Origin of the sequence: Streptodolium elevatio (genome assembly GCF_040649515.1) — a bacterium.
GTDB classification, from domain to species: Bacteria; Actinomycetota; Actinomycetes; order Streptomycetales; family Streptomycetaceae; genus Yinghuangia; species Yinghuangia elevatio.
Genome location: NZ_JBEZFP010000021.1, coordinates 1 through 55,665, shown reverse-complemented (window position 1 = coordinate 55,665; position 55,665 = coordinate 1). Strand labels below are relative to the sequence as shown.

Annotated in this window: 56 protein-coding genes (1 of these 56 only partly in view); 28 read left to right on the top strand and 28 right to left on the bottom strand. The window is 71.5% G+C overall.

Annotated elements, in window-relative coordinates:
* Positions 1–385, top strand: the 3' end of a protein-coding gene (locus AB0C36_RS11135; protein ID WP_358352398.1) for an AI-2E family transporter. Its footprint begins 686 nt before the window's first position; the window shows 385 of its 1,071 coding nt (coding positions 687–1,071); its start codon lies off the left edge, out of view; it ends in the stop codon at positions 383–385.
* Between the two features lie 21 nt (positions 386–406).
* Here AB0C36_RS11135 and AB0C36_RS11130 read toward each other — a convergent pair whose 3' ends face one another.
* Both AB0C36_RS11130 and AB0C36_RS11125 read right to left on the bottom strand, forming a co-directional pair.
* Positions 407–1,249, bottom strand: a complete 843-nt coding sequence (locus AB0C36_RS11130; protein ID WP_358352396.1) for a hypothetical protein — start codon at positions 1,247–1,249, stop codon at positions 407–409.
* Between the two features lie 242 nt (positions 1,250–1,491).
* Entirely contained in the window at positions 1,492–2,736 is a 1,245-nt protein-coding gene (locus tag AB0C36_RS11125; protein ID WP_358352394.1) for a M20 metallopeptidase family protein, read from the bottom strand.
* Between the two features lie 160 nt (positions 2,737–2,896).
* Here AB0C36_RS11125 and AB0C36_RS11120 point away from each other — a divergent pair, with 160 nt between their 5' ends.
* Positions 2,897–4,009 (top strand): Lrp/AsnC family transcriptional regulator, encoded by a 1,113-nt coding sequence (locus tag AB0C36_RS11120; protein WP_358352392.1) that lies wholly within the window; start codon positions 2,897–2,899, stop codon positions 4,007–4,009.
* Here AB0C36_RS11120 and AB0C36_RS11115 read toward each other — a convergent pair.
* Positions 3,953–5,362, bottom strand: coding sequence for a sugar porter family MFS transporter (locus tag AB0C36_RS11115; RefSeq protein ID WP_358352390.1), 1,410 nt, complete (start codon positions 5,360–5,362; stop codon positions 3,953–3,955). The two genes, AB0C36_RS11120 and AB0C36_RS11115, sit on opposite strands and share 57 nt — an antisense overlap.
* A 111-nt stretch (positions 5,363–5,473) precedes the next feature.
* Here AB0C36_RS11115 and pgi point away from each other — a divergent pair, with 111 nt between their 5' ends.
* Positions 5,474–7,129 (top strand): glucose-6-phosphate isomerase, encoded by a 1,656-nt coding sequence (pgi, locus tag AB0C36_RS11110; RefSeq protein WP_358352389.1) that lies wholly within the window; start codon positions 5,474–5,476, stop codon positions 7,127–7,129.
* Between the two features lie 132 nt (positions 7,130–7,261).
* Positions 7,262–8,191, top strand: coding sequence for a tellurite resistance/C4-dicarboxylate transporter family protein (locus AB0C36_RS11105; protein WP_358352387.1), 930 nt, complete (start codon positions 7,262–7,264; stop codon positions 8,189–8,191).
* On the opposite strand, the gene AB0C36_RS11100 is transcribed toward AB0C36_RS11105, so the two are convergent.
* The 5 genes from AB0C36_RS11100 to AB0C36_RS11080 form a co-directional block, all read right to left on the bottom strand.
* Complete coding sequence (locus AB0C36_RS11100; protein ID WP_358352385.1) at positions 8,090–8,758, bottom strand: DUF1275 family protein; 669 nt, start codon at positions 8,756–8,758, stop codon at positions 8,090–8,092. The two genes, AB0C36_RS11105 and AB0C36_RS11100, sit on opposite strands and share 102 nt — an antisense overlap.
* 240 nt (positions 8,759–8,998) lie before the next feature.
* Positions 8,999–10,372 (bottom strand): dipeptidase, encoded by a 1,374-nt coding sequence (locus AB0C36_RS11095; protein WP_358352383.1) that lies wholly within the window; start codon positions 10,370–10,372, stop codon positions 8,999–9,001.
* Between the two features lie 30 nt (positions 10,373–10,402).
* Positions 10,403–10,888 (bottom strand): hypothetical protein, encoded by a 486-nt coding sequence (locus AB0C36_RS11090; protein WP_358352381.1) that lies wholly within the window; start codon positions 10,886–10,888, stop codon positions 10,403–10,405.
* Positions 10,885–12,384, bottom strand: a complete 1,500-nt coding sequence (gadC, locus tag AB0C36_RS11085; RefSeq protein WP_358352380.1) for a glutamate/gamma-aminobutyrate antiporter GadC — start codon at positions 12,382–12,384, stop codon at positions 10,885–10,887. Before gadC ends, AB0C36_RS11090 begins: the two co-directional genes overlap by 4 nt.
* 183 nt (positions 12,385–12,567) lie before the next feature.
* On the bottom strand, positions 12,568–13,617 hold the full coding sequence (locus AB0C36_RS11080) for a hypothetical protein (RefSeq protein ID WP_358352378.1): 1,050 nt from the start codon (positions 13,615–13,617) through the stop codon (positions 12,568–12,570).
* 112 nt (positions 13,618–13,729) lie between these two features.
* Here AB0C36_RS11080 and AB0C36_RS11075 point away from each other — a divergent pair, with 112 nt between their 5' ends.
* Entirely contained in the window at positions 13,730–14,584 is an 855-nt protein-coding gene (locus tag AB0C36_RS11075; RefSeq protein ID WP_358352376.1) for a spermidine synthase, read from the top strand.
* Positions 14,585–14,718: 134 nt separating this feature from the next.
* Complete coding sequence (locus tag AB0C36_RS11070) at positions 14,719–16,107, top strand: L,D-transpeptidase (protein ID WP_358352374.1); 1,389 nt, start codon at positions 14,719–14,721, stop codon at positions 16,105–16,107.
* 34 nt (positions 16,108–16,141) lie between these two features.
* Here AB0C36_RS11070 and AB0C36_RS11065 read toward each other — a convergent pair whose 3' ends face one another.
* On the bottom strand, positions 16,142–16,975 hold the full coding sequence (locus tag AB0C36_RS11065) for a GNAT family N-acetyltransferase (RefSeq protein WP_358352372.1): 834 nt from the start codon (positions 16,973–16,975) through the stop codon (positions 16,142–16,144).
* Positions 16,976–17,070: 95 nt separating this feature from the next.
* Entirely contained in the window at positions 17,071–17,826 is a 756-nt protein-coding gene (locus AB0C36_RS11060) for an SDR family oxidoreductase (protein WP_358352370.1), read from the bottom strand.
* A gap of 302 nt (positions 17,827–18,128) precedes the next feature.
* Here AB0C36_RS11060 and AB0C36_RS11055 point away from each other — a divergent pair, with 302 nt between their 5' ends.
* Positions 18,129–18,497 carry a hypothetical protein gene (locus AB0C36_RS11055; RefSeq protein ID WP_358352368.1) on the top strand — a complete coding sequence of 123 codons (369 nt, stop codon included), beginning with the start codon at positions 18,129–18,131 and terminating at the stop codon, positions 18,495–18,497.
* 193 nt (positions 18,498–18,690) lie between these two features.
* A complete protein-coding gene (locus AB0C36_RS11050; RefSeq protein WP_358352366.1) occupies positions 18,691–19,914 on the top strand; it encodes a glutathionylspermidine synthase family protein in 1,224 nt (407 codons plus the stop codon).
* Between the two features lie 102 nt (positions 19,915–20,016).
* Here AB0C36_RS11050 and AB0C36_RS11045 read toward each other — a convergent pair whose 3' ends face one another.
* Positions 20,017–20,520, bottom strand: coding sequence for an SRPBCC family protein (locus AB0C36_RS11045; protein ID WP_358352364.1), 504 nt, complete (start codon positions 20,518–20,520; stop codon positions 20,017–20,019).
* Positions 20,521–20,580: 60 nt separating this feature from the next.
* Between AB0C36_RS11045 and AB0C36_RS11040 the strand changes: the two genes are divergently transcribed.
* Both AB0C36_RS11040 and AB0C36_RS11035 read left to right on the top strand, forming a co-directional pair.
* Positions 20,581–21,210: a TetR/AcrR family transcriptional regulator gene (locus tag AB0C36_RS11040; protein ID WP_358352362.1), complete on the top strand. Its 630-nt coding sequence runs from the start codon at positions 20,581–20,583 to the stop codon at positions 21,208–21,210.
* Positions 21,211–21,348: 138 nt separating this feature from the next.
* Positions 21,349–21,978 (top strand): hypothetical protein, encoded by a 630-nt coding sequence (locus AB0C36_RS11035; RefSeq protein ID WP_358352360.1) that lies wholly within the window; start codon positions 21,349–21,351, stop codon positions 21,976–21,978.
* 140 nt (positions 21,979–22,118) lie between these two features.
* Here AB0C36_RS11035 and AB0C36_RS11030 read toward each other — a convergent pair whose 3' ends face one another.
* From AB0C36_RS11030 to AB0C36_RS11020, 3 genes are all read right to left on the bottom strand, one after another.
* Positions 22,119–22,628 carry a hypothetical protein gene (locus AB0C36_RS11030; RefSeq protein WP_358352358.1) on the bottom strand — a complete coding sequence of 170 codons (510 nt, stop codon included), beginning with the start codon at positions 22,626–22,628 and terminating at the stop codon, positions 22,119–22,121.
* Positions 22,629–22,651: 23 nt separating this feature from the next.
* Positions 22,652–23,722, bottom strand: a complete 1,071-nt coding sequence (locus AB0C36_RS11025; RefSeq protein ID WP_358352460.1) for a DNA polymerase III subunit beta family protein — start codon at positions 23,720–23,722, stop codon at positions 22,652–22,654.
* A 75-nt stretch (positions 23,723–23,797) separates the two neighbouring features.
* The gene (locus tag AB0C36_RS11020) at positions 23,798–24,343 is read right to left on the bottom strand and encodes an EF-hand domain-containing protein (RefSeq protein WP_358352356.1); all 546 of its coding nucleotides are present in this window, start codon (positions 24,341–24,343) and stop codon (positions 23,798–23,800) included.
* A 397-nt stretch (positions 24,344–24,740) separates the two neighbouring features.
* Between AB0C36_RS11020 and AB0C36_RS11015 the strand changes: the two genes are divergently transcribed.
* A complete protein-coding gene (locus AB0C36_RS11015) occupies positions 24,741–25,598 on the top strand; it encodes an AraC family transcriptional regulator (protein WP_358352355.1) in 858 nt (285 codons plus the stop codon).
* A gap of 83 nt (positions 25,599–25,681) precedes the next feature.
* Complete coding sequence (locus AB0C36_RS11010) at positions 25,682–26,128, top strand: cupin domain-containing protein (protein WP_358352353.1); 447 nt, start codon at positions 25,682–25,684, stop codon at positions 26,126–26,128.
* A 133-nt stretch (positions 26,129–26,261) separates the two neighbouring features.
* Here AB0C36_RS11010 and AB0C36_RS11005 read toward each other — a convergent pair whose 3' ends face one another.
* Positions 26,262–26,561: a putative quinol monooxygenase gene (locus AB0C36_RS11005; protein WP_358352352.1), complete on the bottom strand. Its 300-nt coding sequence runs from the start codon at positions 26,559–26,561 to the stop codon at positions 26,262–26,264.
* A gap of 448 nt (positions 26,562–27,009) precedes the next feature.
* On the opposite strand from AB0C36_RS11005, the gene AB0C36_RS11000 reads away from it, so the two are divergent.
* Positions 27,010–27,522 (top strand): DUF2231 domain-containing protein, encoded by a 513-nt coding sequence (locus tag AB0C36_RS11000; protein WP_358352350.1) that lies wholly within the window; start codon positions 27,010–27,012, stop codon positions 27,520–27,522.
* A gap of 69 nt (positions 27,523–27,591) precedes the next feature.
* Complete coding sequence (locus AB0C36_RS10995; protein WP_358352348.1) at positions 27,592–27,813, top strand: CsbD family protein; 222 nt, start codon at positions 27,592–27,594, stop codon at positions 27,811–27,813.
* A gap of 205 nt (positions 27,814–28,018) precedes the next feature.
* Here AB0C36_RS10995 and AB0C36_RS10990 read toward each other — a convergent pair whose 3' ends face one another.
* The 3 genes from AB0C36_RS10990 to cas3g all read right to left on the bottom strand — a co-directional run bounded on the left by AB0C36_RS10990 (position 28,019) and on the right by cas3g (position 31,887).
* Positions 28,019–28,795, bottom strand: a complete 777-nt coding sequence (locus AB0C36_RS10990; protein ID WP_358352347.1) for a hypothetical protein — start codon at positions 28,793–28,795, stop codon at positions 28,019–28,021.
* A gap of 76 nt (positions 28,796–28,871) precedes the next feature.
* Positions 28,872–29,378: a chorismate mutase gene (locus tag AB0C36_RS10985; protein ID WP_358352345.1), complete on the bottom strand. Its 507-nt coding sequence runs from the start codon at positions 29,376–29,378 to the stop codon at positions 28,872–28,874.
* Positions 29,379–29,595: 217 nt separating this feature from the next.
* Positions 29,596–31,887, bottom strand: coding sequence for a type I-G CRISPR-associated helicase/endonuclease Cas3g (cas3g, locus tag AB0C36_RS10980; RefSeq protein ID WP_358352343.1), 2,292 nt, complete (start codon positions 31,885–31,887; stop codon positions 29,596–29,598).
* Between the two features lie 581 nt (positions 31,888–32,468).
* On the opposite strand from cas3g, the gene AB0C36_RS10975 reads away from it, so the two are divergent.
* From AB0C36_RS10975 to AB0C36_RS10960, 4 genes are all read left to right on the top strand, one after another.
* The gene (locus AB0C36_RS10975; RefSeq protein WP_358352341.1) at positions 32,469–32,672 is read left to right on the top strand and encodes a cold-shock protein; all 204 of its coding nucleotides are present in this window, start codon (positions 32,469–32,471) and stop codon (positions 32,670–32,672) included.
* A gap of 392 nt (positions 32,673–33,064) precedes the next feature.
* A complete protein-coding gene (locus tag AB0C36_RS10970) occupies positions 33,065–34,534 on the top strand; it encodes a DEAD/DEAH box helicase (RefSeq protein ID WP_358352339.1) in 1,470 nt (489 codons plus the stop codon).
* A gap of 109 nt (positions 34,535–34,643) precedes the next feature.
* Positions 34,644–34,967, top strand: coding sequence for a CBS domain-containing protein (locus AB0C36_RS10965; RefSeq protein WP_358352338.1), 324 nt, complete (start codon positions 34,644–34,646; stop codon positions 34,965–34,967).
* 121 nt (positions 34,968–35,088) lie between these two features.
* Complete coding sequence (locus AB0C36_RS10960) at positions 35,089–35,397, top strand: SCO5918 family protein (protein ID WP_358352336.1); 309 nt, start codon at positions 35,089–35,091, stop codon at positions 35,395–35,397.
* A 56-nt stretch (positions 35,398–35,453) separates the two neighbouring features.
* On the opposite strand, the gene AB0C36_RS10955 is transcribed toward AB0C36_RS10960, so the two are convergent.
* A complete protein-coding gene (locus tag AB0C36_RS10955) occupies positions 35,454–35,789 on the bottom strand; it encodes a MerR family transcriptional regulator (RefSeq protein ID WP_358352334.1) in 336 nt (111 codons plus the stop codon).
* A gap of 680 nt (positions 35,790–36,469) precedes the next feature.
* Entirely contained in the window at positions 36,470–38,005 is a 1,536-nt protein-coding gene (locus AB0C36_RS10950) for an FAD-dependent monooxygenase (protein WP_358352332.1), read from the bottom strand.
* Positions 38,006–38,332: 327 nt separating this feature from the next.
* Between AB0C36_RS10950 and AB0C36_RS10945 the strand changes: the two genes are divergently transcribed.
* Both AB0C36_RS10945 and AB0C36_RS10940 read left to right on the top strand, forming a co-directional pair.
* Positions 38,333–38,668 carry a YnfA family protein gene (locus AB0C36_RS10945; RefSeq protein ID WP_358352330.1) on the top strand — a complete coding sequence of 112 codons (336 nt, stop codon included), beginning with the start codon at positions 38,333–38,335 and terminating at the stop codon, positions 38,666–38,668.
* A gap of 742 nt (positions 38,669–39,410) precedes the next feature.
* Positions 39,411–40,562 carry a magnesium and cobalt transport protein CorA gene (locus AB0C36_RS10940; protein ID WP_435839026.1) on the top strand — a complete coding sequence of 384 codons (1,152 nt, stop codon included), beginning with the start codon at positions 39,411–39,413 and terminating at the stop codon, positions 40,560–40,562.
* Between the two features lie 37 nt (positions 40,563–40,599).
* On the opposite strand, the gene AB0C36_RS10935 is transcribed toward AB0C36_RS10940, so the two are convergent.
* The 3 genes from AB0C36_RS10935 to AB0C36_RS10925 all read right to left on the bottom strand — a co-directional run bounded on the left by AB0C36_RS10935 (position 40,600) and on the right by AB0C36_RS10925 (position 43,982).
* Positions 40,600–41,013 carry a hypothetical protein gene (locus AB0C36_RS10935; protein ID WP_358352328.1) on the bottom strand — a complete coding sequence of 138 codons (414 nt, stop codon included), beginning with the start codon at positions 41,011–41,013 and terminating at the stop codon, positions 40,600–40,602.
* 123 nt (positions 41,014–41,136) lie between these two features.
* The gene (gene lysA, locus AB0C36_RS10930; protein ID WP_435839025.1) at positions 41,137–42,501 is read right to left on the bottom strand and encodes a diaminopimelate decarboxylase; all 1,365 of its coding nucleotides are present in this window, start codon (positions 42,499–42,501) and stop codon (positions 41,137–41,139) included.
* A 251-nt stretch (positions 42,502–42,752) separates the two neighbouring features.
* On the bottom strand, positions 42,753–43,982 hold the full coding sequence (locus tag AB0C36_RS10925; RefSeq protein ID WP_358352326.1) for a beta-ketoacyl-[acyl-carrier-protein] synthase family protein: 1,230 nt from the start codon (positions 43,980–43,982) through the stop codon (positions 42,753–42,755).
* 278 nt (positions 43,983–44,260) lie between these two features.
* Here AB0C36_RS10925 and AB0C36_RS10920 point away from each other — a divergent pair, with 278 nt between their 5' ends.
* Positions 44,261–44,497 (top strand): hypothetical protein, encoded by a 237-nt coding sequence (locus tag AB0C36_RS10920; RefSeq protein ID WP_358352325.1) that lies wholly within the window; start codon positions 44,261–44,263, stop codon positions 44,495–44,497.
* On the opposite strand, the gene AB0C36_RS10915 is transcribed toward AB0C36_RS10920, so the two are convergent.
* Positions 44,487–45,614, bottom strand: a complete 1,128-nt coding sequence (locus tag AB0C36_RS10915; RefSeq protein ID WP_358352323.1) for a penicillin-binding transpeptidase domain-containing protein — start codon at positions 45,612–45,614, stop codon at positions 44,487–44,489. The two genes, AB0C36_RS10920 and AB0C36_RS10915, sit on opposite strands and share 11 nt — an antisense overlap.
* Before the next feature lie 151 nt (positions 45,615–45,765).
* Here AB0C36_RS10915 and AB0C36_RS10910 point away from each other — a divergent pair, with 151 nt between their 5' ends.
* The 5 genes from AB0C36_RS10910 to AB0C36_RS10890 all read left to right on the top strand — a co-directional run bounded on the left by AB0C36_RS10910 (position 45,766) and on the right by AB0C36_RS10890 (position 50,687).
* Positions 45,766–46,716, top strand: coding sequence for a LysR family transcriptional regulator (locus AB0C36_RS10910; RefSeq protein ID WP_358352321.1), 951 nt, complete (start codon positions 45,766–45,768; stop codon positions 46,714–46,716).
* A complete protein-coding gene (locus AB0C36_RS10905; RefSeq protein WP_435839024.1) occupies positions 46,713–47,636 on the top strand; it encodes a serine hydrolase in 924 nt (307 codons plus the stop codon). Before AB0C36_RS10910 ends, AB0C36_RS10905 begins: the two co-directional genes overlap by 4 nt.
* Before the next feature lie 183 nt (positions 47,637–47,819).
* A complete protein-coding gene (locus AB0C36_RS10900) occupies positions 47,820–48,380 on the top strand; it encodes an MOSC domain-containing protein (RefSeq protein ID WP_358352319.1) in 561 nt (186 codons plus the stop codon).
* A 110-nt stretch (positions 48,381–48,490) separates the two neighbouring features.
* Positions 48,491–49,474 (top strand): DUF5996 family protein, encoded by a 984-nt coding sequence (locus AB0C36_RS10895; RefSeq protein ID WP_358352318.1) that lies wholly within the window; start codon positions 48,491–48,493, stop codon positions 49,472–49,474.
* A 274-nt stretch (positions 49,475–49,748) separates the two neighbouring features.
* On the top strand, positions 49,749–50,687 hold the full coding sequence (locus tag AB0C36_RS10890) for a DMT family transporter (protein ID WP_358352317.1): 939 nt from the start codon (positions 49,749–49,751) through the stop codon (positions 50,685–50,687).
* 6 nt (positions 50,688–50,693) lie between these two features.
* Here AB0C36_RS10890 and AB0C36_RS10885 read toward each other — a convergent pair whose 3' ends face one another.
* A complete protein-coding gene (locus tag AB0C36_RS10885) occupies positions 50,694–51,638 on the bottom strand; it encodes a LysR family transcriptional regulator (protein ID WP_358352315.1) in 945 nt (314 codons plus the stop codon).
* Between the two features lie 151 nt (positions 51,639–51,789).
* Here AB0C36_RS10885 and AB0C36_RS10880 point away from each other — a divergent pair, with 151 nt between their 5' ends.
* Positions 51,790–52,143 carry a YybH family protein gene (locus AB0C36_RS10880; protein ID WP_358352314.1) on the top strand — a complete coding sequence of 118 codons (354 nt, stop codon included), beginning with the start codon at positions 51,790–51,792 and terminating at the stop codon, positions 52,141–52,143.
* Between the two features lie 35 nt (positions 52,144–52,178).
* Here AB0C36_RS10880 and AB0C36_RS10875 read toward each other — a convergent pair whose 3' ends face one another.
* From AB0C36_RS10875 to AB0C36_RS10865, 3 genes are all read right to left on the bottom strand, one after another.
* Positions 52,179–52,850, bottom strand: coding sequence for an HAD family hydrolase (locus AB0C36_RS10875; RefSeq protein ID WP_358352312.1), 672 nt, complete (start codon positions 52,848–52,850; stop codon positions 52,179–52,181).
* Between the two features lie 127 nt (positions 52,851–52,977).
* On the bottom strand, positions 52,978–53,757 hold the full coding sequence (locus AB0C36_RS10870; RefSeq protein WP_358352311.1) for a VOC family protein: 780 nt from the start codon (positions 53,755–53,757) through the stop codon (positions 52,978–52,980).
* Positions 53,758–53,877: 120 nt separating this feature from the next.
* A complete protein-coding gene (locus AB0C36_RS10865) occupies positions 53,878–54,510 on the bottom strand; it encodes a TetR/AcrR family transcriptional regulator (protein ID WP_358352309.1) in 633 nt (210 codons plus the stop codon).
* A gap of 104 nt (positions 54,511–54,614) precedes the next feature.
* Here AB0C36_RS10865 and AB0C36_RS10860 point away from each other — a divergent pair, with 104 nt between their 5' ends.
* Positions 54,615–55,556 carry a beta-ketoacyl-ACP synthase III gene (locus AB0C36_RS10860; protein ID WP_358352308.1) on the top strand — a complete coding sequence of 314 codons (942 nt, stop codon included), beginning with the start codon at positions 54,615–54,617 and terminating at the stop codon, positions 55,554–55,556.
* The last annotated feature ends 109 nt before the right edge of the window (positions 55,557–55,665 follow it).

The window sequence follows — 55,665 nt, the reverse complement described above, 5'->3', positions numbered from 1 at the left end:
CGCGATCGGCCTGCTGGTCCTGGACGTGCCGGGGGCTCCGGGGCTGGCCGCGCTGGTGTTCGTCGGCGCGTACGTGCCCTACATCGGCGCGTTCCTGTCCGGACTCCTGGCGGTGCTGGTCGCGTTCGCGGACGGTGGCCTCGGCAAGGCCCTGGGCGCACTCGGGGTGGTGCTCGCCGTGCAGTTGATCGAGGGGACGTTCCTCCAGCCGGGCATCCAGAGCCGCACGGTGGCGCTGCACCCGGCCGTCGTGATGGGCGCGGTGGTCGCGGGCGGTGCGGTGGCCGGGATCCTCGGCGCCCTGCTGGCCGTTCCGGTCGTGGCGGTCCTGGTCTCGGCCCTGGCCGTGGTGCGCGACGCACCCGTCGCCCGTGAGACCGGATGACCCCGTCCGGCCGCCCCGGTGTCACATCGGGGGTGCGGAGTCCCGGGCGTCGGGCAGCGCGTCCAGCTCGGGCTGCGGCAGCAGCCAGCCGGCTTCCGCGAACAGCCGGGTGCCGAACTCGCGCAGGTCGGCGTCGGCGCGGGCGCGGTGGACGAACTCCTCCGGGGAGTCGCCGAACCGTTCCGCGAGTTCCGGCGAGGCGGCGCACAGGCGCCGGAGGATCTCGGGCTGCGGGAGCAGCGGCGTCGGCGTACGTCCGTCGGGGTGCGCGAGTACGCCCTTGGCGTTGACGTAGAGGTGTACGCCGAACAGCGTCTCCCCAGAGGGGTGTGCGACCGGGAAGCGTCGCTCCGGCAGCACCACGCGGCGGTACTCCGGGTATTCGGTGTCGTCGACGGCCTTGAGCTGCACGGTGTCCAGCCAGGTGACGATCAGTTCGGGCGTGGCCTCGGCGTCGACGTACGGGGATGCGGCGACGTAGCCGGCGGGGCTGACGTGCGCGGAGAACCCGATGCGGATGCCCCGGAGCGTGGCCAGGGTGAGCGGGACGGTGCCGGGCAGTCCGCTCGTCCTGAGCTTGTGACGGAGTTGGGCGGGTGCGGCGTGGGACCCGATGGCCAGCACCGGAACGCGCTCGTGCATGCGCGGTTCGCCCAGGACGGCCAGCGCGGTGTCGAGGGCGGTGCGGCGGCCGTCGCCCACCTCGACGGCCCACTCGCCGACAGCTGTGCTGTCCGGGGTGATCGGCAGGAGGTGGTCGCCGCGGAGCAAGGCCGGGTGGGTGAGGGGTGTGCCGGGATAGGTCAGGGGTTCGAGCGAGGGGGTCCGGGCGAGTCCGAGGTCTTCGAGGGTGCGTGCGGTCACCTGGTACCGGCTCCTATGGGCGCGCACCGGACCGGTCTGACGTGCCCCGATCGCGACGCTCTCGGCGGGCGGACGCCGCGACTGTACCCGCGGCCCCGGCGGCGGCCCGGCCGCCCGTGGCGGATTGGCCGGGACGCGCGCGCGGTCCCGCGTTCCGGGGATGCCCGGGGCTACACACGTCCGGCGTCCGACGGGCGGACGCCGCGCGGGGCGGCCGGCCGAGAGGCGCGTCGCGGTCCGGCTCAGGTGGCGACGGTCTCCGCGGCGGCTGATTCGGCGGCTGATTCGGCGGCGGCCGAGTCGAGGCGGCGCAGGGCGAGTTCGGCGTAGATCGCGGCGCCGTCGGCGAGGACGGCGTCGTCGAACTCGGCTTCGGGCGCGTGGTTCGCGGGTGCCTTGGTGACGTCCCGGTCGGTCGGGCAGGCGCCGAGCATGAGCATCGCGCCGGGGACGTCGTCGAGGACGAGGGAGAAGTCCTCGGCGCCCGCGCCGGGCCGCGGGGACTCGACGAAGCGCTCCTCGCCGAGGACTTCGCGGATCACCGTTTCGGCGTGCGTGAAGGCGCCGGCGTCGTTCACCGTGACGGGGTAGCTCATGCGGCCGAAGTCCACCTCGACCTCCAGGCCGTGGGCGGCGCCGACGCCGCGCACCAGGGCGGTGACGTCGTCCTTGATGCGGGCGTTGGTCTCGCGGGAGAAGGTGCGCAGTGTGGCGTTGAAGACGGCCTCGCCGGGGATCACGTTGTCGACGGTGCCGGCGTGGAAGCTGCCGACGGTGATCACGACGGGGTCGAATATGTCGTACCGGCGCGTGACCATGGCCTGGAGCGCGGTGACCATCTCGCAGGCGGCGGGGACGGGGTCCTTGGCGCGGTGCGGCATGGAGCCGTGGCCGCCCGCGCCGCGTACGGTCACCCGCACCGAGTCGGCGGCGGCGAGCGCGGTCCCGGCCCGGCAGGTGAAAACACCCTGCGGGATCATCGTGGAGGCGACGTGCAGGGCGTAGGCGGCGACGGCGCGTTCGCCGCTCGCGTCCAGGACGCCTTCGTCGATCATGAGGCCCGCGCCGCCGGGGCCTTCCTCGCCGGGCTGGAACATGAAGACGATGTTGCCGGCGAGCGTGTCGCGGCGGGCGGCGAGCAGGTGGGCGGCGCCGGCGAGCATGGTGGTGTGCAGGTCGTGGCCGCAGGCGTGCATGCGGCCGGGGACCGTGGAGGTGTAGTCGACGCCGGAGCGCTCGCCGACCGGGAGGGCGTCCATGTCGCCGCGCAGCAGGACGGTGGGGCCGGGGAGGGCGCCGCGCAGGACTGCGGTGACGGAGCTGAGGGCGCGTCCGGTGGTGGTCTCCAGGGGCAGTCCGGCGAGTTCGGCGAGCACGCGCTCCTGGGTGTAGGGCAGGTCGAGGCCGAGCTCGGGGCGGGCGTGCAGCTCGCGGCGCATGCGGACCATGTCGCCGTGCAGCGCGCGGGCGTCTTCCAGGACGGTCATCGCGGGGGGCTCCTCTCGTGGCTTCTCCGGGCACGTCCCGGCGCCGCCCGGGCCCGGGCGGGCCCGGGCGCGGGCGCGTGGTGCGGGGCTACCCAGGTCAGGTTCTCCTTCGTGCGTGTGATGGCATGTCAGATGCCGGAACACCTCTCGGGGAGCACGCATGACGCAGGAATCCTTCAGGTCCTGGGGGCGGGACGACCTCGACGAGCTGGACCTGTCGCTGATCCACGCGCTCCAGGTGGCGCCGCGCGTGCCGTGGACGGAGCTGGGTCCGGTGCTGGGTGCCGACCCGGTGACGCTGGCCCGGCGCTGGCGGCGGCTGGTGGCGTCCGGGAGCGCGTGGACCACGTGCTACCCGGGGCCGGGGCGGGGTTCGTTCGACCCGGGGTGCCTCGCGCTGGTGGAGGTCGACGCCGAACGGGGGCGGGTGGGCGAGGTGGCGCGGCGGCTGGCGGAGGACGCGCACGCGATCGCGGTGGAGCACCTGACGGGTGGCCGGGACCTGCTGGTCACCGTGGGTGCGCCGGATCCGGCGACGCTGACGCGCTACCTCCAGCACCGCTTGTCGGCGGCGCCCGGGGTGACGGCCTCGCGTACGCACCTGGTGACCCGGCTGTACCAGGAGGGCAGTTCGTGGCGGCTGCGGTCGCTCGATCCGGGGCAGCGGCGCAGCCTGGTGACGGCGGGCGACGACGCGCCGCGCCCGCGCCGGGTCACCGACGCCGAGCGGGAGCTCGTGCTGGCGCTGGGGTTGGACGCGCGGGTGCCGGTCGCGGACCTGGCGCGGGTGCTGGGGGTGAGCGCGGCGACGGCGGCACGGCGGCTCGCGTGGCTGGTGTCGTCGGGGCACGCGCGGCTGCGCTGCGAGGTCGCGCACTCCCTGTCCGGGTGGCCGGTGTGCGCGACGTTGTGGGTGAGTGTGCCGCCGGGGGAACTGGAGGCGGTCGGCGGGGCGTTGGCGGCGCACGGTGACGTACGCCTGTGTGCGGCGGTGACGGGGACGGCGAACCTGTGCGTCGTGACGTGGCTGCGGTCGGTGGGCGACGTACCGGTGTGGGAGGCGGACCTGGTGCGTCGCTTCCCGGGTGTCGCGGTGCTGGACCGGGCGGTGACTCTGGAGGTGGCCAAGCGCATGGGCCGCCTGCTGACCTCCGACGGCCGGGCGGCGGGGTACGTGCCGCTGGACATCTGGGCGGATCCGGTGGCCGTGCCGGAGTCACATGCTCTCCAGGGTCCTTCCCTTGGTCTCGGTGACGAAGGCCTTGACGAATAGCAGGGACAGGAGCGCGAATCCGGCGTACATGGCGTACGTGGCCGACAGGTTCCAGTCGCGCATGGTCGGGAACGACTCGGTGACGGCCCAGTTGGCGATCCAGTTGAACGAGGTCGCGACGGAGACCGCGAGCGCGCGGATGCGCAGCGGGAACATCTCGCCGACCATGACCCACAGGATGACGCCCCAGGACACGGCGAAGAAGAAGACGAAGACGTGCGCGGCGACCAGGGCGATCGTGCCCTGGGTGTCGGGGATGGAGATCTCGGTGCCGCTGCCGGTCTTGTAGGAGAAGGCCCACGAGGCGCAGCCGAGGGCGACCGTCATGCCGACGGATCCGATCATCGCGAGCGGTTTGCGGCCGATCTTGTCGATGAAGAGCATCGCGACGACGGTGCCGACGATGTTGACGATCGACGTCGAGATGCTGATGAGCAGCGAGTTGGACTCGTCGATGCCGACCGACTGCCACAGGATCGACGAGTAGTAGAAGATCACGTTGATGCCGACGAGCTGCTGGAAGACGGCGAGGCCGATGCCCGCCCACACGATGGGCAGCGGGCCGAAGCGGCCGAGCAGGTCGGTGAACCGGGGTTTGTGGTCGGTGGCGATGGAGTGCTGGATCTGGGCGATGCGGGACTTCGGGGCGACGCCGCGGCCCTCGACCTCGCGCAGTACGCGGGCGGCTTCGTCGAGGCGGCCGGTGGCCACCAGGTGCCGCGGCGACTCGGGGATGGCCAGGGTGAGCACCAGGTAGAGCAGCGCGGGTACGACGGCGGCCATGAGCATCCACTGCCAGGCGTCCAGCGGGCCCAGCGCGTTCTGGCTCTTGCCGTCGGCGCCTTGCGCGATCCCCCAGTTGACGAGCTGCGACGCGGTGATGCCGAGGACGATGGCCATCTGCTGGAACGAGGCGAGTTTGCCGCGGTGCGCGGGCGGCGCGATCTCGGCGATGTACGTGGGGCCGATGACGGACGCCAGGCCGATGGCGAATCCGGCGAGCACCCGCCACGCGCCCAGCGACCAGATGTCCCACGGCATGGATGAGCCGACCGCGCTGACCGCGAAGAGCACCGCGGCGATGTGCATGACGCGGAGCCGGCCGAGGCGGTCGGCGAGGCGTCCGGCGACGGCCGCGCCCGCGGCGGAGCCGAGCAGCGCGACCGCGACGACCGTGCCGGTCTCCCCGCTGCCGACCTCGAAGTGGTCCTGGATGCCGGTGACGGCGCCGTTGATGACGGAGCTGTCGTACCCGAACAGGAAGCCGCCGAGCGCGGCGGCGGCGGCGATGACCGTGACGCGCTTGAGGCTCTCCCGGTCGACCGGGGTCGTGGGCTCGGTTGTGGTTGCCATAGATCGTGCGAGTAACCGGAATCGCGGTCCGGTATGCGCGGCACAACCCTTCGGTTATCCCGGTTCGCAGTAACCTACGAGCGTTTCCGTCCTCTTCCCTGGGATGCGCCAATGCCTGCGGTGAACAAGCCCCGTCTCGACCAGCGACCCGAATGGGCGGCCTTGCGGGGCCTCCGGGAGGAGCGGTTCCGGGACGCCCACCTGCGCGACCTGTTCGCGGCGGATCCGGGTCGCGCCGAGCGCTACGGCGTACGGGTGGGCGACCTGTTCGTGGACTACTCGAAGCACCTGGTCGACGACGGGGTGCTGGCGGCGCTGCGCGAACTGGCGGCGGCGACGGACGTGGCCGGGCTGCGGGACGCGATGTTCCGAGGCGAGAAGATCAACGTGACCGAGGACCGCGCGGTGCTGCACACCGCCCTGCGCGCGCCGCGCGACGCGGTCGTCGAGGTGGACGGGCGCAACGTGGTGCCCGAGGTGCACGCGGTGCTGGACAAGATGGCCTCGTTCGCCGACCAGGTCCGTTCGGGTGAATGGAAGGGCCACACGGGCAAGCGCATCCGCAACGTGGTCAACATCGGGATCGGCGGGTCGGACCTGGGTCCGGCGATGGCGTACGAGGTGCTGCGCACCTTCGCCACGCGGGACCTGACCTTCCGCTTCGTGTCGAACGTGGACGGCGCCGACCTGTACGAGGCGGTCCGGGACCTGGACGCGGCGGAGACGCTGTTCATCGTGGCGTCCAAGACGTTCACGACGATCGAGACGGTCACGAACGCGACCTCGGCGCGCGACTGGCTGCTCGGCGAGCTGAAGGCCGACCAGGACGCGGTGGCGCGGCACTTCGTGGCGCTGTCCACGAACGCGGAGAAGGTCGCGGAGTTCGGGATCGACACCTCGAACATGTTCGAGTTCTGGGACTGGGTCGGTGGGCGGTACTCCTACGACTCGGCGATCGGGCTGTCCCTGATGATCGCGATCGGGCCGCGGCACTTCCGCGAGATGCTGGACGGCTTCCACCTGGTCGACGAGCACTTCCGCAGCGCGCCGCCGGAGCGCAACGCGCCGATGCTGATGGGCCTTCTGGGGGTCTGGTACGGCGCGTTCTTCGACGCCCAGTCGCATGCCGTGCTGCCGTACTCGCACTACCTGTCGAGGTTCACCGCGTACCTCCAGCAGCTCGACATGGAGTCGAACGGCAAGTCGGTGGACCGCGAGGGCAACCCGGTCGGGTGGCAGACCGGTCCGGTGGTGTGGGGCACGCCGGGGACGAACGGGCAGCACGCGTACTACCAGTTGATCCACCAGGGCACGAAGCTCATTCCCGCCGACTTCGTCGGGTTCGCCCGTCCGGTGGACGAGCTGCCGCCGGGGCCGGCCGCGCAGCACGACCTGCTGATGGCCAACTTCTTCGCGCAGACGCAGGCGCTGGCGTTCGGGAAGACCCCGGACGAGGTGCGGGCCGAGGGCGTCGCGGAGGAGTTGGTCCCGCACAAGACGTTCCGCGGCAACCACCCGACCACCACCATCCTGGCGGACGCGCTGACGCCGTCGGTGCTGGGCCAGTTGGTGGCGCTGTACGAGCACAAGGTGTTCGTGCAGGGCGCGGTGTGGGACATCGACTCGTTCGACCAGTGGGGTGTCGAGCTGGGTAAGGTCCTGGCCAAGCGCCTGGAGCCGGTCCTGACGCAGGGCACCGGGGCGGACGGCCTCGACGCGTCCACCGCGTCGCTGATCGCCCGGTACCGCGAGCTGCGCGGCCGCTGACGCGCGGCTCGGCGCCGCCCGTTCGGGTGGCGCCGAGTGGCGGCGGGGTGGCGGGGGCTGTCCCATGGAGGGATGAGCGGGCACGGTCGCGGGTGGTGGACGGAGTTCCCGCCTGCCTCGGGAGCGGCCGTGATGTCCACGGCCATCGTCTCCATCGGCATGCATCTCGCCGGTTTCGAGGTTCTGTCGAAGGTTCTCCTCGCGCTCGCCGGCGTCGTGTGGGTGGTGCTGGCCTGTGCGTTCGCGTTGCGGGTGCGGTGGGACCGGCCGCATTGGCGTACCGACGCCGACACGCCGCCGGCGCTCACCGCCGTCGCCGCGACCTCGGTCCTGGGCACCCGCATCGCCGTGCTCGGGTGGCACGAGGTGGCGGCCGTGCTGCTCGTCCTGGCGGCCGCGGTATGGCCGTTCCTGCTGCTCGCCGTCGTCCGGCACTGGCAGCGCCGCGGCATGCCGGGGGTGGTGTTCCTGGTGTGCGTCGCGACGCAGGGCCTGGCTGTGCTGGCCGGCACGCTCGCCCCGCAGGCCGGCGACTGGCTGATGTGGATCACGCTGTGCCTGTTCGCGTTCGGCCTCGCGCTGTACGTGGACGCGCTGCTGCGCTTCGACTTCCGCCAGGTGCTGACCGGTGAGGGGGACCACTGGATCGCGGGCGGCGCGCTCGCCATCTCCACCGTCGCGGGCTCGAAGCTGATCGCCTCTCCCGTGTGGACGGGGTGGTCGCACACCGTCCTGCGGACCACGACGCTCGTGCTCCTCGCCCTCGCCGCCGCCTGGTACGCGGTGCTCGCCGCCGCCGAACTGTGGCGCCCGCGCCCGTACTACAGCATCCGCCGCTGGTCGACGGTGTTCCCGCTGGGCATGACGGCGGTGGCCGCGCTGTCGGTGTCGACCGCGGCCGGCATCGCGTGGCTGGACCGCCCCGGACGCGTGCTGCTGTGGGTCGCGGCCGCCATGTGGCTAGTGGTTCTCGTCGGTTTCGTCCGCTCGCTCGGACGTCGCGAGGATCACGCACAGGGCAGCGGCCGCCAGTCCGAACGCCACCAGGCCCGCGCCGCGTGACCACGTGTTCGCCACCGCCGCGGAGGCGGCCGCCCCCGCGACGACCGCGGCGAGGCGCCCCAGTGCCCACAAGTCCTGCGCGGCGAGCGGTTGGCCCCCTCCGGCCCGGCGGGCCACGGCGACGAGGGTCCCGGTGAAGTAGGTCGAGGGGGTGCCCCAGGTGCCGGCCTGGAGGCCCATGGCCAGTGCGGCGGCGAGGACCAGGAGCGTGCGCCCGCTCTCGGTGTGCCCGGTGTCGAGTGCCCAGGCGAGGGCGGGGATCGCGAGCAGGGCCAGTTCGACGAGCAGGAGGTCGAGTACCCGCAGCCGGCCGACGGCGGCGCCCGCGGCGGCGGCTCCGGCGACGAACCCGGCCAGGGCGGCGACCGCGTGGCGGACCACGTCTCCGTCGCCGTCGACCGCCGCGGCCCCGACGAGGACGAAGTTGCCGGTCATCACACCGGCGAAGACCTTGCCCAGGCAGAAGAGGGTGAAGGCGTCGACCGCGCCGCCGGTCGCGGCCAGGGCCAGCAGTGCGATGTGGTCCCACGGCCGGACAGGGTTCTTCGGCGCGGGGGCGGACGTCACACAGGTCATTCTGGGGGCGGACGCGTCGTTCGCCCCGCTATGACACCCGGCTCGGCGCCGCCCGTTCCGCCCCGGCGCCGGCACCGGCTCCGGCTCCGCCCGGGTCCGCGTCCGCCCGGGTCCGAATACGCCCGGGTCCGAATACGCCCGGGTCCGCGTCCGGCATGGCGTGGCGGACCGAGCGGCGTCGGCGGACCGAGCGGCACTCCAAACCGTGCGCGGGATGTGCCGCCGCTCGGGTCACCCCTTCGTCATGGCCGCGTACTTCCTGAGGAACAGCGCCTCGGCGAGGGCCATGTGCTCGATCTCGGTGGGGTCGACGCTCTCGTTCGGCGCGTGGATCAGGCAGCGCGGCTCCTCGACGCCCATGAGCGCGATCTCCGCGTCCGGGAAGGTGTCCTTGAAGATCGTGCAGAGCGGGATGGAGCCGCCTTGTCCGACCGTCGTCATCGGCCGGTCGTACGCCTCCTCGAGCGCCTCGCGCAGCGCGGCGTACGCGGGTCCGCCCATGGCGGCCTCGAACGGCGATCCGGACTGCTCGGGTTCGAAGGCGAGTTGCACGCCCCACGGCGCGTGCGCCTTGAGGTGGTGGACGAGCTTGTCGAGCGCGTCGTCGGCGTCCTGCCCGGGCGGCACACGCAGGCTGACGCGGGCGCGGGCGACGGGCGGCACCGAGGCGCTGGACCCGACGACGGGCGGGCAGTCGATGCCGAGCACGGTGACCGCGGGCCGGGCCCAGACGAGGTCGGCGACCGCTCCCCCGCCGACGAGGCCCACGCCGTCGAGCACGCCCGCGTCCGCGCGGAACTGCGCCTCGTCGTACGGCTCGCCCTGCCACACCTGGTCGTGCGGAAGTCCGTCCACGGCCGTGCCGCCGTCGGCGTCGCGGAGCGAGGCGAGCATGGCGATCAGCGCGGCCAGTGCGTCGGGGGCGGGTCCGCCGAACATGCCGGAGTGCACGGCGCCCTTGAGCGCGCGTACCTCGACGACGAGGTTGGCGACGCCGCGGAGGGTCGTGGTGAGGGTGGGCAGGCCGACGGCGGCGTTGCCGGTGTCGCAGACCAGGATCGCGTCGGCGCGCAGCACGTCGGGGTTGGCCGGCACGTACTCCTCAAGTCCCGCGGTGCCCTGTTCCTCGGAGCCTTCCGCGACGATGCGCAGCGACACGGGGATGTCGTCGCCGAGGGCGCGCAGGGCGGTGAGGTGCATGGCGATGTTGCCCTTGCAGTCGGCGGCGCCGCGCCCGTACCAGCGGCCGTCCTTCTCGGTGAGCTCGAACGGCGGGGACTGCCAGGCGTCGTCGTCCAGCGGGGGCTGGACGTCGTAGTGGCAGTAGAGCAGGACCGTCGGGGCACCGGCGGGGCCGGGGCGGTGGCCGACGACGGCGTTGCTGCCGTCGGGCGTCTCCTCCAGGCGGGCGTCGGTGAAGCCGAGTTCGCGGAAGGCGTCGGCGACGAACCGGGCGGCCTTGTGGCACTCCTCCACCGGGAACTGCCGGGCGTCGTACACGGATTTGAAGCCGACGAGAGTGGCGAGGTCGCGCCGGGTGCGCGCCATCTCGGCCTTGACGCGCTGGGCGAGCGCCGCGTCCGCCGTGGTGGCCTGAGTGGTCATGTGCGGTGGTCCTTCCGGTGGCCGGGAGTCTCAGGGTTCGACGACGTCGTCGAACTTGAGGTCGTCGATCTCGTTGTCGAACGCGGCGACCTTGTCCGGGCAGTACGTCTGCAGCACGATGCGTTCGGCCTGGGCGACCCGGGCGCTGCCGATGATCGGGCGCTGCCCGGGCCCCGCCGCGCCGTTGTTGAGGCTGACCCGGTCGACGCCCTGGCGCAACGCGTCGCCGGGGTCGTCGCAGACGATGCCTCCGTCGGTGCCGAGGTTGCGCACGATCAGGTCCGTGTCGGGCTGCGGGAGCCCCGCGGCGCCGAGGGCGGCGCGCAGCTGGTTGGCCTTGTCGGTGGCCTGGTTCGTCCTGTGCACGCTGTTGTACGCGACGATGCCGCTGATCAGGAGGCCGAGGAGGAGCACGAGGGATCCGACGTAGATCCACCTGCGGCTCATGATGCCGGTGTCGACGTGTCCGGCGTGGTCGACGTCCTCGCCCTGCACGTGGTGTGTCTTGGTGCTCATGCCTGGCCCTCGCCCTCGGTCACGGTGCCGACGCCGGCCTTCCATTCGGTGTCGGGCTGCTTCCAGTGGGGCTTGCGGAATCGGTAGAAAAGGAACGGGATCAGCAGGCCGACGATGAGCAGGCCGCCGCCGACGATGCCGATGTACGACCAGACGCTCCCGGAGCCGAACTGCGACGGCGGCACGAAGCCGATCACCAGGGCCGCGGCGGACGCGAGCAGGCCGGTGACGCACAGGACGGGCAGCACGGGGGCGCGGAAGCCGCGCGGGTGGTCGGGCTTGATGCGGCGCAGCCGCATCGCGGCGACGAACATCAGCAGGTAGACGATGAGGTAGACCTGCGTGGTGATGACCGACAGGATCCAGTAGGCGCTGGAGACGTCGGGGATGAAGGCGTACAGCAGGGCGATGCCGGTGGTGACGATGCCCTGGCTGACGAGGATGTTCTGCTGCACGCCGTGCTTGTTGAGGCGCTGGAGGAACGGCGGCAGGTAGCCCTCTTCGCGGGCGACGGTCAGCAGGCCCTTGGACGGTCCGGCGAGCCAGGTCAGCATGCCGCCGAGGGAGGCGGCGATGAGCATGATGCCGAGCACCGGGGTGAGCCAGTTGACGTTGAAGTACGAGAAGAAGGCGTCGAAGGCCTGCATGACGCCCGCGGTCAGCGACAGGCTCGACGACGGCACGACCCAGCTGATGGCGATGGCCGGGAGGATGAAGATGAGCAGGACCAGGCCGGTGGCGAGGAACATCGCCCTGGGGAACTCGGTCGCGGGCTTGCGCAGCGACGAGACGTGGACCGCGTTCATCTCCATGCCGGAGTAGCTGAGGAAGTTGTTGACGATGAGGACGAGGCTGGCCAGGCCCGTCCACGGCGGGAGGATGTGGCTGCTGTCCATCGGGGCCGCCGAGGCATTGCCTTGCCCCAGGAAGACGAATCCGAGCACCACGAGCAGCAGTCCGGGGACCAGGGTGCCGATGATCAGGCCCATGCTGGACAGCCCCGCGACCGTCTTGGTGCCGCGTGACGAGACCAGGACGCCGAGCCAGAAGAGCGTGACGATGACGATCGCGGTGTAGATCCCGTGGTTGGCCAGGCTTGGGTCGATGACGTACGCGAAGGTGCTGGCGACGTACCCGAGCAGGCTCGGGTAGTAGAAGATCGTCATCGCGAACTGGCACCACACGGCCAGGAATCCCAGGGGCTTGCTGAGCCCTTCGGCGACCCAGCGGTACACGCCGCCGCTCCAGCCGGACGCGAGTTCGGCGGAAACGAGCGAGGTGGGCAGCAGGAAGACGATGGCGGGCACGAGGTAGAGGAAGACCGCGGCCAGACCGTAGATCGCCATCGTGGGCGCGGCGCGCAGCGAGGCCACCGAGCTGGTGGTCATCAGGGCCAGGGCGATCCAGGAGATGGCGTTGAGTTTGGGCCCGGCGTGGGCGGCGGTACGCCTGCCGGTGGTGGCGACCCGGCTCGCGGGCACGTCCATCGATGCCACGTCTGAGCTCCTTCACACGGTGGGGCAGGCACCGGATCCGGGGATCGCACGATCAACAGGGCGCGCACAAAATGCCCTATTTGATCCGGTTTTCATCCACCGTTGCATCATTAGGCAGCCTGATCACTGCCGCAACAGGAGCTGACGCGCTGTCAAAGCACGGAAGACCGCACGCGGACGGGCTCACGCGTACGCGTCGCCGCCGTCCACGCCCAGGAGTTCGAGCGCGGCCATCGCGAGTCCGGCCAGGTCGCCGCCGAGGTACGGCACGGACACGGCGGCCTCGTCGTCGGGCGCGGCGGTCTCGTCGTCGTCCGGCACAGGCCCGTCGTCCTCGGGTCCGTCGGCGTCCTGCGCGATGTGGGCCTGGAGTACCGCCACAGCCTCCGCGCGGGCGGATCCCCCGCCGAGGCACGCCAGCACGAACGCGGCGGCCCAGGCGACCGGTTCGCCGGTGTCCGACATCCCCCGTTCGGCCCAGGCGGTGAGTGCGGCGTCGCCGCCGAGCAGCAGCACCGCCACCGCCGCCGTGGCCACGACGTGCCCGTGCGCCTCGGTGCGCAGCACCTCGACCAGCGCCGGGACGCTGCGCTCCGCGTCCTCGGGGAACCATGCGAGCAGGTACGCGGCGGCGATGCGCACGCCGGGCTCGTCGTCCTCCAGCAGCGCGCGGTAGACCGCCGTCCCGGTGCGGACCGCGTCGTACGACTCCAGCGCCCAGCGCAGGCAGTCGCGTTCGAACGCGAAGTCGAAGACCTCCAGGTGGTACGCCCGGTTGCGGCGGATGTCCTCGCTCGGCGCCTCGGCGACCCACTCCTCCATCTCGCGGCGCGCGTCCGCCGGGTCGAGCGCGGCGGCCTCGGCGACCTCGCGGCGCAGCCGGGCCGGGTCGAACCCGCCGGGCAGGCAGGCGTCGTCGTACCCGATCGCGAGGGAGGCGAGCAGGGTGAGCACGCGGTGCCGCTGCGGCGTGGCGGTGTCGGCGGCCAGGGATATCAGCGCGCGGGCGGCGAAGGGGCTGGCGGCGTAGCGGGTGCCCTGGTGGAACACGCTGCCGTACAGCGCCGCGTACGCCTGGTCCCGGGTGCTCCGGTCGGGTGACCGGAGCGCGGCTATGCGGTCGGGCACATCGTCGGCGGCCCCGTAGGCGTGCGTGAGCGACGCCCAGTCGACGTCCTCGATTGCGGCGCGGGCGAGCGGTCCGTCCCACCGTTGTCCGGAGAAGGTCGTCATGCGACGAACGCTAACGAGGCGGACCGACACTTCCGGCGGTTCCCGGCATGCCCGGCAGGTTCCTGGAGGCTGTCTGGCGGGTGGCCCCGCGCCCAGGCGCGAGAATCGGCGCATGGATGAAGAGGACGAGCGCGTGCCGGTGTCCGCCGATGTGGATCTGGGGCGCGCGGCGCTGCTGCCGGACATCGACCGGCCGGGGGCGTGGCTGCTGACCCTCGACGGCTCGCCGCAGTCGTACGTCGACCTCGACGACCCGGAGTACCTGGAGTTCGAGTACGTCCGGCGTCTCGGCCACGTGGTCGACCTCGCCGCCCCCGGCGCCGGGCCGCTGGACCTCGTGCACCTCGGCGGCGGCGCGCTCACCCTCGCGCGCTACGCAGAGGCCACCCGGCCGGGCTCGCGGCAGTACGTGGTCGAGGCGGATGCGGCGCTCACCGCTCTCGTGCGGCGCCACCTGCCGCTTCCCGCCGGGGCGGTGGTCGCCGTGGAGGCGTCGGACGCCCGCGCCGCACTCGCGGCGCTGCCCGCGGAATCAGCGGACGTGGTGCTCGCGGACGTGTTCCACGGCGCGCTGACCCCTGCGCACCTGACCTCGGTGGAGTTCGTCGCGGACGCGGCCCGGGTGCTGCGGCCCGGCGGGTTCTACGCGGCCAATGTCGCGGACGGCGGCGCGCTGGACTTCCTGCGGGGGCAGGTCGCCACCGTGCGGGCGGTCTTCCCGGACGTGTGCCTGATCGCCGAGCGCGAGCACCTGGACGGGGAGCGCTTCGCGAACGCGGTGCTGGTGGCCGGGCGGGCCAGGCTACCGGTCGGCGAGATCGCGGCGCGGGCCGCGGCGGACCCGTACCCGGCCGTGGTGCTGGACGGGCGTGACCTGGACGCTTTCGCGGCCGGGCGGCCGGCCGTGACCGATGACACAGCGACGGGGTCGCCTGCGCCGCCACGTGGGGTCTTCGGCATCGGGTGACGCGGCGTGTGTGATCCGTTCCACGGAACCGGTTCGGGCGATTTGATCGTTGATCATCATTAAAGAGAAAATCACCCGGTTCCACCCGTGGCGGCGCCCGCCGCCACCCGGTTCCCCAGCCACGAGGTCACTACGTGAGTCGCGCAGCCATACCCGGCCCCCGCAAGGGGCTCCGCACCGTCCTCCTGCCCGCCGTCGCCGCCTCGGCCCTGCTGCTGACGGCCGCCTGCGGGGGTGGCTCGTCCGACCGGGGCGACGAGGGGCAGAGCAGCCAGGGCGGGGGTTCCGGCGCCGCCGCGACGGAGGCGGGCGACGACTCGGGGACCGGCCAGGCCGGCGGCGACGGGGAGACCGGCACGGGTGCGAAGCCCGGCGGCCAGGACGGCACCGGCAAGCCGGACGGGCAAGACACACAAGACAAGGACAAACAAGACAAGCAAGACAAGAAAGACCAGGAGGCTCCGCCCAAGGTCCGGGTGGACCCGGCGGACGGCTCGGTCACCGCGGAGGCCGGGCGACCGGTCACGGTGACCGCCGACGAGGGGACCCTCACCGCGGTCCGCGTGACGGACGCCGACGGTGGTGCGGTCGCGGGCGCGCTGAGCGCCGACCGCAAGACGTGGACGTCGAGCGGGCGTACCGCACCGGGCACGGCGTACCAGGTCGACATATCGAGCCGCACCCCCAAGGGCAAGGCACAGGAGTCGTCGACGAAGTTCACGACGCAGAAGGCCGACCGCATCAACAAGGTCGCGATGAAGCCCGGCAACGGCGGCACCTTCGGCGTCGCGCAGCCGGTGTCGATCGTCTTCGACTACCCCGTCGCCGACAAGGCCGCGGTGGAGCGGAACCTCAAGGTCAACACGTCGGTCCCGACCCAGGGTTCGTGGGGCTGGATCAAGGACCAGTCCGGCAAGGACCGGGTGGACTGGCGGCCGAAGGAGTACTGGAAGCCCGGCACGCGGGTGACGCTCAACGCGAACCTGCAGGGCGTCAAGAGCGGCACCGGCACGTACTTCGCACGCGACTACGAGACGTCGTTCACCGTCGGCTCCGGCCGCGTTGTCGAGGTGGACGTACCGAACCACAAAGTGAACATCGTCGAGAACGGGCAGCTGGTGAAGTCGCTGCCGATGTCCGCCGGTTCCGCCGAGTTCCCGACGCGCGGCGGCACCCACGTCATCCTCGCCAAGAACGCCAAGGAGACACTGGACTCGCAGACCGTCGGCCTCGGCGACCGCTACAACCTGCCGGACGTCCCGTGGGTCGTGCACTTCACCTCGTCCGGGACGTTCTTCCACTCCGCCGCCTGGAACACCGCGAACATCGGCCGCAACAACACCAGCCACGGCTGCGTGGGCATGACGGTCGAGGACGCCAAGTGGTTCTACGACCGCGTACAGGTCGGCGACCCCGTGGTCGTCAAGGGCTCGACAAGCACCGCAGTCACCGACCCGGGCAACGGCTTCGGCGCATGGCAGATGCCCTACCCCCAATGGCAAACCAAAAGCGCCCTCTCATAGCCCGTAGGGCTCCCGGGCAGTCGGGTGCGTGCGGTCAGGCGAAGGGCTCGGCGATCATTGCGGTGGCGATGCGGTGGAAGCCGAGCCTGCCGTATACACGCGCCACGTCGCCGTCGCCCGCGCTCAGGAACACCAGGTCCATGCCGGCGTCGAGGGCGTCGACGACCAGGGCCCAGGTGACCGCCGCAGCCAGTCCCCTGCGCCGGGCGCTGGGCAGTGTGCCAATCGCGACGACCTCGGTGACCCGGCCGCGCGGCTGGTGGCTGCCGACCGCGACGGGCCCCTTGTCGGTGTACGCCGCATAGGTGACGGTCCGCCCGGTGCGCATGCGTTCCCCGATGTACCGCAGCGTCTCCGGTCGTTGGCCGGGCGCCGCCGCGTCGCGCAGTTCGGGACCGCCGAGTCCGATCGCGGTGCCCGGCTCGGAGAACGCGACCACCGGGACGCTCTGCACGCGGGCGAGGTCGAGCGCGTCGTGCTCGACCCGGCGTACCTCGACCTCCTCCGACCGGGGCCGGGTGACCCGCCGGAAGGCGGCCTCGTCCAGGACCATGATCGGGTGTGCGTGCACGTTGAGCCCGGCGCGCAGAGCCACGTCGCGCAGGCCCGGCGTCGTCTCGTGTACCCACTCGAACGCCTCGGGCAGGCCGAGTTCGCGCTGCCGCAGGCGTACCGCGGCGACATCGCCGACGGTGGGGCGGGCGGTGTGTCCGCGCGTAGGGCGGGCGTAGAACGGCCAGCCGTCGCCGTCCTGGAGGAACAGCGTCAGCGAGCCGAAGTCCTCGGGGAGGACGGTGTTGCGGGGGACCGTGTCGTAATACGCCTCAAGGCGTTCGAGCAGGTCGCGGGTGGTGGCGGTCTCGGTCATCACCACCAATCCAAGCGGATGCGGAGCAGTGCTTCCACCGGAATGCCCGCACGTTGCGCTCCCTGGACACCTGGCGCGCCCTGGCGCGGCGCCGGTCAGCGGCCGCCATGCACCGGCAGTACGGCCCCGGTGGTGAACGCGGAGGCGTCGGACAACAGCCACATGACCGCCTCGGCCACCTCTTCGGCCGTCCCGGCGCGTCCCATCGGGATGGAGTTCGCCTTCTCCGCAAGGCGGTTCGGCTGCCCCGCTCCCGCGTGCAGGCCCGTCTCGATGAGCCCCGGGGCCACCGCGTTCACGCGGATGCCCTCGGCGGCCACCTCGTGGGCGAGGCCGAGGGTGAGGGCGTCGACGGCGGCCTTCGTGGCGGCGTAGTGCACCCACTCCCCCGCGCTGCCCAACTGCGCCGCGCGCGAGGAGATGTTGACGATGAGGCCGCCCGGGCCGCCGCGCCGGGTGGACATGCGGCGGACCGCCTCGCGGGCGCAGAGCATGGCTCCGACCACGTTGACGTCGACCGTACGGCGCAGCGCGACGCTGTCCAGGTCGTCGAACCGCCCGTGGGCGCCGACGATCCCGGCGTTGTTGACCAGTGCGGTGACCGGACCGCCGAGCACCGCCTCGGCGGCGTCGAACAGGCGGACCACGTCGCCCTCGACGGACACGTCGCCCGGCAGCGCCACCGCCGTGCCGCCGGCCGCCTCGACGGCCGCGACGACCTTGAGGGCGCCGTCCTCGTCCGAGGCGTAATTGACGGCTACCGCCCAGCCGGCCTCGGCGGCGGCGCGTGCCACGGCGGCGCCGATGCCCTTGCTGCCTCCGGTGACGAGGAGGGTTCCGCGTACGGTCATGCGCTCTTCTCCCGGGACGTCTCGGTTTCCAGGGGTTTCCTGGCTTTTGCCGACACATGATCTCATCGCGGAGTGTCCGTACGATTGTCGGCGCGGGCTGCGTGCTCCGTGCTCCGGCACGCGCAACGCGGGGCGCGGCCGGTCTGCGCGGCCTCTTGCGAACGGGTGTACGTGCGGAGCGGATAACTATGCGGGCATGCTTGTCCGGCCAGGCACACGAAGGGCCTGTCCGACGTATCTGTGGGCCGACGTACTGACAGGCCGACGTACTGACGGGCCATCTGACTATCTGAGGAGTTCGCATGCCACCTTCGGGGCGTCGTCTGAGATCGGCGACGGTGGCCGCGGCAACGACCCTGAGCCTCGCCTGTGCGCTGGCCGCGTGCGGCGGTGGCTCCAAGGGGTCGAAGAAGTCGGACTATTCGGAAGTGTGCGTACACCGGCAGTCGATGATGCGCGTGGCCGACAACCTGTGTCTGACGGACCGCACGAACGTCTACTCCTGGTACTACATACCGCGCAAGACGGGGAAGCAGGAGAACGCCGTTCCCTCCGAAGGCAGTTCCTACACCGGCACCGGCGGGACGTTCACCCGGCCCAACAGCGGGTCGGTCACGCGCGGCGGGTTCGGGGGCAGCGGCGGTGACGGGAGCAGCGGCGGAGGCGGCTGAGCCGGCCCGGCGTCGTCGGCGGGGTCGGCCGGAAGACGGAGCCAGGCCGAGACCGGGGCCGCGGCCGTACGACACTTCGGGCTCAACCCAGCCGCCTCCCTGGCTGCCTGACCCGACTTCGGTCCGGCGCGCCTGTCCCCCAACCCGCCGGGCTGCCCGCGTGCCAGTTCCCAGGCCATGGCACCATGCGGCGATGGACCGGATAGCGATCGAACCGCGGCCCGACTGGAAGCACTTGGTCGAGTCGCAGGGGATGTTGTACGTGACGACCCGCCTGGACGGCGGCGGCGAGGTGCCGTACTGGTTCGAAAACGCCTACTACCGGTTCACGCTGCCGGAGATCGACCGCCTGGAGCAGGTGACGCGGGAACTGCACGAGATGTGCGTTGCGGCGGCGCGGCACGTACTGGAGCGCGGCGACCTGGCAGCGTTCGCGCTCCCGGAGGACGCGCGCGCCTACCTCCTACGCACGCTCGACGAGGACCATCCGAGCCTGTACGGCCGCTTCGACCTCGCCTGGGGCGGCGCGACCGGCGGCATCGCCGAGCCGAAACTCCTCGAGTACAACGCGGATACGCCGACGACGCTGATCGAGGCGTCCATGATCCAGTGGTTCTGGCTGCGAGACCGCTTCCCCGACCGCGACCAGTGGAACAGCCTGCACGAACGCCTCGTGCGGGCCTGGCAGCGCATGGCGCCGAGGCTCGCGTCCGAGGTCGTGCACTTCGCGCACGTAGGCGGCACCGACTTCGACGAGGAGTGGCTGACCGCCTCGTACCTCCGCGACACGGCCACCGAGGCCGGGCTGACCACGGTCGGCCTGGAGGTCGCCGACATCGGCTGGCACGACGGCGCGCTGCGCTTCGTCGACCTCGAGGACCGGGTGATCGACACGATGTTCGTGCTGTATCCGTGGGAGGACATGCTGACCGATCCGTTCGGGCGCCACGCCGTCGACCACCCGGACACCGTGCGCTTCCTCGAACCGGCCTGGAAGGCCGTGCTGTCCAACAAGGCGATCCTGGCGACCCTTTGGGAGTTGTATCCCGGACACCCGAACCTCCTCCCCGCGTACCTCGACTCCCCGCGCGAGTTGACCTCGTACGTCGCAAAGCCCTTGCACGGCCGCGAAGGCGACTCGGTGCGCATCGTCACGCCCGACTCGGAGTACGTGCACCCGAGCGTCGACTACGACGGCTCCGAGGGCTGGTGCTTCCAGGAGTACGTACGTCTGCCGAACCTCGACGGCAATCAGGTCGTGCTCGGCTCGTGGATCGTCGACGGCAAGGCCGCCGGCCTCGGCGTCCGCGAATCCGACGGCCCCGTCACGGACTTCTACGCCCGCTTCGTCCCCCACATCGTCGACACCCCCGCCCCCAGCGAAGCCGAACGCACCCGATGGCTCGAGGAGGATTAGGCGCGTCTTCGGTTTCGCGGGTCGGGCAGTCCGGCCACCCACTTCTATGCACGGGGCGAGCGCGCCTCTCGCGGCGGTGCGCCTTGAGGTCCTGCCGGTGAGTCAGGCTGCGAGGCGTGCCACCCCACGCCCGATGCCGCGAAGAAGGCGTACGTACCGGCTCCAGCGCGCCGGGCGTGCCACCGCGCCCGTGCACGCCAGTTCGGCGCGGTCGAGGCTGTCCGCCAGGCAGGCGTTGTGGAGCGGCCGCCACAGGAGCGGCCAGGTGAGCCGGGCCGGTCCGCGAGCGTCCATGGCGAGGGTGTGGCGCAGCAGCGTGTGTTCGTCGTCGACGGCCAGGACGGCGTATTCGTGGAATCCGTGGAAGCCGCGCGGTCCGCTGAAGGCGAAGCGAACCCAGACGGAGGGGACGTACGCGGCGACGGTGTAACGCACCGGGCCGTGGCCGCCTACCGCCCCGGCGGCCAGGGGACGGTCGAACTTCATCGGCGGCCACTCCCGGCGCGGCCACAGTTCGTCAGCGCTGCTCGACAGGGCGTCGATCAGCGCGCCCACGTCGCTCTCCTTCGCGGTCAGCAGTCGCTCGTGCACGTTGTAGATGCCCATGCGTCCTCAGAATCATTGTAGAGACAGCTCTCTAATATTCTGGAGAGTACTCTCTAACTCATGGCCAGACCAGCCCGCTTCGACGCCGACCAACTCCTCGACGCCGCCGTACGCCTGGCCGCGGCAACGGGACCGGGCGGGGTGACCATGTCCGCGGTCGCCAACGACGTGGGAGCCCCGAGCGGTTCGGTGTACCACCGCTTCCCCGGGCGACCCGCGCTGCTCGCCGAGGTGTGGCTGCGGACGGTCGAGCGCTTCCAAGAGGGCTACTTCAAGGCCCTGGACACGGACGTCGACGCGCGGCAAGCGGGACGCGCGGCCGCGCGCCACGTCGTCTCCTGGAGCCGCGCCCACCCGGAGGAGGCCGCCGTCCTCCTGTACGGCGCCGGTGACTTCGGCCGCGCCCACTGGCCCAAGGAACACGTCCACCGTGCGGAACACGGCAACCAGCGCGTGCGCACCGCCCTTGCAGCCCTCGCCGAGGCGCTGGGAGCCAAGGCCCGCCAGGACACCGAATGCGTCGAACTCGCCCTCATCGACCTACCGCTCTCCCTGGTCCGCCGCCACCTACGGGCCGGCGAGCCGCTTCCCGCCCACGCCGAAGACCTCGCCGAGGAATGCGCCACCGCCCTACTCAACTCGCTCCCTACCAACTCGGCTTCGCCGCCCCCGCCCCCAGCCGCCCCCTGACGACCCGGCACGTTCAGCCCTACTCGGCGGACGCCGGTGGGCTCTGGGCCGCCGTCACACTCGGGGGCTTGTATCCCTCGTTTGGGTGTATCTGTCACCCGTTCGGGTTGGCGCGGCACGCTGGACGGAACAGCCCACGTGAACCGGGTCGCGGGGACCGGCGTCATGGTGTGGGAGGCCGACCAGAGCCCGTCCGCGTTCCACCGGGCGCTGATGGGGTTCATCGAGGCGTGGATGAACAAGCCCATCTGGGTGGAGATCACCCTCGGCATCGTCACGGACCGGGCCGCGATGATGTCCGCGAAGGACGACTACGTCTACGCCACGTACTACACGTACAACTGGCAGGGCTCCGGCAGAGGGGGGCAGATCCTCTACTCCTCCGACGGGCAGACCTGGACCCAGCTCTCCGCGTGGCCGGGCGCCTACGAAACCCACCACAGGATGTCCATGACCACGCACGGCAAGAGGAACTGGATCGCTTGGCGCGGCTACGACGGAGTGAACACGGTCGCCGAGATGCTCGGAATCACCGGTGAATACGTGCACCCCCCGTCGGGCTGGAACACCCCGGAAGGCCCGACCCTGGCCACCCATAAGGGCGAGGTCTGGCTCGTGGCCCGGGGGCACGCGGGCAAGCTCCACAGCCTGACCACCGCGGACCGGCACGGCCCGTGGGTCCGCATGCCGGATGGCGACGTCGGCGCGATGGAGGGCGAACTCGGCGTCGCCTCCCATAACGGCAGGCTCTACGCGATGTACCGCTAGACCTGGTGCGCCGCCGGCCGGTGAACGATCCCCCGCCGCCTCCTCCGCCGTCCCCGTCGAACGCGAACGACCTGCTGCACGGGGGTACGTGATGCGGCCAAGTCCGGGACTCTCGGCGGGTGAAGGTGCGTTTTCGTTCGTCACGCAGCAGGGCCTGGAGCGGAGGAGCGTTTGGTGGTGTCCCGCAGGGTGATGGCCTGGGCCACCTGCTCGATCGCGGTGCGCAGAAGATCGCCGTACGCGCCTTCGGGAAGGCTGGGGGCGCCTTCCTTGGCCGCGTTGATGTGTTCGGCGGCGGCGTCGAAGGACCCGAGGCGGCGGTAGTTGTCGGCGAGGTTGAGGTGCAGGGACGGGTAGAAGCCGGCGATGTGGAGACCGGCGTGGTGGTTTTGGAGACGGTGTTCGGTCACGGCGTCGGCGGCGTCCAGGGCCCGGGTGTCCCAGGCCAGTGCCTGGGCGGGGTCCTCGTGGAGGTCTGCCAGGTAGTGCGCCAGGGTGCAGCGGTGCAGCGGGTCGCCGGTGACACCGATCGCGGACCAAAGGCCCAGCAGCTTTCGGCGGGCGGAGGCGGCGTCGCCGACGCGTCCTTCGGTGACAGCCAGGCCGATGGCTTCCATGGTGGGATCGGGGCCGACAGGCGTGGAGGTCATGGCAGGGCTCCTTGTCGTCTTGCTCAGGCGGCGTGGTCGCGGCGGACGGGCATGGCCAAGGTGGTCAGATCGCCGCGGTCGGCGGAGCGGAGCGTGACGGGCTGGTCGGGTCCGCGCAGGTCGAGCATCACGTCGGGCCCGATGGCGGTGCTGACGGCCGGATAGAGCGTGGTCAGCTGGAAGGAGATCCGGAGTTCCCGCCCCGTCACGGTGGCCCGGAGCGGGGGGTCGGGGTGCTCGTCACCGGCCGCCCGGACGTGTAGGCCACGGTGGGTCACACGCAGCGAGATCTGCTCACCCGGATGTTCTTCGAGGGCTCGCAGGAACAGGTTCTTCGAGACCGTCACCCGAGTCGTCGGCTCGGGCAGTGAGGTGAGCATCAGCCGGTAGTCGGGAAAGTGCTCCGACAGCAGCCGGCAGTGCTGGTCTTCTCGGTCCGCCAAGCGCAACCGGATTCCGTACGGCGTCGCTTCGACCCGCACCAGCGTGCTGCGGCGGATCTCGGAGGCCGCGGCCCGCAGCTCGTCGCCGTCGACTGTGGCCGCCCACGGCGCGGACGCCGGTTCGGTAGGGACCAGGGTTCGGGTGGACAGCCGGTACCGGTCGGTCGCGGTCAGCGTGACCGCTTCCTGGGTGGCCTCGATGCGCAGCCCGCCGAGCACGGGCATCCCCGGATCGCGGGCAGTCGCGGTCAGAACCTGCTCGATGGCGTCCGCCAGCACGGGCCCCTTCAGCACGGCGATCAGCAGGCTCGACACATCGGTGAGCGACGACTTGACCGACGCAGCCTTCTGCCGCGCTGCCGTCGCGTCCCCGACAACCTTGTCGACGTGCTCGTCGATCAGCCGGATCGCTTCACCGGGCTCGGCGTTGAGAACCGCCTCGACACCGGCAAGGGGCATGCCGATCTCACGGAGCCGACGAAGCTCGATCGCCCGGGCCACCTGGCCCGCGCTGTAGTAGCGGTAGCCCGAGACAGGATCGACCTCGGCAGGAGGAAGCAACCCGCAGTCGCCGTAGAACCGCAACGCGCTTGAGGTCAGACCGCTGTGTCGGGCGAAGACCCCGATCGGCATCAGCTCGGAATTCGTCACCTCGACATCGTCGAGCTTCAACCAGCTCGAAGGTCAACACAACAAGCGCGCCGACAACCTCAAAACCCGCAACAGCTAGAACGTGCCGAACGAGTAGGTGGCCGGGTGGTACGGCCGGTCGCTGGTGTAGAAGTCCTGGGCGGCGTCGATCGCCGCTGCGACGGAGATGGACCCGTCCTCGTTCGCACGGTGGGCGGCGGCGTCGGCCAGCGCCTCGCGCTTCACGCCCATGGCGGTGAGCATGCGCTTGTACTCGTCGGCGGTGAGCAGCCCATCGCCGTCGGGGTCGGCGGCCTTGGCGACCGACTCGGCGAACGGCCTTGCGGTGATGCCGAATCCCGCCGGTGTGGCGAGCATTGTCTCCGTGCAGGCGATGACGAACTCGTCGCGCGTGATCTTGCCGTCGCGGTCGACGTCCGCGGCATCGGCGAGCGCGGCCCAGAACGTCCCGGCGCCGTCGAGGACCGCTCGGCCCTGCGCGGACTCCCGGGTGAGCCCGAGGCCCTCCACCACCCTTTCGCCTGCGCGCTCGAAGTCGGCCTTGGTGACGACTCCGTCCCCGTCGACGTCGATGGAGTCGAAGCGCACGGCCATCTTGCGCTGGTAAAAGTCCCTGTCCACGGTTTCCTGCCCTTTCGCTCGCGTCGCCACCTGATCATCGGTACGCGGTCGCGTCACCACGAGGCGCCGCTCCGGCAGGGCGTACGAACCTCATGCAAACGGGTGACACCGAGGACGGCCGACTGACGCAGTCGGGAGCAGCGGACCGCTCGACGCGGCGGTTCGCCGACGACGGTCGGTCGGCGTCGGACCACACGTTGCAGGCGATGTCGGCGACCTGCCCCAACCCCCTTTGCGCACCGGCAGGAATGGCCGAGGGCGTTCCACTCGCATCACCACGATCCCCCGCCACCCATGCCCACCAAAAAGGCGGCTTCGGCAATGGGCTCTGTCCACCTGCACACGCCCCCGTACCCGGGCAACCCTGCCGGTCGCGCCGGCTCGTACGCTGGGGTGTGTGGAGGATCGCGCGGATATCGGGATCGGTGCGCGTCCGGCGCCGGCGCTGCGGCGGTACGTGGACTCGTACGTCGGCTTCGACCTGCGCGCCTTTCCGGCAGGTGTGCACTGCGGCCCGCCGAGCCGGGCGCTCACGACGGTGATCGGACTGTCAGGTCCGTTGCAGGTGGCGGCGGGCGTGGACGACGGGTCGCCGGTCAACGAATTCACCGCCGTGGCCGGAGGTCTGCGGTGCCGGTCCGCCGCGATCCACCACGACGGGCGCCAGCAAGGCGTGCAGGTATCGCTGACACCACTCGGGGCACGGGCCATATACGGCTTGCCCGCCGCTGAACTCGCTCACCAACTGGTCCCGCTCGACGAGCTTCTCGGAACGCTGGGCGTCGAGTTGGTCGACCGGCTCCGCACGGCCACGACATGGGCGACGCGGTTCACCGCGCTGGACGAACTGTTCCTGCGGGCCGTCAATCGTGGCAGCGACCGCGTACGCCGGGTGCGACCCGAGGTGGCGGAGGCCTGGTCCCGCCTCGTCGGCGCGCGGGGGCGCGTCCAGGTCGGTGCGGTGGCCGCGGAACTCGGCTGGAGCCGTCGGTACCTCACCGAGCGGTTCAGCGGTGAGCTGGGCCTGTCACCGAAGACTTTCGCCCGAGTACTGCGCTTCGAGTACGCCCACGAACTGGCCACGGCGCGGAATCCCCTCCCGTGGGCCGCTGTGGCGCCCCTTGCCGGCTACGCGGACCAGGCCCATCTCGTACGGGACTGGAGCGAGTTCACCGGCCGGACGCCGACGGCCTGGCGTCGCGGCGAAGTCCTCCTCGGGAGCCGCGCAGGCGAAGGCTCGCTCGGGACCGCATAGGCGCCAGCCGAGTGCCCGCCGTGTCGCCGTCTGTTCCCATTCGTTCAAGACCATCCGAACACTGCGGTGTGACGATCGCCGGTATGGAACTCGTCAACCACACACGCAGTGCCATCGACCTCCGAACCACCCCCGTGCACCTCGGCCTTGGCTCGCGGGCAAAGTCCATCGAGGGCTTCGCCTGGGACCCGGAGGTGCTCAAGGCCTACAGTGCCGCGGTCGCGGCAGACGGCGCCGAGGGCCGACTGGTGGCGATCATCGACGGCGACGGCCCCGGCGACCACTGGGAGAACCACCCCGCCGGCGACGAACTGGTCGTCTGCCTCAGCGGGTCGGTCACGGTCACCCGCGACGTGGACGGCGTACCCGACCGCGTTCTGCTCGGCCCGGGCGAGGCCACCGTCAACCCGGCCGGGATTTGGCACGCTGTCGACATGACGGGGCCGACGTCCATCCTGACCATCACCGCCGGCATCGGCACCGACCACCGTCCTCGCTCCGATGCCGGCGCCCAAGGCGACGAGGGCTGATTCCACGACCGTCCGCCCTGTCACCCGTTGATTCGAGGCCGCGATGCCCGGAGCACGGGGACCACCCACGGGCCGTACCCCTGTCGTGCGACTCGGGAGTACGGCCCGTGGGACGCGTGCGGCTTATGCCGGATCAGGCGGGGACGTCGGTCAGGCGCCGCAGGGTGAACGGCTCCGCGAGAATCTCCCCCAGGACCTCCGCGACGTGCGCGAAATGCGGCAGCGAGAAGTGGTGCTCAAGAGCGGCCTCGTCGGCCCACTCCTCGACGATGATCATCCGATCGGGGCGGGCCGGGTCGGCGTACGGCTGGTAGCCCAGGCAGCCGTCCTCGGCCAGCGACGGCCTGATCATCGCGTCCAACTCCCGGCGCAGACGCTGCTCGTGGCCCGGCTTGGCGGTGAACGCGGCAACGATGGTCAGCGTGTTCGACATGGAAGGCTCCCCTGCGAGTGAGGCCGTCGTGGTCGTGACCGGCGACGACCGGCGGATGCCCTCCATCCTGCGAGCCGCCGCCCGCCCCACCCAGAGCCCTGCTCGACCCCGGTCCACCGTGCCTGGGTCCACCAGAACGAGGCACAACCCACCCGGACACCCGACACCGCGGCCGGCGGTCGGAGCGTGCGCTGCCATCTGGATGTAGAGCTGCGTACCGGGCGCGGCGCCCGGACGTCGTACTGGTGCCTGGACCGTCAAAGCCTCGCACCCGCCGGGCCAGGCGGTCGCGGAGACCTCACCAAGGCGCCGGCGGAACGCAGCATCCGCCCCCTCACCGACTTCGTAGTGCGATGCACAGCACAGGTGCCGGCGGGGTGTGGGGGGCACGGTTGCGGGCAAAGAGCCCACACCGGCCGACGTTCACACGGCCGGGTGAGGAGGCACGATGACCCGCAAACCGACCGCGATAGCCAAGCGCCCCGCCCACCGCATGCTGGCGCCGCTGCCCATCGCCGGCTACCTCGGGGCCCTGATCGGGTACGCAGCGTACGGAGCCCACCACAGCAGCTTCTGGCTCGACTACGCCATCTCCATGAACGCCCTCGGCGTCGCCGGCGCCGTCCTGGCCGCGCTCCCCGGCGTACGCGACCTCAGGCACGTGATTCCCACCCGCGGACCGGCCCGGCACACGGCAACGACACACGCGGCACTGAACAGCTTCGCCCTCGCGCTCTACGTCATCGCCCTTGCGCTGTACGCCTCCTCCTGGAACGACCCCACGCGAAGCGCCGCGGCAGGCATCACCCTCACCGCCCTCGGCACCGCCGCCACCGCCACGGCCGTGGCCCTCGGCCGCTCCCTCGCCCGGGACCACCGCACACCCCCTCGCGGCGAGGGCGCCTCCCCCATCACCACGTGGCACGCCACCGAAGCCGACTCACCCCACCGGCGACGCTGACCCCGACTGTCCCCGGGTCGGCCGATCATGGTCGGCGTGATCGCTTCCGGCCGGGGAAGGGGTCCGAACATGGGCTTCAAGAGCGCGAAAAACGAACTCAAAGGCAGGGCCAAGGAAGTCGCCGGACGTCTGACCGGCAACCGACCGCGCCGCAACGCCGGCAAAGCCGAGAAGGAGCAGGCCAAGGCACAAGGCCTGACCGAGGCCACCCACGCCACCGACCGGCCCTCCGGCCCCGACGACACCCCCACGGACGCCACCCGAGCACCCCGGCGACGCCCACCTCGATGACCGCAACGGTCCCGGTCCGGCCCCACTGCGGCACACGTATCAAGCCGACGTGTCGGCCATGGGCGGAGGCGGTCCCACACGGTCCGAGCGCATTCGCCCCACGCGTCGCGGTTTGCCACCTATCTCTTGGCGGCTGGGATCGGGTGTAGGTCTCGCCGTCTCGCCGGTCGGTTGATCCGTCCGCGCGATGCGTTCCCAGGCGTTGTCAGGAACCGGGCAGGTTGAGGATGTACCCGCTGCGGGAGGGTCCGCGCATGGACCGCGCCAGCTCGGAGACGTGCCTGGCCTGGGCTTCGGAGAGGCGCCGCACCTCCCACAGCAGCGCGGCGGCATCGACGGCTTCCGGGGCCGGGGGCGGTGGCTCCTCAGCCAAGTGGACGCCCGTCAGCGCGGCCAGTTCCCGGGCGTCGACGCCCAGCAAAGCCGCGAAATCGGTCACCAGGCGGGGCGTCAACTCTTTGCGGCCGCCGCCGATCACCCCGTACGTGGACGCTGACAAGCAGGTGGGCGTCACCACCGCCAGTAGCCGCGCCATGCCCACCCAATCCAAATTGCGGTACTGGAGCATACGGATGATCCAACCGCCCGGACCAGTGTGGGACGCCAGCCGTTTCGCGGTGAAGATCGACGGACGTATCTCCTGCGGCAGCGAGCGAATGAGCCCCAGGAGATCACTCCGCTCGGCAACAGAAAGGTGCACCGCGTCCATCACGATGTACGGCGCCCGCAGCCCAGCGGCGGCATCCAGCGGCGCCATCTCGTCCGGAACCGCGAACCCCGCGAGGACCAACAAGTCGACGGCCTCGAAACCCACGGCAGGCGCGACCTGCCGGAGCAACCCCTCGCCGGGGGCCGCCCCCGCGATCACCGCTCGGACCTCGTCGGCCGGCAATCCGGCACGATCGGCCAGTTGCTGCGCACTCAGCCCTCTGTGGGCCAGCAGCCGCGCCAGCACCACGCCGAAGCCAAATCGCTCCGCCATGCCCCCACCCCGTCACCGTGCTGATTACACAGATACCGCACCGAAAAGGGCCAGCCGCACTCCTCGGCCGACTCCCTCACCTGCCGGGCCACATACGCGCCGCAGCCGCCCGACCCTCCACCGCAGTTGTCACTTCCTGGGAGCTTCGACAGGGCAGGACCGGGTCAGCAGCATCACTGCCCCTTGCGCCGTTCCAGCAGTCCAGGCCGCGGGTCAGGCCGGATCTTCGGGGGGGGGCCGGGTTGATGCGGTCGTGTTCGGCGAGTTCTAGCGTGATGAACGCGGTGATCATGGCCCGCCAGACGGCTTCGGCGACCTCGGGGGCGAGGCCGGCGGCTTCGGCTTTGGCGCGTACGCCGGCGATGACGCGTTCAACGCGGTCGGGGGCGCGTACCGATTGCTCGTCGGTCTTGAACGTGGCGGCGGTGCGGACCAGGGACTGACGGCGGGTCAGCAGCGCGACGAGCTCGGCGTCGATCTCGTCGATGTGACGGCGCACTTCGGCGAGGGACTGTGGTTCCGGTCGCGGGTGGACCGGCTGGATGTGGGACGGTTCGGGGGCAAGCGGGGTGGGTTCGAGCACACCAAGAGCTTAGTAGCGTCCTTTTGGGCGGGTTGTGGGTTGGGGGGTGGGGGCGACCCTGTCGATGAAGGCCCTTGCCAGGCGCACCAGTTCATCGGGCTGTTGGAAGAGCGCCAAGTGTCCCGAGTCGAGTTCGGCGTAGGTGCCGGCCTTGATGCCCGCGTGCAGGGCCCGTGCGCCTGCCACCGGCACCGGGTCGGGGAGCCGGCGGCACGGCTCAGAATTTGGGTTCCGGCGCGGCTTCGGGTGCGGGTCCCGGCGCAGGTTCCGGCGTGGGACCGTCGTGTCGGGCGCTGGACCGCCAGTCGGCGACCCGTACCAGGGACTCCAGATAGGCGAGCCGGAACGGTCCCAGATCGCCGCGGTCCCGCAGTGCCAAGGCCCGCGGTGTCCACGCACCGCCGGGGCGGAACACCTCGGTGTCGAGGGACTGCGCGGGGAAGTGGTCACCTGGGGAGACGGTCACCGGGGGCGTACGGTCGCCGTCGCGGACACCGAGCAGCGTCGGCGCGGCCTCGACGGTTTCGGCGGCCTCGGGGCGCACCGACACACGCACCTGGCCGTGGTGCGCGGCGACCAGGTACGTCACCAGGCTGGGGTCGACGCAAGGAGTGTGCCATTGCTCGCCGTTCAGCAGGATGAGTGCGCTGACGAGTTCGTGCCGGAAGTACGGGCGCGCCGAAACCCCGTTGTTCCACGGTGCCTTGGACTTGGCCAGCAGGTGGTCCGGAGGATCGCCGCCGCCGTCGCGCAGCATGGCCTGGAACACGCCGTGGCACTTGCCGAGATCGTGGAACCTCGCCGCACGGGCGACTGCTTCCCGCTGTCCCTCGGTGAGCCCGGTCAACGCGGCCGTGAGCGCACGCGCCTCTTCCTCGGTCTCCAGCAGGTGCCGGTCGAGGCTCACCCACGCGACGCACTGAAAAGCGGCGATCCCGCGTCCCGTGGAGAGCGAAGGCACCGACGTTGTGCTCTCGGGCGCCCACCCCACCCCGGGCAGGTGGCCGCCGCGTGCCGAGTCGACCAACACGACTGATCCGGCGCGGAGATCGTCGGCCTGGGCGCGCCGCCACCGGCCGTCGGCAGGCCCCCGGAGCCACGCCCCGCCGTCCAACAGTCCCCGTACGTCGGCGAGTGGGGCCTCGCACTGCTCGATGCGCGCGGGTTCCGGCTCGTCCTCCGCGGGCATCCCCGACTCCCAGGCGCGCCACGCGACGAAGACCGTGCGATCGTCGTCGGCGCAGATCCACGGACTCGCGTCGGTCGGAGCCGCGCCGCGGGCGTTGTCGAACATCGCCAACACGTCGTGTTCGTGCAGCATTTGGGAAGACGGGGTGTCGTGGTCGACATCCGCGTGGAACAGGTCGGCAGTGGTGACCGGCTCGCCCTCGTGCGCGTCCAGCCAGCGTACGACTCCCGCACCTGCCCTTCCTGCCGTCGGCGCAACGCACCACAACAGGTCCCCGCCATCGGGGTGTTCGCCGTGGCGATTGCACCGACCGGCGCGTTGCACGAGCGCGCTCCACGGGGCGAGTTCGGTGAACAGCGTACGGCTGGACACGTCGCATCCGACGTCAAGTGCCCCCGTGGTGACCAGGATTCGGTCCAGGCCCGCATCTTCCAGATCCCGTGCGCGATCGCGACGGTCGACGGAACGCGCGTACGGCTGCACCAACACGATCTCGCGGCCCGGGTGTGCCGTACGCAGCGCGCTGTAGACCTCACGTGCCCGTCGGGCGGAGTCCAGCACGGCGATGGTCTGCGTGCCGGGCACGTGCGCCGAACCGAGTGCGTCGACGAGGTCCCGTACGTAGCCTTCCGGGTCCGCGGCCGGGTGCAGTCGCCTGACGCGTCGAACCGCCCCCAGGCGGGCGCCCATTGCGTCGTCGCCGACGGCCGCGACGTGCGACGCGTCCCCGTCCCACGTCGACGACATCCACGAACTGCCGGTCGGCGCCGTCGTGCCGAGCGACTCGCGCAGCGACTGCAGCCGTACGCTCGTCGGCAGCCCCGGGCCCAACAGGTGCATTTCGTCGAACACCCAGTGCGCGTCGGTGTTGAGGAGCCCGAACGACACGGGCGCCATCGCCCGGGCGTCGGCGAACCCGCGCATCAGGGCGCGGCTCAGCAGCCCGTCGTGCGTGCCCACCAGAATCGCGGTGCGCTCGGGGTGCCGACGCCAGGTCCCGTTCTGTGACTCCGGGCCGGCCAGCAAGTGCAGATCCACTTCGTCCGCGCACCCGAGGCGGTACAGCCATTCGGCGATCCTCGCGTGCGTGTGGTCCGTGAGGCGGCCCTGCGGGAGCACGTACACCAATCGCCGCGGCGTCTCCTCGACCGCGGACACCAACCTCCGGTACAGCCAGGCCAGCACGGCGGCAGCGGTCTTCCCGCCTCCCGATGGCACTCGGACGGACCGCGGCAGCCCGCTCTTCGCGAGGTCGGCCTGATAGGCGTAGGGGCGATGCCCGGTCGCCGTGTGGAAGAACTCCCCGAATCCGCGCGCCATTCACGACTCCCTCGTAGCCGGACTCCCGACCTTAGATGCCGGTGGACGAACGCGAGCGACGAAACCGCCGTCGATCCCGGGCCGATCTGTCGACCGCTCACGAACTGCCGGTTATCGGTCCGGGCGAAGCACGCGGCGGCACGCAAACGGCGGTCACCTAACACGGCACCGGCCCCCCATGGGCGCGGCGGCGCCCGTGCGGCCTGCGCCCCGGCGTGACCGACGGTCCGCGTAACCCGCCTCCTCGGCGCGACCATCGTGAACGCGTCCACCGGCGTCCTCGACGCCGAGGGCCGGGACCGAATATGTGTGGTTGCGAGCACAGAAATCGCCGTGCCGTGCGATGAGGATTTCTCGCACGACATACCGAGGAGAATCGCCGAGCGCACGAAAACGGTCGCAGCGTGCTACTGTCATTCTCAGTTGCAGTTGTGGTTCCCAGAAACTTCAAGTGCCCTCGCCGTGGTTTTTCCTCCGGTGGGAGCACTTTTTTGTGTCCGGCATTCTCCGGCGGGAAATCATCGCGGCGACGCGGGGTCCGTATCGTGCGGGCCCCGGGCCCTGCCCCGAAGGAGATCGACATGGCTGCCGGCACTGTGAAGTGGTTCAACGCGGAAAAGGGATTCGGCTTCATCGAGCAGGACGGCGGCGGCCCGGACGTCTTCGCCCACTTCTCGAACATCGCCGCCCAGGGCTTCCGCGAGCTGCAGGAGGGCCAGAAGGTGACTTTCGACGTCGCCCAGGGCCAGAAGGGCCCGACGGCGGAGAACATCGTTCCCGCCTGACTCCTCCTGCCTGACGCCTGACGCGTTCGGCTCAGCCGGGGCCCGCACCTTGGGGTGCGGGCCCCGGCTCGCTTCTGTTTCCGGGCCCCGGGCGCTCCTGCGCTCCGAGCGCTCCGAGTGCTCCGAGTGCTCCCAGTGCTCCGGGCACTCGAGTCACTCCGGGCGTTCGACCGGAACTCCGCCTTTTTCCGGCGGGCGCACTTCGCCGCGATCTCCCGCGAAACCCTGCGGCGTCGCTTTTTCCGGACCCGCCGCCCCCGCCCCGACCCGGGCGGCGCAGTCGGCGACCCACGAATTCACTCGACCTGTTTCTGCGATTCTCCCGCATTCTGCGCACGACGTGCGTGCCCGCGGGAATTCCTTGACACCGGTCGCATCAAGGAAGGCTCCGCATGAATCGCACACGGACAGAAAACCGCCGCTCAGGCGCCACCGGCGGCCGCCCCGGCTCGGGGCAACACGGCGGCCGCAACGTGTCGGGCGCGTCCGGCCGCCGCGGCGCGACGGGACGCCCGGGAGGGCAGGGCCGCCGCGGACCTGTGCCGCAGGGCGAGTTCGCGCTGCCGACGACGCTCACCCCCGCGCTCCCACCCGTCGCGGCGTTCTCCGACCTGGCCATGCCGGTGCAGTTGCTGCCGGTCCTCGCGGCACACGGGGTGACCGCACCGTTCCCGATCCAGGCGGCGACGCTGCCGAACGCCCTCGCGGGACGAGACGTACTCGGACGCGGCCGCACCGGGTCGGGCAAGACGCTCGCCTTCGGGCTGGCCCTGTTGTCCCGGATCGCCGGAACGCGCGCGGAGCCGCGCCGTCCGCTGGCTCTGGTCCTCGTCCCCACCCGCGAGCTGGCCCAGCAGGTGACCGACGCGCTCACGCCGTACGCCCGCGCGCTGGGTCTGCGGCTGACCACGGTGGTCGGCGGAATGCCGATCGGCAGGCAGGCCGCCGCCATGCGTGCCGGTGCGGAGGTCGTCGTCGCGACTCCGGGCCGCCTCAAGGACCTCATCGACCGGGGGGAATGCCGGCTGGACCAGGTCGGCACCACGGTTCTCGACGAGGCCGACCAGATGACCGACATGGGCTTCATGCCGCAGGTCACCGCTCTGCTGGACCAGGTGCGTCCGGACGGGCAGCGGATGCTGTTCTCGGCCACGCTGGACCGCAATGTCGACCGCCTGGTGCGCCGCTACCTGAGCGACCCGGTGGTGCACTCCGTCGACCCGTCCGCCGGCGCGGTCACCACGATGGCGCACCACGTGCTCCACGTGCACGGCGCGGAGAAGCATCGCGCGACCACGGAAATCGCCGCCCGCGACGGCCGGGTGATCATGTTCCTGGACACCAAGCACGCCGTCGACCGGCTGACCCGGCACCTCTTGGGCAGCGGGGTACGCGCCGCGGCGCTGCACGGCGGCATGTCCCAGCCGCACCGCACCCGCACTCTCGTTCAGTTCAAGTCCGGCCATGTGACGGTGCTGGTCGCGACCAATGTCGCGGCCCGCGGGATCCACGTCGACCACCTCGACCTCGTCGTGAACGTGGATCCGCCCGCGGACCACAAGGACTACCTCCACCGGGGAGGCCGCACCGCCCGCGCCGGCGAGTCCGGCAGCGTGGTCACCTTGGTGACGCCTGACCAGCGCCGCGGCATGAGTCGGCTGATGGCGGCCGCGGGTATTACCGCGCAGACCACCCAAGTACGTTGCGGCGACGCCGAGTTGAGCCGCATCACCGGCGCGCAGGCCCCCTCGGGCATTCCGGTGACCATTTCCGCGCCGGCAGTGGAACGCCCCAACCGCGGCGGGTCCGCCTCGCGCGGGCGCCGCAGCCGCACCGCGAGGAACCGGGGGGCGGCCGCGTGATCCGACGCACGGACACAGGATTTGCCGCGTCCGACGCAGCCGCTTGAGCACGTGCCGTCCGGGCCCTACCTGTCCGGAAGGGCCCGCCCACTCCCCCTCGGAGACACCTTTGACGCTTGTCCTGATGCAGCCCGGCCCGGCGTACGTGGCCCCCACGATCCCGCCCGATGCCGTGTGCCTGCCGGCTCTGCGGGTCGGGGGCGACATGACCGTCGAGGTGGCCTTGTCCGTGATGTTCGGCGCCCGCGCCGATTCACTGCTGCTCTGCGACGAGGACGACCAACGCATCGGCCTGGTGACCAGGGTCCGGCTGGCCGCGGTGCGCGACTGCCCGTCCTACACGGACCGCATCCGCCTCCGGGACGTCTTCGGTGTGGACCAGTTCCTCACCGCCACGACAACGGCAGGCCTCGGAGCGCGACCCGCCGCGTGACACACGGCGTGACACGCCCGGTCACTGCCACCTTGCGCCGTAGATCGCCCTGCGCCATTGATCGCCCCGCGCCGTTGATGGCCCCGCCTTCGCCGCCACTTCCCCACGTCTGTGAGGCACCATGCGCTGCATCATCGCCGGTTTCGCATTCGAGCTGTCCAGGAACGGGGTCCTGGCGTCCATGAAGGGCGTCAAACCCGAGCCCATCACCAGCGGTTCCGTCGTCATCGGTCGCCGCCGATACCCCGTCAAGCAGGTCGGCGGCGTCCTCACCCGCCAGGACCGCCGGGACTTCACCGCCGACGAGGTCAGCCGGGCCATGGCCCGGCTCGGCTTCTTGTGCCGGGTCCTCCCCGACGCCGCGCCCTGCGTGCCGACCGCCCTTGAGACAGCGGCACCAAGCGGCGCCCCCGCACCCAACCCCGCCTAACCGGAACCCGCACCGGCAGGTCCCGGCGCAACCAGGCCGGTCGGCCGGGCGGCCGGTCAGGTCGTGTCCCGCCCGGCAGGCGGGTGCTCGTTGCGGAGCTCCTCGTTGATCCGGAGCGCTTCCTCCAACTGGTCTTCGAGGATGACGATGCGGCAGGCGGCCTCGATCGGGGTGCCGCGGTCGACGAGTTCCCGGGCCCGGGCGGCGATACGCAACTGGTAGCGGGAGTAGCGGCGGTGTCCGCCCTCGGACCGCAGCGGGGTGATCAGGCGGGCTTCACCGATCGCACGCAGGAAGCCCTGCGTGGTGCCGAGCATCTCGGCGGCCCGGCCCATGGTGTACGCGGGGTAATCGTCGTCGTCGAGACGGTCGAACGAGTCACCAGCTGTCATTTGCACCTCTCCGTTGGAACGCGTGGAGGGGCCCTGGCGCCATATGGCACCAGGGCCCCGAAGGAACTGCTACACCATCTGTCGGCCTCGGTACTGCACCGACATTCTGTTTCCGCTCGCCCGACCGTGATGCCGTCGGACCTGCGGGGATCGCTGTTGCTCGACCGGAGACCACCTCACTATCGATGTCCTGCGGTACCCGGGTTCAATACTCCGCCCGGGCGATCCTGATGGCGCTCGGCTCCTCCGTTCTTCCCTCGATGATCATCTGCGGCCCAGTGGGCAGGTCGCGTACTGCGGCACTGCTCTCACTGGCGTACTGCCAACCACACGAACTGCGCGTGGCCTATCGCGGCGGCCCCTGTTTTGCGGGCCGCTCTCCGACCCGGGTGCCGATCCCGTCGCCCTGTTGCACCATCTCGGCTTCGGGAGTCCGACCACCGGACCGTCCTGCAAACTGCTTTCCTGCAAACCGCTTTGCGCGCCGCTCCGACGCGCTCCTATCGACCCACAGTTCGTCCTCTGTGAGGCCTTGTGGACTCTCTGGCTATGAGAGAAACCATAGCCACACCACCCCCCAATGTCTACTCTGACAAACATAGATTTCGTGTGCGTGTCACCGACGGATCACTCTCGAACAGATGACACTCCGGCCGTCGGCCACCAGGGCACCAGAGTGGTCAGGGGGTGCCGAACCAGTGAGTGAGGGCTTCTCGCAGCGTGGACGCGGTGGCCCCGGCAGGGTCGTCGGTGGGGGCGACCCAGGCGACGTGCGCGTCTGGGCGGATCAGCAGGGCGTCGGCCGGGCGCTCTCCGTCGGTCCGCGCGGTGACGATGTCCACGCGGTGCGCCCAGTCCTCGGCTGCCTCGCGCAGGTCCGTACGGTCGGCGAGGTCGACGAGGACCGGCCGTGCGCTGTGCAGGAGTTCGGCGACAGTGGTGGGGCCCTTGTCGGTGCGGATTGCGAGGTTCGGGGCGAACACGCCGGTCAGGGGGTGCTCGTCGGCGTACGGCATCGGGTAGCGGATGTCACCGCCCGCGATCAGGGCTCCGATGCGGCGCAGCGGCTGGTCGTCGACCAGTAGTTCCAGGAAGACCTTGCGCAGCGCCTCGGCCGCGGCGTCCTGCCCACGGCGCAGCGCCACCTGGGCCTGGGTATGGAGCATCGTGCGCGCTCCCGCGTAGTGGCGTTCGTCGTGGTACGTGTCGACCAGTCCCGCGGGTGCCCAGCCGTGGATCTCGGCGGCGAGCTTCCACGCGAGGTTCACGGCGTCGAGCATGCCGGCGTTGAGGCCGACGCCCGTCGCGGGGAACTGGTGGGCCGCATCGCCGGCCAGCAGGATCCGGCCGTCGCGGTAGCGCTCCGCCTGCCGGGCCTGGAACTGGTAGCGCGACAGCCGGCGCGGTTCGCCCAAGGGGAACTCGGCGCCGAGCACGCGCCTGATGCTGGCCCCGAGTTCGTCCAGGGTCATCGGCGCGTCGTCGTCGACCTCGGTGAGTTCGTCCTCGGTCGTGGAGATCAGCAGGACGTCCTCGGTGAGCCAGCCGCAGCCGAACAGGCCGCGGTCGGTGCGCGTGAACGCCCCCGCGCGGACCGTACCGAGGCCGGGCACCTCGATGTCGCCGTTGTCCAGGCGGGTCACCGAATCGGGCAGCGTGACCTGGCCGAGCCGGTTCACCTCGGGGTACGTCGTGCCGGGGAAGGCGAAGCCCGCGCTCTCCCGCACCTGGCTGCGCCCTCCGTCGCAGCCCACCAGGTACCGCGCGGTGACCTGATACGTACCGTCCGGTCCGCGCACGTCCGCGGTCACGATGTCGGCCTGCTGCCGGACTCCGGTGATCTCCTCGTTGTGCCGGATGTCCGCGCCCAACTCTCGGGCGCGTTCGTCGAGCAGGCGCTCGAGTTCCGGCTGCGGAAGGGTCAGCCCGCGCAGCGGCGGCTCCGGGAGCGACGAGAAGTCGACGTGCACATCGCCGAACGGATAGCGCGGAGCCGGGTGCACGACACCGGCAGAGGCCGCTTCGATCCGGTCCAAGACGCCCCGGTAGCGCAGCAGTTCCAGGATCTGCCCGCCGAGCCCGTTGGCCCTCGGGGTGTCCCGGAGTTGCGGGCGGCGCTCCAGGACGAGGGGGCGTACGCCGCCCAGTCGCAGTTCGGCGGCCAGCATCAGGCCGACCGGGCCGGCTCCGACGACGAGTACATCGGCGTCCGTCACAGGTCCGTCTCCGTCCAGTGGTTCTTGGTTGTTCGGCAGGCCGCTGTTCCGGGCATCGATACCAACACGCACTACGCAATTCTCCCGATTCGTCAGGTTTCCGACCAACTCTTGGGCCAGGTCGATGATTCTGGGGTACGCCGGGGGCCTTGCCGCAAGGCCCCCGGTGCGCTATACGTTGAACATGGCGAGGAGCGGATGATCTCCTCGCCTTTGCCGTGCCCGGACTCGTCCGCCCAGGCCGCCGACCGGCACCCGCCGACGCAGGCCGACCGGACGCAGAGCGGGCCGGGCGGGCGGGGCGAGCGGCCCCCTAGTCTCGGGTCCGTGACGATCATGCGTTCCATCGGTTTGTTCCTGCTCGCCGCGCTCGCCGAGATCGGCGGGGCGTGGCTGGTGTGGCAGGGCGTGCGCGAACACCGGGGCTGGGTGTGGGTCGGCGCGGGGATCCTGGCGCTCGGTGCGTACGGGTTCGTGGCCACGCTCCAGGAGGACGCCGAATTCGGCCGCATTCTGGCGGCGTACGGCGGGGTGTTCGTCGCCGGGTCGCTCGCGTGGGGCATGGCGCTGGACGGCTACCGCCCCGACCGCTTCGATGTAGCCGGCGCGCTCATCTGCCTCGTCGGCGTGGGCGTCATCATGTACTCGCCGCGCGGCGGCTGACCGGCCCGGCATCAGGGCGGACCGGGGACGGGCGCCCCTCTTCCATCGGGAGGCGCACGACGCACGGTTTACCAATTCCAGTTCCAATTCCGATCCAGGTTCCGGTTCCGGCCCCAGGCCTGGACGCGGTACGCCGACTGCGTCGTCTGGCGGTTCCGTTGTTCGGTACAAGCGGCTGCTCTGGCGGTGGTCCGCTTCGCCACGGCTGACGTGTTCGAGATGGTCGACCGCGGGCGCGTGGTACGGCTGAGCAACGGCCCCCCGGATCCGAGCGCGTTCCGTCCGGTGGACAGCACCGTGGACGTCAGCCGGGCGCCGCATGGCCACTACCGGTTCCTCGCGTACAACGTCTTCAACGACGGAAGTTGCACGTCGTCCAGGATGGACGAGACGGTCGACCGGCCCACCGCGTACGAGCGGGTGACCCAGTTGCCGGCGCACGGGTACACCTGGCCGGCGGCAGGCGGTCGCTCGCCACGCGGTCCGAGGGAAGCGGGGGCGGCGACCGGCGCGGAGACGGTAGCCTGCAACCTGACCGGACACGGCAGATGCGACCGAGGCCGACGCCGAGGCGAACGAGGAGGTGGAACCTGCGATGCGTGGTGAACCTCCCAGTTCCACCGGAGCACCGGCGCCCCCGTCCGCCTGCGCGTAGCCGTCCGCACGGCCGCCGGCCCGCGAGGGCGCCGACACACATGTGCGTCGACTCCCCGCCTGCCGCCAGCACCGTTCGGAGACTCCCGTGGCCGATCGCCGTCACCGCGCCCTGCGCGCGCTCACCCCTCGTGGCCTGCGCCTTCCCGGGCCCCTGTCCGGATCCGGGTCCGGGGACCGGACCGCGAACGGTCCGGCGCCCGTGGACCACGCCGACGGGGCGTCCGTCATCGACGCCGCGGTGTACGCGGACGGCGTACGCGTGGCCTCCCCCGAGACGCTGGCCGCCACGTACCGCGAGCTGCGGGCCCGGCAGGGGCGGATGGCGTGGATCGGCCTGTACCGCCCCGCCGAGGCGGAACTCTTCTCCCTCGCCGAAGAGTTCGACCTGCACGAACTGGCGGTCGAGGACGCCATCACGGCCCATCAGCGCCCGAAACTGGAGCGGTACGGGAACACCCTGTTCGTGGTGCTGCGCGCCGCCCGCTACCTGGACGCGCCCGAGGAGGTCGACTTCGCCGAGCTGCACATCTTCACCGGCCCGGACTTCGTCATCACGGTGCGGCACGGCGGCGCGCCGGACCTGACGGCGGTGCGCAAGCGCATGGAGGCCGATCCGGAGCTGCTGCGCCGCGGCCCGGAGGCGGTGCTGTACGCCATCATCGACGCCGTCGTCGACGGCTACGAGCCGGTGCTCGCGGGCCTGGACAACGACATCGACGAGATCGAGACGGAGGTCTTCCGCGGCGATCCCGAGGTGTCCCGGCGAATTTACGAACTGTCGCGCGAGGTCATCGAGTTCCAGCGGGCCACGCGTCCGCTGACCGGCATGCTGGACTCGCTCGCCGCGGGCTTTGCGAAGTACGCGGTCGACCACGAGTTGCAGAGCTACCTGCGCGACGTCGCGGACCACGTCACGCGGACCATCGAACGCGTGGACGGCTACCGGCAGCTCCTGCCGGAGATCCTGACCGTCAACGCCACGCTGGTGGGGCAGCGGCAGAACGAGGAAATGCGCACGCTGACCGAGGCGAGCATCGCGCAGAACGAGGAGATCAAGAAGATCTCGTCGTGGGCGGCCATCCTGTTCGCGCCCACCCTGATCGGCACCGTGTACGGCATGAACTTCGACCACATGCCCGAACTCGGCTGGCAGTGGGGCTATCCCTTCGCCATCGCGCTGATGGGCACCGTCTGCCTCACGCTCTACGCCGTTTTCAAGCGCCGCGACTGGCTCTAGAGCCGAACTCCGAGGACGGGCAGAGGCAGGCCAGGGGTCATGCTGTGTCGAGGTCCGCGCCGACGGCGCCGGCCGAGCGCAGCGAACGGCCGAGATCTCCGGTGAGGATGCGAGGGTGTCGCCGCCACCACCAGAGGTCGGGGCCGGGAATTCTGTGGAACCGGTCCAGCGCCTGGCCGTCGTCGTCGACGGTCGCGGCCTTGTACCGGTCGTCCAGAGCCTTGATCTTGGGGGTGCGGAGCTGGACGACGTGTTCGTCGAGCAGGAGCCACGCCTCGTGCAGCCAGTTTCGGCAGTAGAGGTCGTTGGTGTACTCGTAGATGTCGTCGCCGTAGCCGCCTTCGACGGCGCTCACCAACGCCGCCCACGCGTTCACCATTTCGGCGACCGTGAACGCGGTTCGCCAGCCGCGCTGGTGCAACAGCTGTCCTACTTCGGTTTCCGTGGCCACGGGCGTGAGGTTCTCATGCCCGGTCGGTCCAGGCCGCAGCGACCTACGCCCCTCCGGATGCGTGCCCGCAGCGGTTCGGGGATCACTCTCGGGACAGGCCTCAGGATCCGCGAATCCCTCTTCCTACCAGGGGACTTCGCGTGCCATCAGGTCGATGGTGGTCTCGCGGCGGAGCATGAGGCGGGCGCGGCCGTCGCGTACCGCGACCACGGGCGGGCGTCCGACGAGATTGTAGTTGGACGCCATGGACATCTGGTACGCGCCGGCAGCCGGCGCGGCGAGCAGGTCGCCGGGATGGATGTCCTCGGGCAGCACCGCGTCCGGGGCGAGCACGTCGCCCGCCTCGCAAAAGCGCCCGACGACGGTGAAGGTACGGGTGGCCGCGGAGCCCTCGCGCCCGACGAGCCGGAGACTCGGGCGTGCCCCGTACAGCGCCGGCCGCGGGTTGTCGTTCATGCCTCCGTCGACCGCGACGAAGGTGCGACAGCCGGTGCGCTTGACGACCAGTACGCGGTACACGGCGACGGCCGCCGGACCGATCAGTGCGCGGCCGGGTTCGACGACCAGGCGCGGCACCGGCAGGTCCGCCTTCTCGCACGCACGCGCCAAGTGGCGGGTGACATCCTCGGCGAACGCGCCCGGGTCCAGGGCGTGTTCGCCGGGCCGGTACGCGATGCCGTGACCGCCCCCGAGGTCCAGTTCGGGGAGGACGGCCCCGTGCCGGTCGCGGATGCGCGCCATCAGGGCGACCAGGCGCGGGATCGCGGCGAGGAAGGGCCGGACCGAGGTGATCTGGGAGCCGAGGTGGCAGTGCAGTCCGACGAGCCGCAGGCGGGGCTGGTCGAGGACGCGGGCGACGGCGTTCTCGGCTGCGCCGTGCTCCACGGACAGGCCGAACTTCTGGTCGGTGGTGCCCGTCCGGACCGCCTTGTGGGCGCCCGCTGCGATGCCCGGGATCACCCGCACCATGACGCCCTGCCGGTCGTACGTCGGCACCAAGGCGGCCAAGCGGCTGATCTCGGCGGTGTTGTCGAGGACGATCCGCCCGACACCGTGGCGCAGCGCCGCGCGCAACTCGTCGGGGGTCTTCACGTTGCCGTGCAGGATGATGCGCTCGGCGGGGAAGCCCGCGGCGACGGCGAGTTCGAGTTCGCCGTGCGAGCACACGTCCAGGTGCAGGCCTTCGTCACGTACCCACGATGCAACGGCGCGGGTCAGGAAGGCCTTTCCGGCGTACGCGATGTCGGCGTGCGGAAGCGCCTCGCGGTAGGCGCGGCAGCGGTTCCGGAACTCGCCTTCGTCCAGCACGTAGAGCGGCGTGCCGAACCGCTCGGCCAGGGAGGCGAGTTCGATGCCGGCGACGGAGACGTCGCCGCCGCCGCCGTGCCGGGCGCCGGCAGGCCAGACAGCTTGCTCGGCGCCGAGGGCGGGCCGGGGCGACGAGGGCGACGGCATTGCCTGGGTCGGGGCGGTGATGAGGTCGGTCATGGTGTTCTCCCCTGGTGCCTGGGCGGGTCGTGGTGCCTGGGCGGGGCGCCGTCGGACGCGTCGTTCGCGGCGGGTTTGTCCCTGCCCACTGCTGCGACGCTAGGACGCGTGTGTCCGTGTTCAGCCGACCTGTCCGAGTCTCTGCCGCCGTCTTGACCCACCGGGCCCGCTTGGTGACGCGATCTTGACGCGCCCTCGGCCCCCGGCCCCTGGCCCGACACCACCACCGCCCCGGACCGCCCTGCGCAGCCCTACGCGGCCCGGGCGAACACCAGTGCGGCGTTGTGTCCCCCGAACCCGAACGCGTTGGCCAGGGCCGCGTCCACTCGGATGCGCCGCGGCGCGCCGCGGACGACGTCGAGCTTCACCTCGGGGTCGAGCACGTCGAGATTGCGGGTCGCCGGGACCACGCCCTCGCGGATCGCGAGGATCGCGGCGACGGCCCCGAAGGCGCCGGCCGCGCCGAACATGTGGCCGGTCGCAGACTTCGTCGCGGTGACCGCGGGGTGCAGCCCAACCGCCTCGGCGACGGACTGCGCCTCGACGAGGTCGCCCTTCTGCGTCGATGTGGCGTGCGCGGACACCACGCCGACGTCGCCCGCCGTGATGCCGACCGAGGTGTACGCGGCGGCCAACGCCGCACGCATGGCCCGTACTTGCCCCTCGGGATGTCCCGCGGTGATGTGGTGGGCGTCGGCTGTGACCCCCGCCCCGGCGAGCACCGCATGCGCGCGGGCCGTCCTCGCCGCGGCGAAGTCGGCGCGCTCCAGCACCACGACCGCCGCGCCCTCGCCGATCACGAACCCGTCGCGCGCGACGTCGAACGGCCGTGAGGCCGCCCCGGGCTCGTCGTTGCGCAGCGAGTGCGCCCGGGCCTGGGCGAACCCGGCCAGCGGCAGTGGGTGCAGACAGGCCTCGGCCCCGCCCGCCACCACGACGTCGGCGCGGTCCAGGCGGATGAGGTCGAGGCCGTACGCGATGGCCTCCGCTCCCGACGCGCAAGCGCTGACCGGGGTGTGCGCCCCTGCCCGTGCGCCGAGTTCGAGGCTGACCCACGCCGCTGGTCCGTTGGCCATGAGCATGGGCACGGTGTGCGGGGACACGCGCCGCGCGCCGCGGGCTTCGAGTACGTCGTCCTGCTCCAGCATCGTCAGGGCACCGCCGGTGCCGGTGCCGATCACCACGGCCAGGCGTGCCGGCTCGACCTGCGGCGCGCCCGCGTCGGCCCAGGCCTCACGCGCCGCGATCAGCGCGACCTGTTCGCACCGGTCCAGCCTCCTGGCCTGCACGCGGTCGAGGGCCTCGGTCGGTTCGACCGCCAGTTGCCCGGCGATGCGCACCGGCGAGTCCGCCGCCCACGCCGCTTCGATGCCCCGGATGCCGGACCGTCCCGCAATCAGAGCGGCCCACGACGAAGCCACGTCGCCGCCGAGAGGTGTCGTCGCTCCCAGTCCGGTCACCACCACGCCATCCGTACGCATGCTGCACTCTCCTTGTGAGTTCCCGACAATCGTGTACACCTGTCCAGCAGGCGTCACGAGCACCTGGAACCCACCTTTGCAGCAGAAACACTCCCCTTCGGTAGCGCACGCCACGGACTCACCCGTCATGATTTTGTAGCTTTCCGCAATGCACCGCGCTCGCCCGCCAGCCGATCGACCGCGTGCACGGCCCGCACACGGCATGCGAGGCATGTACGGGATCTCCGCACGGGCCGCCTCGACCGTGACGAGGCGCACCCGCGATCGTTGGCCTGGTCATGAAGAACCCTGGACGACGCACGCTCACGGCAGCGCTCCTGTGCGGGACCGCGCTGTCCCTGCACGGCGCCGCGTACGCCGCCGAGACCCCCAAGCTCGCCGCCGTCAACGCGGCGGGGCTGAGCACGGCGACCCCCGACCGGGAGCAACTCTCCTCGGTACGCCCCGAACAGGTCGTCGCACCGGCCCTGGGATCCCTCCTCGGCACGTCCGACGGTGCCGGGGTCAGGGGGTGACGGCGCTCAGGTAGTCGCGCACGATCGGGCCGGCGGCCCCGGATCCGGAGTCGCCGCCCTCGACGTACACCGCGACCGCGATGTCGCCGCGAAACGCCACCATCCATCCGTTGGTGCCGTCGCCGACCTCGGCGGTCCCGGTCTTGGCGCCGACGCCCGGCATGCCCTGGAAGACGGACGCCGCGCTGCCGGTCGTCGCACAGGCGACCATCATTTCGCGGATGGTCTTCGTGACGTTCGGCGGCAAGGTCTCGGAGCGCGTGTAGACCGGCATGCCCCGTTCCAGGACCGGTTGGTGGAACTTGCCGGTGAGTGCGGTGGCGACGACCGAGGCCATCGTGAGCGGGTTCATGACGAGCCCGCCTTGGCCCATCATCTGGGCCGCCTTCTCGTTGGCGTTGTGCGCGGGCGGTACGACGCCGTCCACGCTGCCCTGTCCTGTCGCGACCTTCCACGCATCGCTGTTGAGGCCGAAGTACCGCGTGGCGTACGTGGACAGTTCGTCGTCCTTGATGCGGTCGCGCAGATTGATGAATGCCGTGTTGCAGGAGTGCGCGAAGTCGTCGCGGAAGGTGGCGCCCGGCATCTCCATGTAGCCGACGTTGTGGATGCTCTGGCCGTTGACGGTCGTGAACTTCGGGCACGGCACCTTGGCGGACGCGGTGACTATGCCGCGTTGCAGCAGCAACGCCGAGGTGACGATCTTGAACGTCGAGCCGGGTGCGACCGTGCCGGACATCCCGGCCTGGCGGTGCACCGTCGACACGATCTCGCCGTTCCGCATGTCCAGCGCGATGAGCGAGGCCGCGGCGTTCTGACCGACCGCGCGCTCCGCGGCGGCCTGCAACTCCGGTACGAGGGTGGACGCCCCGGTACCCGAAGGCGTGCCGGACGAGGACGCCGAGCCCGATGCCGATGCCGACGAAGGGGGCGGCGTCGCCGCGGCTGACGGTGACGCGGGCGGCACCGAGGCGACCGCCGGGTCCGGACGAGGTCCCGTCGACGTCGCCGCGGCGTCCGGCGATTCGTCCGAGACCAACCCGCACCCTGCGGTGAGCACGATGGCCAGGCCGACGCACCCAGCGCCGCCGAATATTCGCTTCTTCCAGGACTTCATCGCTTCTGCCCGCACTTCCCCGTGCTCGTCCGCCTTCCGTGCGATCGGTCCGCACGGCGCTTGCGGCGCTCAGCCAAACAGACGCGTCGCGATGATGTCCAAGATTCATATCGTTCTCATACTCATATACAGATCGCTATCATTGCTGGCCGTGAACCTGATCGCGCATCTGACCTGCTTCGTCGCGGTGGCCGAGGAACTGCATTTCGGTCGTGCCGCGCAGCGCCTCGGCATGGCCCAGCCGCAACTGAGCCAGCGCCTCAAGCGCCTGGAAGGCGAACTGGGCGTGCGGCTCGTCGACCGGTCCAGCCGGCACGTCGGACTGACCGATCCGGGGCGCCGCCTCCTCGACGAGGCCCGTGAGATCCTGGCCCGCGTGCAGCGCGTCTACGGCCTGACCGAGAGGTCCCCGGACACCGGGACCCTGCGTGCGGGCGTCCCCGGCGAACTCGGGGCGGGTACGGTGGCCGCGCTCATCGGCGCCTTCCGCGAGCGCCGCCCCGACACCGTGCTGGACCTACGCTCGCTGGGCACCACGGCGCAGGTGGAGCAGTTGGCCGACGGTTCGCTCGACGTCGGAATCGTGCGGCACCCGGTGGAGACACACGGGCTGGTCGTCGGGCCGGTGGCGGCCGAACCGCTCGGCGTGCTGCTGCCCGAGTCGTCGCCGTGGGCGGGCGCGGCCGAGGTCCACCTGTCGGACCTCGCGGGATCGGAGCTTGCGGTGTTCCCGCGCGACGAGGCACCCGAGGCGTACGACCGGCTCCTTGCCGACTGCGCCCGCCACGGCTACCAACCCGCCGCGGTGCACGACTCGCCGAACCCGGACTTCACCCTCGGCCTCGTGCTGGCCGGACGTGCGGTGGCGCTGACGCCGTACGCCGAACCGCCGCCCGGCCTGACCTGGCGCCCCTTGCTCGGTCGTCCGCTGCTGACGCGCCTGTCCTGCGCGTGGCGGCGCGGCACGGACGAAGCCGGCCCCGTAGGGGACTTCGCCGACACTGTCGCCGACGTCCTGCGCGAGCGCGCCGCGGCCGCTCCCCGGGAGGCCGCGGTCCGGCCCCGACTCGTGGTCCGTCCGGCATCGGCGTTCCTCGCATGAGCACCAGCACGAGCATGAACTCCCTGCCCGCACGGCCCGAGTCGTCCATCACCGCAGTGTTCCGCGGAGCCGGTGTCACCGGCCGTCTGCACGCCCGCGACATCGACAGCGGGCACGAGGTCGGCGTGGGCTCGGACGACCCGGTGGTCCTCGCATCGGTCTACAAACTGCCGCTGCTTGTGGCGTTCTTCCGGGCCGCCGCCCGCGGCGAACTGGACCCGCGTGCCCTCGTCACCCTGGCACCCGCCGATCGCCGTCCGGGCGCGACGGGCCTGTCCACACTGCTGGACGAGGTGACCATGTCCCTGCGGGACCTGGCCACGATGATGATCACGGTCAGCGACAACGCCGCGGGGGACGCGTTGTTCGCGCGGGTCGGCGTCGACGCGCTGGGGGCCACGCTCGCCGATCTGAGCCTGGACGCCACCCACATCCGGTCCGACAGCGACGGGTTGCTGGACGCGCTGCTCGCGGACAGCGGTGCCGCGTCGATGCCCGAACTCTGGGCGCTCCTGGGCGAGCCCGGTGTCGCGGACCGGCTCCGGTCCCTGGACCCGGCCCGCACCAACCGCACCACCCCCCGCGACATGTGCCGGCTGCTGGACCTGTTGTGGCACGACGAGGCCGCGCCTGCCGACGAGAGCGCCCAGATGCGCCGCATGCTCGCCCTCCAGGTGTGGCCGCACCGCCTGGCGTCCGGCTTCCCGTACGACGACGTCCTGGTGAGCGGCAAAACGGGCACACTGCTGACGATCCGCAACGAGGTCGGCGTCGTCGAGTACCCGGACGGCGGACGGTACGCCGTCGCGGTCTTCACCCACGCCGACGCGCCACTTGCCGTCGCGCCGCAGGCCGACGCGGCCATCGGCGCGGCCGCCCGGCTCGCCGTCCAACACCTGCGCGCCACGCAGCGCCGCTGACGAGGGGATCACGCACCGACCCGGACCGCGAAGTCGCCCGTGCCCCCGGCTCGGAGCCGGCCGCCGAAAACCCTGTCGAACCGGGCGGGGGCGCCCCGGCATGATGGACCTGCCGGGCGCACCTGGCGCGGACCTGCGCTTCCGCACGCCCGGACCGACACGTCCGCACTGCCCAGGAGCGCCATGACCGAGCCGACAGCGGCCACCGCGACCGTCCTCGCCGTCAGCAGCAACGGCGAGTACTCGTTCAGCAAGCCCAACCGCGAGAGCATCCACCTGCTGGCCGGCCTCGGCGTCGAGGGCGACGTGCACGCGGGCGTGACGGTCAAGCACCGCTCGCGGGTGGCGCGCGACCCCAGCCAGCCGAACCTGCGCCAAGTGCACCTGATGCACGACGAGCTGCACGAGGAACTGCGCGCGGCAGGCTCCTCGGTGGCGGGCGGCCAACTCGGCGAGAACATCACCACACGCGGACTCGACCTCCTGGGGCTGCCCACCGGCACACGGCTGCACATCGGTGCGGAGGCCGTGGTCGAGGTGACCGGCCTGCGCAATCCGTGCCTGCAGATCGAAGGGTTCGAGGACGGCCTGCTGGCCCGCGTCGCCGGCCGCGACGAGGCCGGGAACGTGGTGCGCCGCGCCGGGATCATGGGCGTCGTGCTGGCCGGCGGAGCGGTCGCGCCCGGCGACCCCATCCGGGTCGAGCTGCCGGCCGAGCCGCACACCGCACTCGCTCCCGTCTGACCGCCGGTCCCGATCGACCGCCCCTCCCGATCGTCCGCACGGGTGTACGCCTGGTGCGTTCCCCGCGCGTCCCCCGTGCGACCGCCACGCTCCGCACGGACGATGGGACGATGACGACTACTCCCCCGCCGAGCCCGCCCGAGCCCCCTTCGCTGCCCGAGCTGCCCTACGAGGCATGGTCGGAGACCCACGACACGATCCACCTGTTCGCGCAGATCGTCGGCAAGGTGAAGCTCGCCGCGACGCATCCGCAGAACCACTGGTGGAACATCACGTTCTCGCCCGACGCCCGCGGCCTCACGACCCGTCGGCTCTACGCGAACAACGTGTTCTTCGACATCGCCTTCGACTTCGTCGACCACCGCCTGGTGATCCGCACCGACCGGGGTGACGTACGCACGTTCGCGCTCGACGGCGGCCTGAGCGTCGCGGCGTTCGACGCGAAGTTGCACGCGACGCTGGCCGAACTCGGCGTCGACGTACCGCTTCTGGAACACCCGTTCGGCGTCGACCACCTCAAGACGCCGTTCCCCGAGGACACCGAGCACCGCACCTACCAGCGCGAGTACGTCGAACGCTACTGGCGCGCGCTGGGCTGGTCGGCTGACGTGCTCCAGGAGTTCGCGGGCTGGTTCACCGGGAAGACCAGCCCGGTGCACGTGTTCTGGCACTCCTTCGACCTGGCGATGACGCGCTTCTCGGGCAAGCGCGCGGCTCCCCTCGCGGAGGCGGACCCGGTCACCGCGGAGGCGTACACGCACGAGGTCGTGTCCTTCGGCTGGTGGCCGGGCGACCCGAAGGTGCCCTTCCCCGCGTACTACTCCTACACGGCTCCCCAGCCGGAGGGGCTCGCCGAGCACCCGCTGAGCCCGGAGCAGGCGGAGTGGGTCAACGACGGCGGTATGGCGCTGCTGCGGTATGACGCGGTCCGCGCCGCCGAGAATCCGCGCCGCACGCTGCTGGCGTTCCTGCAGACCGCGTTCGAGGCGGGTTCGAAGGCGGCGGGCTGGCCCGCCGAGGAGCTGACCTCGAACTGGTGCCCGACGCCCGACCAATTGCGCGCCCTGGCCCGCTCAGGGCTGCGCGTACGCTGACCGCCGCCACCGGCACGCATACACACGGACGCCGCCACCGGCCGCCCGACGCGGTCCCACGGGGTCCCGACGACATTCGTCTTTCCCGACGCCGATGCGTTGCCCTAGTCTGAGCGCCATGCCTGGACCCGGATCCTTCCGCAGCACGCCCCCTCCGGTCGCCTTCTAGGGCGCACCGGCAAGGCCGTTCCCTTCGAGCCCCCGTCGCGGGGCTCTTCCGCCGTGCGCCCGTTTCAGACCCCATTCCGCTGGTTCTGATCCGGAAGGTCTCGGCGTGTCCACGCAACCCTCCATGCGCCCCTCGGCGCAGCAGTCTTCGTCCACCCCGCTCTCCGCTACCCGCGAACGCCGCGCCGCCGCACGGGCGTTCGTACGCGGTCCGCTGCCGATCCTCGCCGCCTGCCTGTTGTGGGGCAGCACCGGGACCGCGGCCTCGTTCGCCCCGCGGGGCGCCAACTCCGCGGCCGTCGGCTGCGCGGGCCTTGTCTTCGGCGGCCTGCTCCTGTTCGTCACCACGCGCGGCTGCGTGGCACTCGTGCGCGCCGCCTCCGGGCGGGATCGCCTTGCCCTGCTCGTCGGGGCGGCCGCGGTCGCCGCGTACCCGCTCACGTTCTACCCGGCCGTGTCGCGCACCGGCGTCGCGGTCGCGACGGTCGTCGCGCTGGGCTCCGCCCCGGTGTTCGCGGGGTTGGTCGAGCGCGCATCCTTCGGAATCCGGCGCCGGCTCGCGACGGCCGCGGCCGTGGCGGGCTGCGCACTGCTCGTCGTCGGCCAGGAGTCGGGCGGGGTACGCGCGGACGCGCTCGGCGTCGGCCTCGCCCTCGTCGCGGGCCTGGCGTACGCCGTGTACGCCTCCGTCGGCGCGCGCATGATCACCCGCGGCCACGCGGCCCGCCCGGCGCTCGCCGTGATGTTCGCGGTGGCGGCGGCCGCGGTCGCGCCGCTGGTCGTCGCTGAGGGCTGGTGGCTCGCCGACGTGCGGGGTACGGCGGTGGCGCTGCACCTGGCGGTGCTGACCACGTGCGTCGCGTACACGTTGTTCGGGCTCGGGCTGCGCCACACCACGGCGGTCGTGGCGACGTCGCTGACACTCGCGGAACCGGCCGCCGCGGCCGTCCTGGCCGTGGTGGTCCTGGGCGAGCAGCTGACCGCGATCTCGTGGGCGGGCCTGGCCGTCGTCGGCGCCGCTCTGGGGGTGATGTCGCGCGGCTGAGCGGGGCTACCGCGTGTGCGCAGACCCGTCGGCGGCGTTGGGCGAGTCGTCGGCGTCGGCGTCGGCGGAGTTGTCCGCCAGTGCGGCCCGGGCCTTCGCCAGGAAGGCCCGGGCCGCCGGACTCGCGGGGGCGTCGTCCCGCCAGACCAGCTCGATGCGGCCGACCGGAGCCGGGATGAGGGCGACCGGCCGCAGCCCGGTCGGGTGCCCTGCCACGAAGAGCCGGGGCAGCACGGCGACGCCGAGTCCTTCCGCGGCCAGTTCGGCGACCACGTGCGGGTCGCCCGCCTCGAAGGCCACTCTCGGCTGGAACCCGGCGCCGCCACAGGCCTGTTCGAGTGCGGTCCGGATGCCGCTGCCGCGCGACAGGCAGACGAGCGGCACGTCGCGGAGGGCGCGCAGCGGCATCGTGCGGCGTTTGGCGAGCGCGTGGTCCGGCGGTACGGCGGCGGCCATCTCCTGTTCGGTGATGACCTCGCCCGCAAGCCCGGGCGGCCGGTCGCCGGCGATCCCGACGACGGCCACGTCCAGGCGCCCGGCGCGTACCGCCGCGAGGAGGAGGTCGGAGCGGTCCTCGGCGAGCGTGATCTCGACGCCGGGGTGAGTGCGGTGGAACGCCGCGAGCAGCGAAGGGAGTTCGGACAACGGTCGGGACGGGATGGTGCCGAGTGCGACGCGTCCGCGGACCAGGCCGGCCAGTTCGTCCGCGACGAGGCGTACCGCCGCGGCGTTCTCCAGCGCGGCGCGCGCGTAGGGCAGGATCGCCTCCCCCGCGCGGGTCGGCCGCACGGTACGCCCCGAGCGGTCCAGCAGCTCCTGCCCCAACTCGCGCTCCAACTGCTTGATCTGCGCGCTCACCCCGGGCTGGGCGACGTGCAGGCGTGCCGCGGCCTTGGTGAAGCCCGCCTCGTCGACGACGGTGACCAGGTATTCGAGCTGACGCAGTTCCATAACCACTGATTCTAGATCGCATAAGTATCATGTCTTGGACTTATGGAAAGAAGCGGCCGAACATGGAAGTGCGGGTGGGTGCGGTTCGCGGCGGCGGCCGGTGCCGCCCGAGCAAGAGAGCACGTCCGGCAAGTGAGGAAAGAGGACCGACATGACTGCCACACGTGAGAAGGCCGGCCACCCCGAGGACATCGCGCGCCTGGTGGTCGAGCGCCTCAACGCGCGGGACGCGGAAGGCCTCGCCGACCTGTACGAGGCGGACGCGGTCCTGGCGTACCCGATCGGCAACGAGATCACCGGCCGGGACGCCATCCGCGCCGCGTGGGAGCGGCTGATCGCGGCCGAGGTGAAGTTCGAGGTCGAAGAGCCGCTGCCGACGGTGATCGCCGGCGACCTGGCGCTGACGTCGACCAAGCCGAAGGACGGGACGGGTGGCCGGGTGCAGGTCGCCCGCCGCCAGGCGGACGGCACGTGGCTGCGTGTCCTGGACAGGCCGGAGAGCTGACCGGGCCGGGTCGCCGCCGACCAGGCCCGACCCCGCTACGCGGCTGCCGGTGCTTCGTATCCCAGGAGCATCGGCAGCTTGCGCATGTCGTCGAACAGCACGGTCCCGGGCCCGGCCAGGCGCTCGGCCGGGGTCAGGCCGCCGGTGTAGCCGTAGGCACGCATCCCGGCCGCGCGCGCTGCCTGGACGCCGTACATGCTGTCCTCGATCACCACGCACGCCGCCGGGTCCGCGCCCATGCGCGCGGCCGCGTGCAGGAACACATCGGGGGCCGGCTTGCCCAGCGGCACTTCGGTGGAGCTGAAGATGCGGCCGTCGAAGCGCGGGTAGAGGCCGGTGGTGCCGAGGGTGTGGCGCATCTTGGCGTGGTCGCCGCCGGAGGCGATGCAGGTGGCGACGCGCGGCAGGATCGCGTCGAGGGCCTCGGCGATGCCGTCGACGAGCGGGAGCCCGGCGTCGACCTCTTCGCGGTGGCGGCGGTGGAACACCTCGTGCCAGTGCGCCCCCGCGCCGGTGCCGAGGCGTTCCTCGACCATCGCACCGATGGCGGCGGCCGCACGGCCGATGAAGAGGTCGACGATCTCTTCGTCGTCGAGCACCCACCCCATGGCGCCGAGGACCTCGCGCTGGATGCGGAGCGCGATCCGCTCGGAGTCCACCAGCACGCCGTCGCAGTCGAAAATGACCAGGTCTGTCGAGTCGATCACGGCCCAAGCCTAGAGGGCGTGATCGGCCCTGCGTGATCGGCCCGGCGTGCCCGGTGCCGCGCGAGCCCGGGGCCTGTTCCCGTCCGGGCGTCGCGCGGCGCGGACCGTAAGTGCTCTTCAGTTGCCTCTACATGCTCGACTTGAGGACCGCGAAGATGCCGCCCTGCGGGTCCTGGATCACGGCCATCCGGCCGGCCGACATGTCGAACGCGGGCATCAGCAGCGTGCTGCGCGCGTGGACCGCCGCGGCGACGACACTGTCCGCGTCGTCGACCGCGAAGTACGTCAGCCAGTGCGCGGGCATCTCCGCGGGCGCGTCGTCGGGGATGGGCTGGGCCCCGCCCACCACGCGGCCGTGGGCGAGCATGCCCCGGTAGGCCGGCATCTCCGGCATGGACTCGAACGAGACGCCGAAGACCGCCTCGTAGAACGGCAGTGCCTTGTCGAGGTCGCGCGTGTTGAGCTCGTTCCAGACCAGCGCGCCGGCCTCGTTGACGCGCTGCGCCCCGAAGAACTCGATGCGCTGCCAGGCGCCGACGACCGCGCCGGAAGGGTCGGCGCAGACCAGCATGTGGCCTTGCTCGCCCACCTGCATGGGCGGCACCAGCAGCGTGCCGCCGTTCGCGGTGACCTTGGCGGCGGTCTCCTGGATGTCGTCGACGGCGAGGTACGTGGTCCACGCGGTCGGCGGCGGGGGCGAGCCGTCCATCGACATGGCCGCGCCGATCCCGGCGACCGGCTTGCCGCGCAGCTCGCAGATCGCGTAGCCGCCGAACTCGGGCGGTCCGACTTCGCCGTTCCAGCCGAGCAGGTCCGAGTAGTAGTCGATCGCGGCCTGTTGGTCCGCCGCCATGAGGTCGACCCAGCAGGGGGTGCCTTGTGCGTACGGTTCGCTCATCTCGGCCATGCGGATCCGCCTCCGGGGTGGGGGTGGGGTCAGGTGGATGCAGACCCACCCAATGTCACCCCGCCGCGGCGACCTCGCCACTCGGCGCACCCCAACGGCGCAGTGCGGGCGCGGCGCGTGCTACCCGGGCGTCGCGGACGCCATGGACGTCGCGAACAGCAGCCTGCGTACGGCAGTTCGGGCGCGCTCGGCGGCCCGGGGGTCGTCGAAGAGCTGCACGGACTGATTGAGCGACAGATAGATGCCGAACAGTTCGAAGACGATCTGGTCGGGGTCGGTGTCGCGGGGAAGTTCCTCGGCCTCCACGGCCGCCCGTACGTCCGCGACGAGGCTCTTGCGCCATCCGGTGAACAGGCGCAGGACCTTGTCGCGTACCGGCCCTTGGCGCGCGTCGAACTCGATGGACGCGGTGGTGAACAGGCAGCCGCCCGGGAAGGCGGCGCGTTCGCCGACGAGATAGGCGGTCCACGCCTCGCAGACGGCGAGGAGGCGCGCGAGGCCGGCGGGTCGGTCGGCGGCGGGCTCCCAGACCAGGCGGACGAACTCCTCGGACGCGCCGTCCAAGGCGGCGATCTGCAGTGCCTCCTTGGTGCCGAAGTGGCCCAGCACCCCGGCCTTGCTCATGCCCAGGTCGCCGGCCAGGCGCCCGATGGTCAGGCCCTCGAGGCCGTCCACCGAGGCGATCGCGGCGCTGCGGGCGATGATGCGTGCGCGCGTGTCACGGGTCTCGGCCACGGATCTGCGGGGGCTCATGGCGGTCATCGTAGCGACATCCTGGACATTTAGCGTCCGATCGATCGGTTGCTATATTTTCCCGGGATCGCCCCCAGTCGCCGTCCTTCAAGGAGACGAGACACTTGTCGGGTTCCCGCATCACCGCTCTTGGCCACTACCAGCCTTCACGAGTGCTGACGAACGACGACCTGGCCGCCATCGTCGAGACCGACGACTCGTGGATCAGGCAGCGCACGGGGATCGCGACCCGTCGCATCGCCGACACCGAGTCGGTCGCCGACCTGGCGTCCGAGGCCGCCGAGAAGGCGATGGCCGCGGCGGGGCTCGCGCCGGCCGACATCGGCATGGTGACCGTGGCGACCTGCACCGCGGTCGACCGCTGCCCGTCCACCGCCGCCCTGGTCGCGGCACGCCTCGGGATCCCGTCGGCGGTGACGTACGACCTCAACAACGCCTGCGCCGGCTTCTGCACGGCTCTGGCCTGCGCCGACCACGCGGTACGCGCGGGCGCGGCCCGGCACGCGCTGGTGATCGGCGCCGAGAAGATGTCGGACGTCACCGACTGGACCGACCGCACCTCCTGCATCCTGCTGGGCGACGGCGCCGGAGCGGCGGTCATCAGCGCCGCCGACACCCCGGGCATCGGCCCGGTGGCGTGGGGGTCGGACCCGGCGCGCGCCGACGCGGTGCGCATCGGCGGTGACTGGCACCCGCGGTTCGCCCAGGAGGGTCAGGCGGTGTTCCGCTGGGCGACCACCGAACTCCCGGCCGTGGCACGGGAGGCGTGCAAGCGCGCCGGGATCACGGTCGGCGACCTGGCGGGCATCGTCACGCACCAGGCCAACCTGCGCATCATCGAGGCGTTCGTACGGCGGCTCGGGCTGCCGGACACCGCGGTCGTCGCCCGGGACGTCGTCGACTCGGGCAACACGTCGGCGGCGTCGGTGCCCATCGCGCTGTCGAAGCTCGTCGAGCGCCGCGAACTCCCGCCGGGCGGACCGGTGCTGCTGATGGGCTTCGGCGGCGGGCTCTCGTGGTCCGCGCAGGTCATCGCCTGCCCCTGAGCCCGGGTTCGGCCGGTGTTCGGGTCCCGGCCGGGGGCCCCAGACCCCGGCGGTGCGGGGGGGCGCCCGCGGGGCGCGGACCCCCGGTATAGAGTTAGGGCCGCGCCCC

Coding starts and splice junctions, on each gene's coding strand:
- AB0C36_RS11125 (WP_358352394.1), bottom strand. CDS start 2,736: ATGACCGTCCTGGAAGACGCCCGCGCGCTGCACGGCGACATGGTCCGC.
- AB0C36_RS11120 (WP_358352392.1), top strand. CDS start 2,897: ATGACGCAGGAATCCTTCAGGTCCTGGGGGCGGGACGACCTCGACGAG.
- AB0C36_RS11115 (WP_358352390.1), bottom strand. CDS start 5,362: ATGGCAACCACAACCGAGCCCACGACCCCGGTCGACCGGGAGAGCCTC.
- pgi (WP_358352389.1), top strand. CDS start 5,474: ATGCCTGCGGTGAACAAGCCCCGTCTCGACCAGCGACCCGAATGGGCG.
- AB0C36_RS11105 (WP_358352387.1), top strand. CDS start 7,262: ATGTCCACGGCCATCGTCTCCATCGGCATGCATCTCGCCGGTTTCGAG.
- AB0C36_RS11095 (WP_358352383.1), bottom strand. CDS start 10,372: ATGACCACTCAGGCCACCACGGCGGACGCGGCGCTCGCCCAGCGCGTC.
- AB0C36_RS11090 (WP_358352381.1), bottom strand. CDS start 10,888: ATGAGCACCAAGACACACCACGTGCAGGGCGAGGACGTCGACCACGCC.
- AB0C36_RS11080 (WP_358352378.1), bottom strand. CDS start 13,617: ATGACGACCTTCTCCGGACAACGGTGGGACGGACCGCTCGCCCGCGCC.
- AB0C36_RS11075 (WP_358352376.1), top strand. CDS start 13,730: ATGGATGAAGAGGACGAGCGCGTGCCGGTGTCCGCCGATGTGGATCTG.
- AB0C36_RS11065 (WP_358352372.1), bottom strand. CDS start 16,975: ATGACCGAGACCGCCACCACCCGCGACCTGCTCGAACGCCTTGAGGCG.
- AB0C36_RS11060 (WP_358352370.1), bottom strand. CDS start 17,826: ATGACCGTACGCGGAACCCTCCTCGTCACCGGAGGCAGCAAGGGCATC.
- AB0C36_RS11055 (WP_358352368.1), top strand. CDS start 18,129: ATGCCACCTTCGGGGCGTCGTCTGAGATCGGCGACGGTGGCCGCGGCA.
- AB0C36_RS11050 (WP_358352366.1), top strand. CDS start 18,691: ATGGACCGGATAGCGATCGAACCGCGGCCCGACTGGAAGCACTTGGTC.
- AB0C36_RS11045 (WP_358352364.1), bottom strand. CDS start 20,520: ATGGGCATCTACAACGTGCACGAGCGACTGCTGACCGCGAAGGAGAGC.
- AB0C36_RS11040 (WP_358352362.1), top strand. CDS start 20,581: ATGGCCAGACCAGCCCGCTTCGACGCCGACCAACTCCTCGACGCCGCC.
- AB0C36_RS11030 (WP_358352358.1), bottom strand. CDS start 22,628: ATGACCTCCACGCCTGTCGGCCCCGATCCCACCATGGAAGCCATCGGC.
- AB0C36_RS11010 (WP_358352353.1), top strand. CDS start 25,682: ATGGAACTCGTCAACCACACACGCAGTGCCATCGACCTCCGAACCACC.
- AB0C36_RS11005 (WP_358352352.1), bottom strand. CDS start 26,561: ATGTCGAACACGCTGACCATCGTTGCCGCGTTCACCGCCAAGCCGGGC.
- AB0C36_RS11000 (WP_358352350.1), top strand. CDS start 27,010: ATGACCCGCAAACCGACCGCGATAGCCAAGCGCCCCGCCCACCGCATG.
- AB0C36_RS10995 (WP_358352348.1), top strand. CDS start 27,592: ATGGGCTTCAAGAGCGCGAAAAACGAACTCAAAGGCAGGGCCAAGGAA.
- AB0C36_RS10990 (WP_358352347.1), bottom strand. CDS start 28,795: ATGGCGGAGCGATTTGGCTTCGGCGTGGTGCTGGCGCGGCTGCTGGCC.
- cas3g (WP_358352343.1), bottom strand. CDS start 31,887: ATGGCGCGCGGATTCGGGGAGTTCTTCCACACGGCGACCGGGCATCGC.
- AB0C36_RS10975 (WP_358352341.1), top strand. CDS start 32,469: ATGGCTGCCGGCACTGTGAAGTGGTTCAACGCGGAAAAGGGATTCGGC.
- AB0C36_RS10970 (WP_358352339.1), top strand. CDS start 33,065: ATGAATCGCACACGGACAGAAAACCGCCGCTCAGGCGCCACCGGCGGC.
- AB0C36_RS10960 (WP_358352336.1), top strand. CDS start 35,089: ATGCGCTGCATCATCGCCGGTTTCGCATTCGAGCTGTCCAGGAACGGG.
- AB0C36_RS10955 (WP_358352334.1), bottom strand. CDS start 35,789: ATGACAGCTGGTGACTCGTTCGACCGTCTCGACGACGACGATTACCCC.
- lysA (WP_435839025.1), bottom strand. CDS start 42,501: ATGACCGACCTCATCACCGCCCCGACCCAGGCAATGCCGTCGCCCTCG.
- AB0C36_RS10925 (WP_358352326.1), bottom strand. CDS start 43,982: ATGCGTACGGATGGCGTGGTGGTGACCGGACTGGGAGCGACGACACCT.
- AB0C36_RS10920 (WP_358352325.1), top strand. CDS start 44,261: ATGAAGAACCCTGGACGACGCACGCTCACGGCAGCGCTCCTGTGCGGG.
- AB0C36_RS10915 (WP_358352323.1), bottom strand. CDS start 45,614: ATGAAGTCCTGGAAGAAGCGAATATTCGGCGGCGCTGGGTGCGTCGGC.
- AB0C36_RS10905 (WP_435839024.1), top strand. CDS start 46,713: ATGAGCACCAGCACGAGCATGAACTCCCTGCCCGCACGGCCCGAGTCG.
- AB0C36_RS10900 (WP_358352319.1), top strand. CDS start 47,820: ATGACCGAGCCGACAGCGGCCACCGCGACCGTCCTCGCCGTCAGCAGC.
- AB0C36_RS10895 (WP_358352318.1), top strand. CDS start 48,491: ATGACGACTACTCCCCCGCCGAGCCCGCCCGAGCCCCCTTCGCTGCCC.
- AB0C36_RS10885 (WP_358352315.1), bottom strand. CDS start 51,638: ATGGAACTGCGTCAGCTCGAATACCTGGTCACCGTCGTCGACGAGGCG.
- AB0C36_RS10880 (WP_358352314.1), top strand. CDS start 51,790: ATGACTGCCACACGTGAGAAGGCCGGCCACCCCGAGGACATCGCGCGC.
- AB0C36_RS10870 (WP_358352311.1), bottom strand. CDS start 53,757: ATGGCCGAGATGAGCGAACCGTACGCACAAGGCACCCCCTGCTGGGTC.
- AB0C36_RS10865 (WP_358352309.1), bottom strand. CDS start 54,510: ATGAGCCCCCGCAGATCCGTGGCCGAGACCCGTGACACGCGCGCACGC.